At 70.0% G+C, this 54,972-nt stretch carries 56 protein-coding genes (2 of these 56 running past the window's edge); 32 read left to right on the forward strand and 24 right to left on the reverse strand.

Annotated elements, in window-relative coordinates; all coding sequences use genetic code 11:
- Together PVT71_RS25650 and PVT71_RS25655 are read left to right on the forward strand one after the other, a co-directional pair.
- On the forward strand, positions 1 to 180 hold the final stretch of the coding sequence (locus PVT71_RS25650; RefSeq protein ID WP_353476036.1) for a DoxX family protein. It extends 285 nt beyond the left edge of the window; only the last 180 of its 465 coding nucleotides appear in the window; the start codon falls outside the window, past its left edge; its stop codon occupies positions 178 to 180.
- Between the two features lie 50 nt (positions 181 to 230).
- On the forward strand, positions 231 to 1,100 hold the full coding sequence (locus tag PVT71_RS25655; protein WP_353476037.1) for a VOC family protein: 870 nt from the start codon (positions 231 to 233) through the stop codon (positions 1,098 to 1,100).
- A gap of 69 nt (positions 1,101 to 1,169) precedes the next feature.
- On the opposite strand, the gene hpaR is transcribed toward PVT71_RS25655, so the two are convergent.
- Entirely contained in the window at positions 1,170 to 1,622 is a 453-nt protein-coding gene (gene hpaR / locus PVT71_RS25660) for a homoprotocatechuate degradation operon regulator HpaR (protein WP_353476038.1), read from the reverse strand.
- A gap of 94 nt (positions 1,623 to 1,716) precedes the next feature.
- Here hpaR and PVT71_RS25665 point away from each other — a divergent pair, with 94 nt between their 5' ends.
- Genes PVT71_RS25665 through PVT71_RS25695 form a run of 7 tightly spaced genes read left to right on the forward strand, consistent with a single transcriptional unit; the run spans position 1,717 to position 8,795 of the window.
- On the forward strand, positions 1,717 to 2,106 hold the full coding sequence (locus PVT71_RS25665) for a 5-carboxymethyl-2-hydroxymuconate isomerase (protein ID WP_353476039.1): 390 nt from the start codon (positions 1,717 to 1,719) through the stop codon (positions 2,104 to 2,106).
- 14 nt (positions 2,107 to 2,120) lie between these two features.
- Positions 2,121 to 3,632, forward strand: a complete 1,512-nt coding sequence (gene hpaE, locus PVT71_RS25670; protein ID WP_353476040.1) for a 5-carboxymethyl-2-hydroxymuconate semialdehyde dehydrogenase — start codon at positions 2,121 to 2,123, stop codon at positions 3,630 to 3,632.
- A 35-nt stretch (positions 3,633 to 3,667) separates the two neighbouring features.
- Positions 3,668 to 4,648 carry a 3,4-dihydroxyphenylacetate 2,3-dioxygenase gene (gene hpaD / locus PVT71_RS25675; RefSeq protein WP_353476041.1) on the forward strand — a complete coding sequence of 327 codons (981 nt, stop codon included), beginning with the start codon at positions 3,668 to 3,670 and terminating at the stop codon, positions 4,646 to 4,648.
- Between the two features lie 32 nt (positions 4,649 to 4,680).
- A complete protein-coding gene (locus PVT71_RS25680; RefSeq protein WP_353476042.1) occupies positions 4,681 to 5,562 on the forward strand; it encodes a fumarylacetoacetate hydrolase family protein in 882 nt (293 codons plus the stop codon).
- Positions 5,556 to 6,356 (forward strand): 2-oxo-hept-4-ene-1,7-dioate hydratase, encoded by an 801-nt coding sequence (hpaH, locus tag PVT71_RS25685; RefSeq protein WP_353476043.1) that lies wholly within the window; start codon positions 5,556 to 5,558, stop codon positions 6,354 to 6,356. Before PVT71_RS25680 ends, hpaH begins: the two co-directional genes overlap by 7 nt.
- Positions 6,357 to 6,364: 8 nt before the next feature.
- A complete protein-coding gene (locus PVT71_RS25690) occupies positions 6,365 to 7,129 on the forward strand; it encodes an HpcH/HpaI aldolase/citrate lyase family protein (RefSeq protein ID WP_353476044.1) in 765 nt (254 codons plus the stop codon).
- Between the two features lie 43 nt (positions 7,130 to 7,172).
- Positions 7,173 to 8,795, forward strand: a complete 1,623-nt coding sequence (locus PVT71_RS25695; RefSeq protein ID WP_353476045.1) for a thiamine pyrophosphate-dependent enzyme — start codon at positions 7,173 to 7,175, stop codon at positions 8,793 to 8,795.
- A gap of 19 nt (positions 8,796 to 8,814) precedes the next feature.
- Here PVT71_RS25695 and PVT71_RS25700 read toward each other — a convergent pair whose 3' ends face one another.
- Positions 8,815 to 10,044, reverse strand: coding sequence for a CaiB/BaiF CoA-transferase family protein (locus PVT71_RS25700; protein WP_353476046.1), 1,230 nt, complete (start codon positions 10,042 to 10,044; stop codon positions 8,815 to 8,817).
- Positions 10,045 to 10,323: 279 nt separating this feature from the next.
- Between PVT71_RS25700 and PVT71_RS25705 the strand changes: the two genes are divergently transcribed.
- From PVT71_RS25705 to PVT71_RS25795, 19 genes are all read left to right on the forward strand, one after another.
- Positions 10,324 to 11,535, forward strand: coding sequence for an ABC transporter substrate-binding protein (locus tag PVT71_RS25705; RefSeq protein WP_353476047.1), 1,212 nt, complete (start codon positions 10,324 to 10,326; stop codon positions 11,533 to 11,535).
- Positions 11,536 to 11,599: 64 nt separating this feature from the next.
- Positions 11,600 to 12,349, forward strand: coding sequence for an SDR family oxidoreductase (locus PVT71_RS25710; protein ID WP_353476048.1), 750 nt, complete (start codon positions 11,600 to 11,602; stop codon positions 12,347 to 12,349).
- 4 nt (positions 12,350 to 12,353) lie between these two features.
- Positions 12,354 to 13,274: an NAD(P)-dependent oxidoreductase gene (locus PVT71_RS25715; RefSeq protein ID WP_353476049.1), complete on the forward strand. Its 921-nt coding sequence runs from the start codon at positions 12,354 to 12,356 to the stop codon at positions 13,272 to 13,274.
- Entirely contained in the window at positions 13,271 to 14,161 is an 891-nt protein-coding gene (locus PVT71_RS25720) for a branched-chain amino acid ABC transporter permease (protein ID WP_353476050.1), read from the forward strand. The genes PVT71_RS25715 and PVT71_RS25720 overlap by 4 nt, the downstream gene beginning before the upstream one ends.
- Positions 14,154 to 15,137, forward strand: coding sequence for a branched-chain amino acid ABC transporter permease (locus PVT71_RS25725; RefSeq protein WP_353476051.1), 984 nt, complete (start codon positions 14,154 to 14,156; stop codon positions 15,135 to 15,137). The genes PVT71_RS25720 and PVT71_RS25725 overlap by 8 nt, the downstream gene beginning before the upstream one ends.
- Entirely contained in the window at positions 15,134 to 15,913 is a 780-nt protein-coding gene (locus tag PVT71_RS25730) for an ABC transporter ATP-binding protein (protein ID WP_353476052.1), read from the forward strand. The genes PVT71_RS25725 and PVT71_RS25730 overlap by 4 nt, the downstream gene beginning before the upstream one ends.
- A complete protein-coding gene (locus tag PVT71_RS25735) occupies positions 15,906 to 16,640 on the forward strand; it encodes an ABC transporter ATP-binding protein (protein WP_353476053.1) in 735 nt (244 codons plus the stop codon). The genes PVT71_RS25730 and PVT71_RS25735 overlap by 8 nt, the downstream gene beginning before the upstream one ends.
- 10 nt (positions 16,641 to 16,650) lie before the next feature.
- Complete coding sequence (locus tag PVT71_RS25740; protein WP_353476054.1) at positions 16,651 to 17,457, forward strand: N-acyl homoserine lactonase family protein; 807 nt, start codon at positions 16,651 to 16,653, stop codon at positions 17,455 to 17,457.
- Positions 17,458 to 17,520: 63 nt separating this feature from the next.
- Positions 17,521 to 18,159, forward strand: a complete 639-nt coding sequence (locus tag PVT71_RS25745; RefSeq protein WP_353476055.1) for a GntR family transcriptional regulator — start codon at positions 17,521 to 17,523, stop codon at positions 18,157 to 18,159.
- Between the two features lie 65 nt (positions 18,160 to 18,224).
- Complete coding sequence (locus tag PVT71_RS25750) at positions 18,225 to 18,803, forward strand: isochorismatase family cysteine hydrolase (RefSeq protein WP_353476056.1); 579 nt, start codon at positions 18,225 to 18,227, stop codon at positions 18,801 to 18,803.
- Positions 18,804 to 19,042: 239 nt separating this feature from the next.
- A complete protein-coding gene (locus tag PVT71_RS25755; protein ID WP_353476057.1) occupies positions 19,043 to 20,263 on the forward strand; it encodes a MaoC family dehydratase N-terminal domain-containing protein in 1,221 nt (406 codons plus the stop codon).
- Positions 20,264 to 20,310: 47 nt separating this feature from the next.
- Positions 20,311 to 21,480 (forward strand): CoA transferase, encoded by a 1,170-nt coding sequence (locus PVT71_RS25760; RefSeq protein WP_353476058.1) that lies wholly within the window; start codon positions 20,311 to 20,313, stop codon positions 21,478 to 21,480.
- Positions 21,477 to 22,670 (forward strand): CoA transferase, encoded by a 1,194-nt coding sequence (locus PVT71_RS25765; protein ID WP_353476059.1) that lies wholly within the window; start codon positions 21,477 to 21,479, stop codon positions 22,668 to 22,670. Before PVT71_RS25760 ends, PVT71_RS25765 begins: the two co-directional genes overlap by 4 nt.
- 19 nt (positions 22,671 to 22,689) lie before the next feature.
- Positions 22,690 to 23,556 (forward strand): acyl-CoA dehydrogenase, encoded by an 867-nt coding sequence (locus PVT71_RS25770; RefSeq protein ID WP_353476060.1) that lies wholly within the window; start codon positions 22,690 to 22,692, stop codon positions 23,554 to 23,556.
- Between the two features lie 10 nt (positions 23,557 to 23,566).
- Positions 23,567 to 24,373 carry a CoA ester lyase gene (locus PVT71_RS25775; RefSeq protein WP_353476061.1) on the forward strand — a complete coding sequence of 269 codons (807 nt, stop codon included), beginning with the start codon at positions 23,567 to 23,569 and terminating at the stop codon, positions 24,371 to 24,373.
- Positions 24,374 to 24,496: 123 nt separating this feature from the next.
- On the forward strand, positions 24,497 to 25,456 hold the full coding sequence (locus PVT71_RS25780; RefSeq protein WP_353476062.1) for a TAXI family TRAP transporter solute-binding subunit: 960 nt from the start codon (positions 24,497 to 24,499) through the stop codon (positions 25,454 to 25,456).
- Positions 25,457 to 25,469: 13 nt separating this feature from the next.
- Positions 25,470 to 27,329, forward strand: coding sequence for a TRAP transporter fused permease subunit (locus PVT71_RS25785; protein ID WP_353476063.1), 1,860 nt, complete (start codon positions 25,470 to 25,472; stop codon positions 27,327 to 27,329).
- The gene (locus PVT71_RS25790; protein WP_353476064.1) at positions 27,326 to 28,657 is read left to right on the forward strand and encodes an acyclic terpene utilization AtuA family protein; all 1,332 of its coding nucleotides are present in this window, start codon (positions 27,326 to 27,328) and stop codon (positions 28,655 to 28,657) included. The genes PVT71_RS25785 and PVT71_RS25790 overlap by 4 nt, the downstream gene beginning before the upstream one ends.
- 1 nt (position 28,658) lies before the next feature.
- Positions 28,659 to 28,964, forward strand: a complete 306-nt coding sequence (locus tag PVT71_RS25795) for a hypothetical protein (RefSeq protein WP_353476065.1) — start codon at positions 28,659 to 28,661, stop codon at positions 28,962 to 28,964.
- Between the two features lie 30 nt (positions 28,965 to 28,994).
- On the opposite strand, the gene PVT71_RS25800 is transcribed toward PVT71_RS25795, so the two are convergent.
- From PVT71_RS25800 to PVT71_RS25820, 5 genes are all read right to left on the reverse strand, one after another.
- Entirely contained in the window at positions 28,995 to 29,753 is a 759-nt protein-coding gene (locus PVT71_RS25800; protein ID WP_353476066.1) for an aldolase/citrate lyase family protein, read from the reverse strand.
- Positions 29,750 to 31,264, reverse strand: a complete 1,515-nt coding sequence (locus PVT71_RS25805) for a tripartite tricarboxylate transporter permease (RefSeq protein ID WP_353476067.1) — start codon at positions 31,262 to 31,264, stop codon at positions 29,750 to 29,752. The genes PVT71_RS25800 and PVT71_RS25805 overlap by 4 nt, the downstream gene beginning before the upstream one ends.
- 18 nt (positions 31,265 to 31,282) lie before the next feature.
- Entirely contained in the window at positions 31,283 to 31,771 is a 489-nt protein-coding gene (locus PVT71_RS25810) for a tripartite tricarboxylate transporter TctB family protein (protein ID WP_353476068.1), read from the reverse strand.
- 75 nt (positions 31,772 to 31,846) lie between these two features.
- Positions 31,847 to 32,800, reverse strand: coding sequence for a tripartite tricarboxylate transporter substrate binding protein (locus PVT71_RS25815; RefSeq protein WP_353476069.1), 954 nt, complete (start codon positions 32,798 to 32,800; stop codon positions 31,847 to 31,849).
- 45 nt (positions 32,801 to 32,845) lie between these two features.
- Positions 32,846 to 34,081, reverse strand: a complete 1,236-nt coding sequence (locus PVT71_RS25820; RefSeq protein WP_353476070.1) for a mandelate racemase/muconate lactonizing enzyme family protein — start codon at positions 34,079 to 34,081, stop codon at positions 32,846 to 32,848.
- Between the two features lie 219 nt (positions 34,082 to 34,300).
- Between PVT71_RS25820 and PVT71_RS25825 the strand changes: the two genes are divergently transcribed.
- Entirely contained in the window at positions 34,301 to 34,972 is a 672-nt protein-coding gene (locus PVT71_RS25825) for an FCD domain-containing protein (protein ID WP_353476071.1), read from the forward strand.
- Between the two features lie 3 nt (positions 34,973 to 34,975).
- On the opposite strand, the gene PVT71_RS25830 is transcribed toward PVT71_RS25825, so the two are convergent.
- From PVT71_RS25830 to PVT71_RS25860, 7 genes are all read right to left on the reverse strand, one after another.
- Entirely contained in the window at positions 34,976 to 35,947 is a 972-nt protein-coding gene (locus tag PVT71_RS25830) for a 2-hydroxyacid dehydrogenase (RefSeq protein ID WP_353476072.1), read from the reverse strand.
- A gap of 40 nt (positions 35,948 to 35,987) precedes the next feature.
- Positions 35,988 to 37,304, reverse strand: a complete 1,317-nt coding sequence (locus PVT71_RS25835; RefSeq protein WP_353476073.1) for a TRAP transporter large permease subunit — start codon at positions 37,302 to 37,304, stop codon at positions 35,988 to 35,990.
- A gap of 1 nt (position 37,305) precedes the next feature.
- On the reverse strand, positions 37,306 to 37,896 hold the full coding sequence (locus PVT71_RS25840; protein WP_353476074.1) for a TRAP transporter small permease: 591 nt from the start codon (positions 37,894 to 37,896) through the stop codon (positions 37,306 to 37,308).
- Between the two features lie 67 nt (positions 37,897 to 37,963).
- Positions 37,964 to 38,980: a TRAP transporter substrate-binding protein gene (locus PVT71_RS25845; RefSeq protein WP_353476075.1), complete on the reverse strand. Its 1,017-nt coding sequence runs from the start codon at positions 38,978 to 38,980 to the stop codon at positions 37,964 to 37,966.
- Between the two features lie 51 nt (positions 38,981 to 39,031).
- The gene (locus PVT71_RS25850) at positions 39,032 to 40,075 is read right to left on the reverse strand and encodes an L-idonate 5-dehydrogenase (protein ID WP_353476076.1); all 1,044 of its coding nucleotides are present in this window, start codon (positions 40,073 to 40,075) and stop codon (positions 39,032 to 39,034) included.
- Positions 40,075 to 40,842 carry an SDR family oxidoreductase gene (locus PVT71_RS25855; protein ID WP_353476077.1) on the reverse strand — a complete coding sequence of 256 codons (768 nt, stop codon included), beginning with the start codon at positions 40,840 to 40,842 and terminating at the stop codon, positions 40,075 to 40,077. The genes PVT71_RS25850 and PVT71_RS25855 overlap by 1 nt, the downstream gene beginning before the upstream one ends.
- Positions 40,839 to 42,044, reverse strand: a complete 1,206-nt coding sequence (locus tag PVT71_RS25860; RefSeq protein WP_353476078.1) for a mandelate racemase/muconate lactonizing enzyme family protein — start codon at positions 42,042 to 42,044, stop codon at positions 40,839 to 40,841. The genes PVT71_RS25855 and PVT71_RS25860 overlap by 4 nt, the downstream gene beginning before the upstream one ends.
- A 179-nt stretch (positions 42,045 to 42,223) precedes the next feature.
- Here PVT71_RS25860 and PVT71_RS25865 point away from each other — a divergent pair, with 179 nt between their 5' ends.
- Positions 42,224 to 42,925, forward strand: a complete 702-nt coding sequence (locus tag PVT71_RS25865; protein WP_353476079.1) for a FadR/GntR family transcriptional regulator — start codon at positions 42,224 to 42,226, stop codon at positions 42,923 to 42,925.
- Between the two features lie 71 nt (positions 42,926 to 42,996).
- Here PVT71_RS25865 and PVT71_RS25870 read toward each other — a convergent pair whose 3' ends face one another.
- The 10 genes from PVT71_RS25870 to PVT71_RS25915 form a co-directional block, all read right to left on the reverse strand.
- Positions 42,997 to 43,758 carry an ABC transporter permease gene (locus PVT71_RS25870; RefSeq protein WP_353476080.1) on the reverse strand — a complete coding sequence of 254 codons (762 nt, stop codon included), beginning with the start codon at positions 43,756 to 43,758 and terminating at the stop codon, positions 42,997 to 42,999.
- Positions 43,755 to 44,552: an ABC transporter permease gene (locus tag PVT71_RS25875; RefSeq protein ID WP_353476081.1), complete on the reverse strand. Its 798-nt coding sequence runs from the start codon at positions 44,550 to 44,552 to the stop codon at positions 43,755 to 43,757. The genes PVT71_RS25870 and PVT71_RS25875 overlap by 4 nt, the downstream gene beginning before the upstream one ends.
- 2 nt (positions 44,553 to 44,554) lie before the next feature.
- On the reverse strand, positions 44,555 to 45,571 hold the full coding sequence (locus PVT71_RS25880; RefSeq protein ID WP_353476082.1) for an ABC transporter substrate-binding protein: 1,017 nt from the start codon (positions 45,569 to 45,571) through the stop codon (positions 44,555 to 44,557).
- Between the two features lie 63 nt (positions 45,572 to 45,634).
- Positions 45,635 to 46,432, reverse strand: coding sequence for an ABC transporter ATP-binding protein (locus tag PVT71_RS25885; protein WP_353476083.1), 798 nt, complete (start codon positions 46,430 to 46,432; stop codon positions 45,635 to 45,637).
- Between the two features lie 38 nt (positions 46,433 to 46,470).
- Positions 46,471 to 47,412, reverse strand: a complete 942-nt coding sequence (locus PVT71_RS25890; RefSeq protein WP_353476084.1) for a nucleoside hydrolase — start codon at positions 47,410 to 47,412, stop codon at positions 46,471 to 46,473.
- Positions 47,412 to 48,338 (reverse strand): cupin domain-containing protein, encoded by a 927-nt coding sequence (locus PVT71_RS25895; protein ID WP_353476085.1) that lies wholly within the window; start codon positions 48,336 to 48,338, stop codon positions 47,412 to 47,414. The genes PVT71_RS25890 and PVT71_RS25895 overlap by 1 nt, the downstream gene beginning before the upstream one ends.
- A complete protein-coding gene (locus PVT71_RS25900) occupies positions 48,335 to 49,606 on the reverse strand; it encodes a M20 family metallo-hydrolase (RefSeq protein WP_353476086.1) in 1,272 nt (423 codons plus the stop codon). The genes PVT71_RS25895 and PVT71_RS25900 overlap by 4 nt, the downstream gene beginning before the upstream one ends.
- A gap of 12 nt (positions 49,607 to 49,618) precedes the next feature.
- A complete protein-coding gene (locus PVT71_RS25905) occupies positions 49,619 to 50,497 on the reverse strand; it encodes an alpha/beta hydrolase (protein ID WP_353476087.1) in 879 nt (292 codons plus the stop codon).
- Positions 50,498 to 50,507: 10 nt separating this feature from the next.
- The gene (locus tag PVT71_RS25910; RefSeq protein WP_353476088.1) at positions 50,508 to 51,638 is read right to left on the reverse strand and encodes a pyridoxal phosphate-dependent aminotransferase; all 1,131 of its coding nucleotides are present in this window, start codon (positions 51,636 to 51,638) and stop codon (positions 50,508 to 50,510) included.
- Positions 51,638 to 52,420 carry an SDR family oxidoreductase gene (locus PVT71_RS25915; RefSeq protein WP_353476089.1) on the reverse strand — a complete coding sequence of 261 codons (783 nt, stop codon included), beginning with the start codon at positions 52,418 to 52,420 and terminating at the stop codon, positions 51,638 to 51,640. Before PVT71_RS25915 ends, PVT71_RS25910 begins: the two co-directional genes overlap by 1 nt.
- 309 nt (positions 52,421 to 52,729) lie before the next feature.
- Between PVT71_RS25915 and ugpC the strand changes: the two genes are divergently transcribed.
- Positions 52,730 to 53,800 (forward strand): sn-glycerol-3-phosphate ABC transporter ATP-binding protein UgpC, encoded by a 1,071-nt coding sequence (gene ugpC, locus PVT71_RS25920; RefSeq protein ID WP_353476090.1) that lies wholly within the window; start codon positions 52,730 to 52,732, stop codon positions 53,798 to 53,800.
- A 48-nt stretch (positions 53,801 to 53,848) separates the two neighbouring features.
- Positions 53,849 to 54,972, forward strand: the 5' portion of a protein-coding gene (locus tag PVT71_RS25925) for an extracellular solute-binding protein (protein WP_353476091.1). Its footprint extends 172 nt past the window's final position; the window shows 1,124 of its 1,296 coding nt (coding positions 1-1,124); its start codon is at positions 53,849 to 53,851; its stop codon lies beyond the right edge, outside the window.

Raw genomic sequence — 54,972 nt, forward strand, 5'->3', positions numbered from 1 at the left:
CTCGCGGCGGCGGGCACGACGGTGGTGCTGCTGGTCACCGTCTACTTCCACTGGATCCTGAAGGACCAGGGCTACTCCGGCGCCGAACTGTCGCTGATCTGGTCGGCGGTCACCTTCTTCTTCGTGGCGCATGGCGGCGGGCGGCTGTCGCTTGACGCGCGCCTGAAAAAGCAGCTCTGAGCGGGACAGCGGGCGGCCGGACCTCCGGCTGTCCGCAGCAGGAGACAGAGATGAACAGACGGTCCTTTTTCGGCACGGCCATGGCGGCCTCGGCGCTTGGTCTGCCCGGGCTCGCCGGCGCGGAAACCTTGCACAACACCCTGCCGCGCGCGGCGCCGATCCATGTCGGGGCGGTGGGCCTCCGGGCGCGCGACGCCGAGCGGCTGGCGGACTGGTACGTGCAGACCCTCGGCCTGCGCGAGATCGACAGGGCGGGCAGCACGATCCGGCTCGGCGCGGAGGCGCCGCTGCTCAGCATCACCGAGATCGCGGGCCTGCGGCGCGCGGGCGCGCGCGAGGCCGGGCTCTACCACACCGCCTTCCTGCTGCCGACGCGCGCCGACCTCGGACGCTGGGTGCTGCAGGCGGTGGAGCGCGACCTCGGCGTCGACGGCGCGGCCGACCACCTCGTCAGCGAGGCGATCTACATGACCGACCCCGAGGGCAACGGGGTGGAGCTCTACGCGGACCGGCCGCAGCAGGACTGGCGCTGGACCGATGGCAAGGTCGAGATGGCCTCGGTGCCCTTCGATGCGCAGGCGGTGGTGGCGGCGGCGGGCCCGGCTCCCGCGCGCTGGACCGGTGCGCCGGCGGGCACGATGATCGGCCACGTGCACCTCAAGGTGGGCAATGCCGCAGACGCGGCGGTCTGGTGGCAGGAGCGGCTCGGCTTCGACGAGGTGCGGCGGCGCGACGGGGCGGTCTTCCTGTCGACCGGGGGCTATCACCACCATGTCGCGGTGAACGAATGGGTCTCGGCCGGGGCAGGGCGGCGCCCGGCGCAAGAGTCCGGGCTCGATTTCGTCGAGTTGCGGCGCAGCACCCCGGCGGCCCCGGCGGAATTCACCGACGACTGGGGCACCGTGATCCGGGTTCTCTGACCTTGACCGTTGCGGCGGGCGGGCTTCTCCTGCCTGCCGCACGCCCGGCCCTGCGCCAAGCGGGGCCGCTCAATCGGCCCGCGGCTGCAGCGCGGCGCAAATCTCCTCGAGATCGTCGAGCAGCTTCTCGATCCGCCGCGCGCCGATCTCGGCCTCGAGCCGGGCGTAGATCCCGGCGCTTTCCGGGGCGACCGCGGTCACCAGCGCCGCGCCGGCATCGGTAAGGCTGATCTGCTGGCGACGGCCGTCGTTGGGATCGCGCGTCACCGCCACGAAGCCGCGCTCGTCGAGCCCGCGCAGGATGCGCGTCAGCGACTGCGGCAGCAGCGCCGCCCCCTCCGACAGGCTCGACGCGTCGGTCGTGCCCCGCTCGTCAAGCACCCGGATGACCCGCCACTGCTGCTCGGTCACGCCATGGGCGCCCAGCATCGGGCGAAATCGCTCCATCACCAGTTCCCGCGTGCGCAGCAGCGACATGGGCAGGCTGCGCCGCGTCTCGGCGAGGTCTTTTCTTTCGGTCATGGGAGGCCCTCCAATGTGCATTTACTTCACATGTTTATTATCCGATTGACAAGCGATTCATTAATTAACATGTTAAACGACATGGAGGAGAGCCATGCCACATCTGCGACTTGAATACTCGCCCGGGCTCGAGCGCCGCGCCGACCTCGGCGCGCTCTGCGACAGCCTGCACCGGGCGATGGTGGAGACCGGGATTTTCCCGCTGGCGGGCATCCGCATCCGCGCCTTCCGGGCGGATCACTGGATCGTCGCCGACGGGCTGCCCGAGAATGATTTCGCCGCGCTGACCCTCATGGTGGGGGCGGGGCGGTCGCGGCAGGTGCTGGCCGAGGCAGGGGCCGCGATCATGGCCGCGGCCGAGGCCGCGCTCGCCGAACCGCTCGCCAGCCCGCATTTCGCGCTGTCGCTCGAGATCCGCGAGATCGACCCCGAGCTCAGCTGGAAGAACACCCCCATTCACGCCCGCCTGTCGGGCAAGGCCTGAGGAAGGATGCGCCGATGAGTGCCTTTGCCGAAAACCTCGCGCGCGCCCGGACCGTCCTCGAGCGGTTCCGCCGGGACGGGGTGATGAACCATATCGCGGGGGCCTCGGTGCCCGCGGTGGGCGGCGCGAGTTTCGAGACGATCTCGCCCGTGGACCTTGCGCCGCTGGCGCAGGTGGCGAAGGGCGGGGCCGAGGACATCGACCGCGCCGTCGCCGCCGCTACGAAGGCCTTCGCGACATGGGGGCGCACCCCCGGCACCGAGCGGCGCCGGATCCTGCTGCGCGTCGCCGATGCGATCGAGGCGCGCGCCGACGAGATCGCCCTGACCGAGAGCATGGACACCGGGCAGGCGCTGCGCTTCATGTCCAAGGCGGCGCTGCGCGGGGCCGAGAACTTCCGCTTCTTCGCCGAGCAGGCGCCGGGGGCCGAGGACGGGCAGGCGCTGCGCAATCCGACCCAGCTCAACGTGACCTCGCGCCGGCCGATCGGGCCGGTGGGGGTGATCACGCCCTGGAATACGCCCTTCATGCTGTCGACCTGGAAGATCGCCCCGGCGCTCGCCGCGGGCTGCACCGTGGTCCACAAGCCCGCCGAGTTCAGTCCGATGACCGCCAAGCTGCTGGTCGAGATCGCGGAAGGCGCGGGGCTGCCGCCGGGCGTGCTCAACCTCGTCAACGGCCTGGGCGAGGAAGCGGGCAAGGCGTTGACCGAGCATCCCGGCATCAAGGCCATCGCCTTTGTCGGTGAAAGCCGCACCGGGAGTCTCATCATGGCGCAGGGCGCGCCGACGCTGAAACGGGTGCATTTCGAGCTGGGCGGCAAGAACCCGGTGATCGTCTTCGACGACGCCGACCTTGATCGCGCCGTGGATGCCGCGACCTTCATGATCTACTCGCTGAACGGCGAGCGCTGCACCTCCTCCTCGCGGCTGCTGGTGCAGGAGACGGTCTACGACGAGGTGACCTCCCGCGTCGCCGAGGTGGCCGAGCGGATCAAGGTCGGCCACCCGCTCGACCCCGAGACCGTGGTAGGACCGCTGATCCACCCCGAGCACGAGCGCAAGGTGCTGTCCTATTTCGACACCGCCCGGCGCGAGGGCGCGACCATCGCCGCGGGCGGCGTCAAGTCCGGCGAGGCGGGCTGCTTCGTGCGGCCGACGCTCTTTACCGGGGCGACCAGCGACATGGCCATCGCGCGGGAAGAGATCTTCGGCCCGGTGCTGACCGCCATTCCCTTCGGCGACGAGGAGGAGGCGACGCGCATCGCCAACGACGTGGATTACGGGCTCGCGGCCTATCTCTGGACCCGGGATCTCGACCGGGCGATGCGGATGACAGACGCGCTCGAGGCGGGAATGATCTGGGTGAATTCGGAAAACATCCGCCACCTTCCCTCGCCCTTCGGCGGGGTGAAGGCCTCGGGCATCGGGCGGGACGGCGGCGACTGGTCCTTCGAGTTCTACATGGAAACGGTCAACGTCTCGTTCCCGCGCCAGATGCACCGGATACCGAAACTTGGCGGCTGAGGAGGCCGCGACCGACGTTCGAGGGAGGAGACACCATGCCCATTCCGGCGCCCAATCTATATCCGCCGTTCAACATCATCCGGCTCAGCCACGTCACCTTCGGCGTGCGTGACCTTGCCGCCTCGAAGGCCTTCTACGTCGACACGCTCGGCCTGCAGGTCACCGACGAGGACGACGAAACCGTCTACCTGCGCGCCATGGAGGAGCGGGGGCATCACTGCCTCGTGCTGCGGCATTCGGACACCGCCGACGTGCGCGGGCTCTCGTTCAAGGTCTTCGACGAGGCCGAGCTCGACAAGGCGCATGACTGGTTCGCCGCCGAGGGCCATCCGGTCGCCTGGGTCGAGCGGCCCTACCAGGGCCGGACGCTGGCGACGCAGGACTGCTTCGGAATGCCGATCGAGTTCTACTTCCGCATGGACCGCCTGCCGCCGATCCACCAGAAATACGCGCTCTACAAGGGCGTCAAACCCCTGCGGATCGACCATTTCAACTGCTTCTCGCCCGACGTCGACCGGGCCGTGGCCTTCTACAACGCCATCGGCTTCCGGGTGACGGAATACACCGAGGACGAGGAGACCGGCAAACTCTGGGCCGCCTGGACGCATCGCAAGGGCGGGGTGCATGACCTCGCCTTCACCAACGGGCTCGGGCCGCGGCTGCATCACACCGCCTTCTGGGTGCCGACGCCGCTCAACATCATCGACCTGTGCGACCTGATGGCGACCACCGGCTACGTCGGCAACATCGAGCGCGGTCCGGGGCGGCATGGCATCTCGAACGCCTTCTTCCTCTACGTGCTCGACCCCGACGGGCACCGGATCGAGATCTACTGCTCGGACTACCAGACGGTCGATCCTGATCTCGAGGCGATCCGCTGGGATCTCAAGGACCCGCAACGCCAGACGCTCTGGGGCGCGCCAGCGCCGCGCAGCTGGTTCGAGAACGGCTCTGTCTTCGCGGGGGTGACCCCGGTCGAGGCCGCGCTCAAGGCGACGCCGATCGTGGCGCCCTAGGCGCGCGGGTCCGTGACAGACAGGAGCTAGAGATGACACGTTCCATTCCGGCCCGCATCGCGGCCTTCCGCGCGCAGGGCGCCGACCGTTTCGGCCTTGTCACCGAGGAGGGCATCGTCGACCTGACGCCGCAGTTCGAGGGCCGGTTCCGCGGGCTGAAGCAGGTGATCGAGGCGGGCGCGCTCGAGGCGGTGATCGCCGCCGGTGCGGGCTGCCGGGTGACCCACAAGGCCGAGGAGGTCGAGTTCCTGATCCCCCACGCCGATCCCGAGAAGCTGATCTGCGTCGGCGTGAACTTCCCCGACCGCAACGCCGAGTACAAGGACGGGCAGGAGGCGCCGCCGCACCCCTCGCTCTTCATCCGCTTCCCGCGCAGCTTCACCGGGCACGGGCAGGCGCTGCTGCGCCCGCCGGAAAGCCCGCAGCTCGACTACGAGGGCGAGATCGCCATCGTCATCGGCAAGGCGGGCCGGCGGATCCCGCGTGACGAGGCGTACGGCCACATCGCCGCGATCACCCTCTGCAACGAGGGCACGATCCGCGACTGGGTGCGCCACGCCAAGTTCAACGTCACGCAAGGCAAGAACTGGGACGGCTCCGGCTCGATCGGCCCCTGGCTCGTGCCCTTCCGCGAGGCGGGGCAGCTCGACGACGTCGCGCTCGAGACGCGGGTCAACGGCGAGGTGCGGCAGAGCGACCGCACCGGCCGGATGATCTTCGATTTCCGCGAGATCATCCGCTACGTCTCGACCTTCTGCACGCTGGTGCCGGGCGACATCCTCGTCTGCGGCACGCCCACCGGCGCGGGCGCGCGCTTCGATCCGCCGCGCTGGCTGGTGCCCGGCGACGTCATCGAGGTCGAGGCCGAGGGCATCGGCACCCTGCGCAACACCGTGGCGGACGAGCCATGCTGAGCGCGGAGGAGATCGGGCGCGCCGCGGCTGACCTGCTGGAGGCCGAGCGCGCGCGGCGGCAGATCGGCCTTCTGTCGCTGCGCCACCCCGGCATCACGCTCGATGACGCCTATGCCATCCAGACCGCGCAGATCGCGCGCAAGCTGGCCGAGGGCCGGCGCGTGCTCGGCTGGAAGATCGGCCTCACCTCCAAGGCGATGCAGGCGGCGCTCGGGATCGACACGCCCGATTCCGGCATCCTCTACGACGACATGGACTTCCCGAACGGCGGCGTCGTCCCGGCGGACCGGTTCATCCAGCCGCGCATCGAGGCGGAGATCGCCTTTATCATGAAGGCGCCGCTCTCGGGGGACGCGACGCGCGAGCAGGTGCTGGCGGCGACCGAGGCCGTGGCCCCGGCGCTCGAGATCCTCGACACCCGCATCCTGCGCAGCGACCCTGCGACCGGGCAGGCGCGGCGGATCTTCGACACGGTGGCCGACAATGCCGCCAATGCCGGGATCGTGCTGGGTGCCGAGCGCCACGCGCCCGAAAGCCTTGATCTGCGCTGGGTCGGTGCCATCGTGACCCGCAACGCCGAGGTGGTGGCGACCGGGCTCGGCGCGGCGGTGCTGAACGATCCGGTGACCAGCCTCGTCTGGCTGGCGCGGCGCATGGGGCAATACGGCCAGCGGATCGAGGCGGGGCAGGTGGTCCTTTCGGGCTCGTTCATCGGCCCGGTGGAATGCCCGCCCGGAACGGAAATCCACGCGGACTTCGGCAGCTTCGGCGCGGTCTCGCTGTCCTTCGAATAGAGAGTGCCATGGACATCACGGAAAACCACTTCAAGCGCCGCCTGAGCTCGGGCGAGACCCAGATCGGGCTCTGGATGGCGCTCGGCGACGCCTCGGCGGCCGAGCTCTGCGCGCATGCCGGGTTCGACTGGCTGGTGATCGACGGCGAGCACGGGCCGAACGGGCTGCGCGACGTGCTGGCGCAGCTGCGGGCGGTGGGCTCGACCACGCATCCCGTGGTGCGGGTGCGCGACGACAACCGCGCCGGGATCAAGCAGATGCTGGACCTCGGCGCGCAGACCATCCTCATCCCGATGATCGAGAGCGCCGCGCAGGCGCGCGAGGCGGTGCGCTCGGTGCTCTACCCGCCCGAGGGGGTGCGCGGCATCGGCGCCGCCCTCGCGCGTGCCTCGGCCTACGGCCATGTGCCGGGCTATCTCGAGGCGGCGAACGAGCAGGTCTGCCTGCTGCTGCAGGTGGAAAGCCGGGCCGGGCTCGCCGCGCTCGACGAGATCCTCGCGGTGCCGGGCGTCGATGGGGTCTTCGTCGGCCCCGCCGATCTTGCCGCCGACATGGGCCATCTCGGCCGCCCCGGCGCGCCCGAGGTGCAGCAGGCGGTGCGGGGTGCGCTCGCCCGGATCCGCGCGGCGGGCAGGGCGGCGGGCATCCTCACCTCGGACCAGCGGCTGGCGAAGGGGTATCTCGAGGATGGTGTCGATTTCCTTGCCGTCGGCAGCGACGTCGGCGTGCTGAGCGCGGGGCTGCGGTCGCTGCTCGGCCAGTTCCGCGGCTGATCCGCCACCCGCATCCGCAGATCGCGCCTGGAGGAGGGCCGCAATGACACGACTGACCACCGGCGAGGTGATCGCCAAGTCCCTGACCGCCAACGGCGTGGATACCGTCTTCGGCATCCCCGGGGCGCACATGTACGACTTCAACGACGCGCTGGCCCGCGAGGAGGGGATGCGCTTCATCCACACCCGCCACGAGCAGGGCGCCGGATACATGGCCTATGGCTACGCCAAGTCCACCGGCCGCGTCGGGGCCTATACCGTGGTGCCGGGGCCGGGCTTGCTCAACTCCGGCGCGGCGCTCTGCACCGCCTATGGCGGCAACGCGCCGGTGATCTGCGTGACCGGAAACATCATGTCGCACCTGATCGGGCAGGGCCGGGGGCAGCTGCACGAGCTGCCCGACCACCTTGCGACGCTGCGCGGCCTGACCAAATGGGCCGGGCGCATCGACCATCCCTCCGAGGCCGGGGACAAGATGGCCGAGGCCTTCCGCCAGATGCTCTCGGGCCGCCAGCGCCCGGTCGGGATCGAGGCGCCCTGGGACGTGTTCGGCATGTCCGCCGAGGTGCCCGAGCCCGTCGCCACCGCGCCGCTCGCGCCGCCCTTGCCGGACCCCGAGGCGGTGCGCCGCGCCGCCGAGCTGATCCGCGCCGCGAAACGCCCGCTGATCATGGTCGGCTCGGGCGCGCTCGGGGCCGGGCCGCAGGTGGGGGCGCTGGCCCGCCATCTGCAGGCGCCGGTCACAGCCCACCGCTCCGGCAAGGGCGTCCTGCCCGAGGATGACGCGCTCGCCCTGCTGCCGCCCGCCGCCTGGCGCTACTGGCAGGAGTGTGACCTGCTGATCGGCATCGGCTCGCGGCTCGAGCTGCAATACTTCCGCTGGCGCTGGATGCCGAAGGGGCTGAAGGTGCTGCGGCTCGACATCGACCCGACCGAGATGGTGCGGCTGAAGCCCGACTGCGGGCTCGTCGCCGACGCGGCGCAGGGGCTCGAGGCGCTGAACGCGGCGCTTGCGGAGGATGCCGCGCGGCCTTCGCGCGCGGCGGAGCTTGCCGCGCTGCGCGCCGAGGCCGAGGCCGCGCTCGCCACGGTCCAGCCGCAGGAGGGCTACCTGCGGGTGATCCGCGAGGTGCTGCCGCGCGACGGGTTCTTCGTCGAGGAGGTGAGCCAGGTCGGTTTCACCGCCCGCATGTGCTTTCCGGTCTACGCGCCGCGCCAGTACGTGACCTGCGGCTACCAGGACAACCTCGGCTTCGGCTTCAACACCGCGCTCGGGGTGAAGGTCGGCAACCCGGAAAAGAAGGTCGTCTCGGTCTCCGGGGACGGTGGCTTCATGTTCGGCGTGCAGGAGCTGGCGACCGCGAAGCAGTTCAACATCGCCGTGGTCGCCATCGTGTTCAACAACGGCGCCTACGGCAACGTCCGCCGCGACCAGCAGACCAGCTACGGCAACCGACTGCTGGGCGCGGATCTCGAGAACCCGGATTTCGTGGCGCTGGCGCGCTCCTTCGGTGTGCAGGGCTACCGGGCGGAGAGCCCGGGCGAGCTGCACACCGTTCTGGCGGAGGCGCTGGCCCTCGACGAACCCGTGGTCATCGAGGTGCCCGTGGAGCGCGGCTCCGACGCCTCGCCCTGGCCGTTCATCCACCCGGCCCCGCTGTCGTGACGGCGGGCCCGGGCGCGGATCAGCCGGCGGCCCGCGCGCCGGGGGTCCCGCGCGACCAGAGATCCGCGTCCCCGTCGGCGCCGAGGATCGTGCCGGCGGCCAGCAGGGCGGCGATCTCGCCCTCGGCATAGCCGAGGTCCGCCAGCAGCTCGGCACTGTTCTCGCCCAGCAGCGGCGGCGGATCGGCGCGGCCTTCCGAGCGGAGCAGGTGCGGCAGGGGCAGGTCCGGCGTCAGGAAGTCGAGGTCGCTGAAGCCGAATGCACTGGTTTTCCCGGGCACTTGCGCCTGCGGCGCCTCGAGCACGCGGTCGGTCGAGAGGACCTCGGTAAAGCCGACGCCCTGCCGGGCCAGCCTCTCGGCCAGCGCCTCGTAGCCGAGCGCCGCCACCGCCTCGCGCACGAGCGTCTCGACCTGCGGCCGGGCGCGGCGCCGGGCGCGCAGCGTCGCCAGCTCGGGGTCCGGCGTCAGGTCCACCGCCCGGCAGAACCGCCGCCAATGCTCGTCGGTGAGCATGACGAGGTAGATCCAGCGCCCGTCCCGCGTTTCGTAGGCGCCGTAGCCGGGGATCGAGAACTCGGCAGAGGGCTCGGTCTCGGTGCGGCCGAGGATCTGCGAATTCAGCTGCACCGCGAGCAGGTCGCGCGCCGCGATGTGCAGCCCGGTCTCGTAGAGCCCGAGCTCGATGTTGCGCTTGTCCTCCTCGCCCGAGAGCAGCGCCGCCAGCACCGCGATCGCCGCGTAGCAGCCGGCGAACTGGTCGTGGTAGGACGGGCCGAGCCGCGCCGGCCGGCCCTCGGGCCGGTTGGAGAACATCACCCCGGTTGCCGCCTCGGCGATCGGGTTCGAGGCGACCTCCTCGGCAAGCGGCCCCGCGCCGTAGCCCTTGATGTGGCAGAAGACGAGGCGAGGGTTGATCGCGCTGCAGGCCTCGAAACTCGCGCCAAGCTTGCGCGCCGCGGCGGGCGAGAGGTTGTGCACGAGGATGTCCGCCCGCGCGACGAGGCGGCGGAAGACCTCGCTACCTTCTGCGGATTGCAGGTCGAGGCAGAGGCTCTTCTTGCCGCGGTTGAAGGCGAGGTAGCTGCCGCTCGGGCCGCCGCGCACGAGCCGGCGCGTCGTCTCGCCGCCGGGCGGCTCGATCTTGATCACCTCCGCGCCGAGCTGCTGGAGGATATGCGTGGCGAAGGGGGCGGCGATCATGCTGCCGAGCTCGATCACCGTCCTGCCTGCGAGAACGCCGTTGGTCATCCCGATCTCCCTTGTCGCGGCGCAGCCATGGCGCGGCTGCCTTCCCTCATGGGTGTCAGATGCGGCGACACCTTGGCAAGATAAAAATGCATTATTTGAAGGTGGCGTGCATCACGCCGCCCCCGGATTCGCACGAAATCGGCGGTATATAGGCGATTTTTCCTCAGAAAATCATCTCGATGACAGCGCAGGTTCACATGAAATGCATTTTATATTGACCGACTCCCCTCGGTGAACCTATCGTCGCCGAGGGAGAGGAAACGCCCGAGGGAGGAGAACATGTTTCATGGACTGAAGGGGCCGCTCTGCGCAGCGGCGCTTGCGGCAAGCTGCGTCTCGGCGACATCGTCCGGCGCGGCGGAGCCGGGCATCGACGAGGCGAACAAGGTGGTGACCATCGGCGCCTTCACCCCGGTGACGGGGCCGGTGCCGTTCTACGCGATCCTGACGCACGCCGCCGAGGCCTATTACCGCAATCTCAACGAGAGCGGCGGCATCGACGGCTGGACGATCAACTACGTCACCAAGGATGACGGCTACGATCCGGCGCGTTCGGTCGCGGTCACCCGGCAGATGGTCGAGGATGACGGCATCTTCGCCCTTTCCGCCTCGATCGGCACGGCGACCAACGTCGCGGTGCTGCCCTATGCGCGCGAGGTGGGCCTGCCCATGGTCGGGCCGATCGGCGGGGCCAGCGCCTTCTTCGTCGAGCGCAACGTCTTCCCGCTGCTGCCGGACTACGGCTGGTCGGCGGCGTCGAACCTCGATTACGCGGTGAACGGGCTCGGCCTGAAGAAGGTCGCGCTGCTGTGGGAGAACGACGAGCTTGGCAAGTCCGCCAAGCGCGGTTTCGAGGCCTACATGGCCGAGCTGGGGATGGAGGCGGCGGAGTCGGTGCCCTTCGACGTGAAGACCACCAGCTTCAGCCCGCATATCCGGCGCGTCGCCAATTCCGGCGCCGAGGCGGTGATCCTCTTCGGCTCGAACGCCAACCTCGCGGCGGCGCTGAAGGCGGCGGACCTGCAGGGGGTCGACGTGACATGGTTCGCGCCCTTCTTCACCGCCGACCCCTCGACGCAGAAGCTGGCGGGGGACCTGCTGGACGGGGTCTACTTCTCGTCCTGGCTGCTGCCGGTGTCGAGCGACGAGCCCGACATCGCCGCCTACCGCGAGTCCATCGCCAGGTACTACCCGGACGATCCTGTCGGCGTCTTCGGCCTCAACGGCTGGAGCAACGCGGCGATCTTCCACAAGGGGTTCGAGGCGCTGCTGGACTCCGGCAAGGAGCTGACGCGCGAGAACCTCGTCGCGGCGCTCGAGACGCTCGAGGGGGCCGCGATCGGCGGCGCCCGCGGGGTGACCTTCGAGGAGGGCGATCACCGCGGCACCCGGCAGGAAGGCATCATCCAGGCCAAGGACGGCGGCTTCGCACTGGTGCAGGATTTCCGCGCCTACCCGGCGGCCGCCTTCGAGATGGCGGCGGCGCAATGAGCCGCGCGGCGTCCGGCAGGGGCCGGGCGCCGGTTTCCAACAGGCAGAAGAACCGGAGGCAGGGATGACCCTGATACCAGTCAGCGCGCCGGCGCGCATGGACGGGAAGATCGCGCTCGTGACGGGCGCGGCGGGCGGCATCGGCCGCGCAACGACGCTGGCTCTGGCCGAGGCCGGGGCCACGGTCATCGCCACTGACCTCGCCGAAAGCGCCGAGTTCGACAATCCGGCGGTCAGCTACCGCCGCTACGACGTCACCTCGCGCGACGAGACCGAGGCGCTGATCGCGGCGGTGGTCGCCGAGCATGGCCGCATCGACGCGCTGATCCTCTGCGCCGGCACGATCTCGCACCGGCCGCTGTGGGACTCGACCGACGACGAGTGGCGCGCGATCCTCGACGTCAACCTGATGGGGGTGGTGAACCCGGTGCGCGCGGCCTTCCCGGTCATGGCCGAACAGGGCATGGGCAAGATGGTCGCCCTGGGCTCGATCGCCTCGAAGATCGGCGGCGTCGCCTCGGGCCCATCCTACGTCGCGGCGAAATCGGCGGTGCACGGCTTGATGAAATGGGTCGCCAAGGCCGGTGCGTCCAAGGGCGTCTACGCCAGCGTCATCGCCCCCGGCCCGGTCGAGACCCCGATGTGGGAGACCGTGACCCAGCGCGCCGCGCCCTCGGCCCACGGCAGCGTCCCCCTCGGCAGGTTCGGCCAGCCCGAGGACATCGCGCAGGCGATCCTGTTCCTCTGCTCGCCTGCCTCCAACTGGATCACCGGAACCGTTCTCGACGTGAACGGCGGCATGTTGATGGATTGAGATCATGAGCGAGACGGACACCATCGGATTCATCGGGCTCGGCGTCATGGGCGGGCCGATGTGCTGCAACATGGCGGCAAAGCACCCGGGCGAGGTGCTGGCCTTCGACCTCTCGGAGGCGGCACTGGCCGAGGTCGAGACCGCCGGGGCACGGCGCGTTGGCTCGGTCGAAGAGCTGGCGGCGCGGGCCGACATCATCTTCCTGTCGCTGCCCGGCGGGCCTCAGGTCGAGGCGGTGAGCGCCGCGATCGGCGCGGCAATGGGGCGCTGCGCGGTGGTGGTCGACCTGTCCACCACGCCGGTCGAGCTGGCCCGCAAGGTCGCCGCATCGCTGGCGGGGCAGGGCATCGAATTTGCCGACGCGCCCGTCGCCCGCACCCGCGAGGCCGCCCGCAAGGGCGCGCTGGCGATCATGGTGGGCGCACCCGCGCCGCTTTTCGCCCGGATCGAGCCGCTGCTGCGCTACGTCGCGACCGACATCACGCTCGGCGGCGAGGTCGGGGCGGGGCAGGTGCTCAAGCTGGTCAACAACATGCTGGTCTTTGCCAATACCGTGGCGCTGGCCGAGATGATGGTGCTGGGCGAGCGGGCCGGGGTCGCGCCCGAGACGCTGCTCGACGCCGTGTCGAAGGGCTCGGGCGACAGTTTCGTGCTGCGCAACCATGGCCGCAAGGCGATGCTGCCGCGCGACTTCCCGGACAAGGCCTTCTCGCCGGAATATGTGCTCAAGGACATCTCCTACGTGTTCGAGCTGGCGGCGCAGACCGGCGTGCCGCTGCCCGCCGCCGAGGCCGCGCGCAGCTACTACGCCGCCGCGCCGGACCACGGGCTCTCGGGGCGCTACTTCCCCGGGGTGATCGAGCTGGTCGAGAAGGGCGTCATGAAGGACGGTGGCGGCACCCGCGACGAGGAGGCGGCGGCATGAGCGATCTTCTCCGCGACCTCTTCCCGCTGGTCTGGTCGGGAATGATCACCGGCTGCCTCTACGCGCTTGGGGCGCTGGGGCTGGTGATGATCTTCAAGTCCTCGCGGGTGGTGAACTTCTCGCATGGCAACGTGGCGGGCTTTGCCGCCTTCCTGATCTACGGCTTCTCGAGCGGCATGATCCTCGAGCTGAGCTGGGGGGCGGCGGTGCTGCTGGCGGTGCTGGCGGTGATCGCCATCGCCTTCGTGACCTATGCGGTGATCTCGCCGCTGGTCTTCGAGAGCGACCTGACCGCCACCATCGCGACGCTCGGCATCGGGCTGGTCGCGCAGGGGGCGACGCTGCTGATCTTCGGCGCCGACATCGTCAGCCTAGACCTGCCGGTTCCGCGCTTCAGCATGTCGGTGCTCGGGCTCTTCATCACCGGCTACGACCTGACCGTGCTGGCCGTGGCCGTGGTCACCATCGGCGCGCTCTTCTTCGTGATCGACCACACCAAGCTCGGCATCGCCTTCCGCGCGATCTCGGAGAACCCCTTTGCCGCCGAGGTCTGCGGGCTGAACCTGCGCTCGGTGCATCTTTTCTCCTGGATCGTCGCGGCGGTGCTGGGCGTCGTCGGGGCGCTGCTGATCGTGCCCACCACCTTCCTGAGCGTGACCACCGTGGCCGCCTTCATGCTGCAGGCCTTCGCCGCGGCGGTCATCGGCGGCTTCGGCAGCCTGCCCGGAAGCCTTCTCGGCGGGCTGCTCATCGGCATCCTGATGAACCTCTTCACCTTCTACGTCTCGCCCGAGTTCAGCAGCACCTTCCTGCTGGGCGTGATCCTGCTGGCGCTGAACATCTTCCCCAATGGCATCCTCGAGCGCGTCGGAGGGACCCGTGTCTGACCATCCCGTTCCATTCACCGCCGCCGCGCCGCGCGAGCGCCTCGCGGCACGGGTTCCGGCCGGGGCTCCGAGCCTTGTCCTCGCCGCCGCGCTGCTCCTGCTGCCGGTGATCGTCGGGGGCTCGTGGATCTTCGCGCTCGGGGTCTGCTTTGCCAATGCCATCGGCGTGCTCGCGGTGAGCCTGCTGGTGCGCTACGGCGGCGAGGTCTCGATCGGCCACGGCTTCTTCGCCGCGGTGGGAGCCTATTCCGTGGCGGTGCTCGACACGCGCTACGGCCTGTCGCTGCTCGCCAGCCTGCCGCTGGCGCTGGTCCTCGGCGTCATCTGCGGCGTGCTCTTCGCCTGGCCGTCGCGCCGGCTGTCGGGGATCTACCTGGCCGTGTCCACCATGGCGCTGGCGCTGGCCGTGCCGGAGCTGATCAACAACGCCGACGGGCTGACCGGCGGCTACGAGGGGCTCTACGTCTCGAAGCCGGTGATCCCCGGCGTGCCGATGGCGATGCAGCGCTACTACGCGGCGCTGCTGGTGCTCTTCGCGGTGGTCGGCGCGCTGGCCCGGCTGCGGCGCTCGCGGCAGGGGCTGCAGCTGCTGCTGGCCAAGGCGCATCCCGCCGCCGCCGATGCCTTCGGCACGCGCCGGGTCTGGGCGCGCATCTCGGTCATGGCGATCAGCGGCGGCATCGCGGCGCTCTGCGGGGCGATGCTGGGCTATGCCGGATCGACGGTCTCGCCGAGCGGCTTCACCCTCTGGTCGTCGATCTTCCTGCTGGTGGGCTCGGTGGTCAGCTTCTACGGCCTGACGCTGCCGCGCGCGCTGGTCGGCGGGGCGTTCCTGACGCTGGTGCCGCAGCTGCTTTCGGCCTCGGGGGCGTGGATACCGGTGTTCTACGGGCTGGCGCTTCTCGGGATGATCCTGCTCGGCCACCACCTTCCGCGGCTGCGCGAGAAGCTCTCCACACGCAGGGAGGAGGCATGATGGACATCGCGACCAACGCGCTGAAGGGCGAGGGCATCGCGCTCTCCTTCGGCGGGATCGAGGTGCTGCGTGGGCTCGACGTCGAGTTCCGCGCCGGCGAGATCACCGGGCTCATCGGACCGAACGGTGCGGGCAAGACCTCGCTCTTCAACTGCCTGACCGGCGCCTATGCGCCGCAGAAGGGCTCGATCCGCTACGCCGGGCAGAGCCTCGACGGGCTTTCCCCTGCGGCGCGGGCAGGCATGGGGATCGTGCGCAGCTTCCAGCACGTGGCGCTGAGCCCCGACCTCAGCGTGCTCGAGAACGTGATGATTGGCGTCGCGCGCAACCACCACGCGGGCTGGCAACACGCCTTTCTGCCGACCCGCCGCGGCCGCGCCGAGATGGCGGCGATGCAGGCCGAGGCCGAGCGCGCGCTTTCCGAGCTTGGTCTGGCCGGGGCCGGCGGCAAGCTTCCGGCGGAACTGCCGCCGGGGATGCTGCGGCTGGTCGAGATCGCCCGCGCCATCGTCGGGCGCCCGTCGGTGCTGCTGCTCGACGAGCCCGCGGCGGGGCTCAACAACTCCGAGACCCGCGATCTGATGCGCAGCCTGCGCAAGCTCGCCGCGCCCGATCTGGTGATGGTGGTGGTCGAGCATGACATGGATCTCGTGATGTCGATCTGCGACCGGATCTACGTGCTGAACTTCGGCAGCTTCGTCGCGTGCGGCAGTCCCGACGAGGTGCGCCGCGACGAGGAGGTGGTGCGCATCTACCTGGGGAGCGACGATGACTGAACTTCTGAACGTCTCGGACCTGTCGGTCTTCTACGGCGCCAAGGCGCAGGCGGTCGAGGATGTGTCCTTCGCGGTTGGCGCGGGGGCGGTGGTGGCGCTGCTCGGCGCGAACGGTGCGGGCAAGACCTCGATCATGCGGGCGGTGGCGGGGCTCGGCCCGGCGCGCGGAACGGTCCGCTTCGACGGCGAGGATGTCTCGGCGCTGCCCGCCCGCGAGCGGGTGCGGCGCGGCATCGTCTACGTGCCCGAGGGGCGCGAGATCGTCGGCGGCATGTCCGTGCGCGAGAACCTCGTGCTGGGCGGCTACCACCTTGGCGCGCGCGAGCGCAAGGCGCGGGCGGCGATGGTGCTCGACCTCTTCCCCGAGATCGCCGACAAGGCGGACCGCGGTGCCTGGCGCCTGTCGGGGGGCGAGCAGCAGATGCTGGCGATCGGGCGCGGGCTGATGGCGGGGCCGCGGCTGCTGCTGCTCGACGAGCCCTCGCTGGGGCTCGCGCCGATGCTGGTGCGCCGGGTCTTCGACCGGCTGGGCGCGATCCGTCGCGAGACCGGCCTCGCGATCATGCTGGTCGAGCAGAACCTCGTGATGACCATGCGCATCTGCGACGAGCTGCACTTCCTGCGCGGCGGGCGGCTGGTCGGGCACCGCAGCGCCGGCGAGCTGCGCGACAGCGCGGCGCGGCAGGAGGCGATCGACGCCTATCTCGGCGCGGCCTCGGCGGCATGAGGGGGCGGGCATGACCGACACGACCTGGCGCATCTACGGCATCCGCCACGCGATCAACGAGGGCCGCACCCGCGGGCAGAACTTCATCCTCGAGGGCGATCCCGGGGCGGGGCTGGTGCTTGACTTCTATTCCTGGGTGCTGGTCTCGGAGGCGCGCGCGATCGTCGTCGACACCGGCATGGATCCGGCGAAGGCGGCCAAACACGGGCACACCCACCTCGCCAGCCCGGTCGCGGCGCTCGCCGCGCTCGGCATCGACGCCGCGCAGGCGGACACGGTGATCCTCACCCACGCGCATTACGACCACCTCGGCTTTCTCGACGCCTTCCCGGCGGCGCGGTTCCACATGCAGGCCGAGGAGATGGCCTATGTCACCGGCCCCTGGATGCAGAAACCCTGGTTCCGCCGCGCCTACGAACCCGACGAGATCCTGCGCCTCGTGACGCTTCTGCATACGGACCGGCTGGACCTGCACGGGCGCGAGGCGGAGATCGCCGACGGGGTGAGCGTGCACTGGGTCGGCGGCCATTGCGCCGGGCAGGAGATCGTCCGGGTGCGCACCGCCCGCGGCTGGGTCGTGCTCGCCTCGGACGCGCTGCACTATTACGAGGAATACGAGCGCGGCGTGCCCTTCGCGGTGGTCTTCAATTCCTCGGACATGATCGCCGCGCATGACCGGATCCGCGCGCTGGCGGACAGCGACGACCACGTGCTTCCGGCGCATGACCCGCGCATCGCCCGGATCTACCCGCAGGTCGGGGATTTCGCGCATCTCTTCCGGCTTGACGTGGCACCCAATTCGGGAAATGCGACATGAAACATTGCATTATCCGGGGCTGCCGCTGGTATAAGGTTTCGGAGGTCGGTACGGAAGGCGATGATGTTAAAGCATCAAACCAAGGAAGAGCGGGTCGCGGACTACCTGCGCGAGGGGATCATCTCGGGGCGCTTTCCGCGTGGCTCGAAGCTGAAGCAGGCGGAGATCGCCGAGCAGATCGGCACCAGCATCACCCCCGTGCGCGAGGCGATCAAGCTGCTCGAGGCCGAGGGCTTCATCCTCGGCACGGCGAACCGCGGCGCGACGGTGGCCCCCTTCGACATCAATGCGACCGAAGAGATCGTCGACCTGCGCGTCACGCTGGAATGCAAGCTGGCGCTGCGGGCGATGGAACGGCTGACCTCCGAGCAGGTGGCCGAGCTGCGCGAGCTTCAGGCGCAGATCGAGGATGCCGCCGGGCGCGGCGACCGCGACGCGGTGCGCAGCATCAACTACCGCTTCCACGAGGTGCTCTACCTCGCCGCCGACCTGCCGCAGACGCTGCGCTTCGTCCGCGCGCTCTGGGCCCGCTACCCGTTCGACCTGATCAACAAGCTCGACAACCGGGTGGGCCGCGCCTCGAAGGAGCACCGCGAGATGCTGAGCGCCGTGCTTGCCCGCGACGAGGGCGCCATGCTTTCGGCGCTGCGCATGCACATCCGCGCGGGCTGGGACGAATTCAAGGAAAGCTACACCGGGTAGGGCAGGACCCCCTCCTTGCGCGGTGGCCGGCACGACCATCGCAGATTACAGGCAAGGAGACCTAAATGGCCGCGGACAGCATCCTGCTCGTCATGGACATGCTCAACGATCTCGTCCACCCCGAGGGGATGGGCGCGACAACCTACGTCCCGCTCTGCCAGGAGCGCGGTGTCTACGAGAACACCGCCCTGGCGATCAGCCGTGCCCGCGAGGCTGGGCTGATGGTCGGCTACGTGCGGGTCGGCTTCTCGCCGGACTACGCCGAATGCCCGCCCGGATCGCCGGTGTTCAGCAAGGCCCGCGCCAACGGGGTCTTCACCCTCGGCAGCTGGGGCACAGAGGTCCACGAGCGCTTTGCGCCGCAGGACGGGGACCCGGACATCGTCAAGCACCGCGTCAGCCCGTTCTACGGCACCAAGCTCGAGCCGCTGCTGCGCGCGCAGGGGATCCGGCAGCTGATCCTCGCGGGGGTCTCGACCAACGGCGTCGTCTCGGCCGCGGTGCGCGAGGGTCATGACCGCGACTACGACTGCGTGGTGCTCGAGGATTGCTGCGCCGGGGCGACCCGCGAGGAGCACGACTGCGCCCTCGCCGGGCTGCGCCGCTATGCAACGATCACGACGGCGGCGGCACTGGTCCTCTGACCAAGTCAGAATAATGCACCAAAATGCGCGATCTCGGGGGAAATTCCGGGATCAAGTTGCCATTTTCAACGGATTTAGGCCAGAAAGCCTCGAAGAAAATGCATTATCTGGGAAATCGGTCGTTGACTGAAAAAAATATAATGCATTAACTGAGTCCAGACGGCGCGCGGATCATCCCGCCGCCGAGGGCGCGACGGAGGGTCGTGCCGGGCACGACAGGCACAGAGGAGAGACGCACCGTGACCATTGCCGAGATCACCGAGAAGTCGAAGGACAGCGTCGGCGGCGCCCCCGCCGAAGGAAAGATCACCGACGAGGCCGTCGCCGCGGCGCGCGGCATGATCGGCCTGCAGCTGCGCCCCGAGGGGCCCTATCTGCAGGACGCGACCACCGACACGCTGCGCAACTGGTGCAACGGCATCGGCGACCTGAACCCGCTCTACCGCGAGCTGGAATACGGCCGGAACTCGCGCCACGGCGGGCAGGTGGCGCACCCGATGTTCCCGATGGCCTTCGGCTGGGTCGGTCGCACCCGCTGGGGCCTGCCGGGGGTGCACGGCTTCTACGCCGGCAACGACTGGGAACTCTTCCGCCACATCCGCCCCGGCGACCGCATCAGCGCCATCGAGCGGGTGGTCGGCGTCGAGGAGAAGGAAAGCAAGTTCTCGGGCCGGCTGGTGCTGCAATATGTCGAGGCGACCTATGCCAACCAGCACGGGCAGATCGTCGCCCGCGCGCTCGGCACCTGCACCCGCCACGAGCGCAAGGCGGCGCGCGACGCCGGCAAGTACAAGGACATCAAGACCCACGAGTACACGGCCGAGGAATACGAGGCGCTCGACGAGGCGATCCTGCGCGAGCCCGAGCGCATCCGCGGCAGCAACGTGCGCTACTGGGAGGACGTGACCGAGGGCGAGAGCCTCGAGCCGATCGTCCGCGGCCCGCTGTCGCTGATGGACACCATGGGCTTCCTCGTCGGCTGCGGCCGCGGCCATACCCACGGCGTCGTCTTCCAGGCGGCGATGAAGCACCCGGGCCACTTCTTCCGCAACCCCGAGGCCGGCGGCGGCATCGAGTATACCGGCATCGGCCACCACCGCGAGAGCACCGCGAAGGAAGTGGGCGTGCCCGGGGTCTACGACTACGGCCCGCAGCGGTCGTCCTGGATGGCCTCGCTGGTCACCAACTGGATGGGCGACGCGGCCTTCCTCAAGCGGGTCCGCACCGAGATGCGCCGCTTCAACACCATGGGCGACAGCACCTGGTGCAAGGGCAAGGTCAGCCGCAAGTACGTCAAGGACGGCCACGCGCTCGTCGATCTCGAGATCTGGGGCGAGAACCAGCGCGGCGAGATCACCACGCCGGGCCTTGCCACGGTGATCCTGCCGAGCCGCGATCCGAACACCCGCGTCTTCTTCGACGGCTCGGCGCTCGATCTCGACCTGCCGGTGGTGCGCTGAGCGCGGCCGAAGACCCAAGACACGCAAGCACAGGGAGGAGGTCCGGCATGGAGCAGGACAAGCCACTTTCAGGGGTTCGGGTCATCGAGCACGCCTCGGGCGTGGCCGGCGCCTGGGCCGGGCGCCTTCTCGCGGCGATGGGGGCGGAGGTCATCATGGTCGAGCCCCCGACGCTCTGCCCGCTGCGCCACGAGGCGCCGCTCTTCGAGGGCGAGGGGGGCAGCGCGCTCTTCGCCTATCTCGCGGCGGGCAAGGGCAGCGTGATCTGCGATCTGGAAAAGGCCGAGGGCCAGACCGCGCTTTCGGGCCTGCTGGCCGAGGCGCAGATCCTCATCGACGACACGCCGCTGGCGCAGCGGCCCAGGCGCGCGCTCGACGAGGCCGGGCTGCGCCAGCGCCACCCGCATCTCGTGCACCTCTCGGTCCTGCCCTTCGGTGCCGCGGGGCCGAAGGCCGACTGGAAGGGGGCCGAGATCACCCTCATCCATGCCGGCGGCGAGGGCTACCTGCTGCCGAACGGCCTGTCGGCCGACCTCTTCCCCGACCGGCCGCCGCTGAAGATCGCCGGGAACTTCGCGCAGATGCAGGGCGGCACCGCGGCGGCGCTGGCCGGGCTGGCGGCGCTCTGGTCGGGCAGCGGGCAGTTCGTCGACGTCTCGGTGCAGGACGCCAACCTCGCGGTCGGCGCCTTTGCCCTGCAGCGCTTTTGCGACGGCTCGATCGAGCACCGCCACACGCGCTCGTTCCGCTACGGCGGAGTGATCGCCTGCCGCGACGGCTACGTCGAGCTGCTGACGCTCGAAGAGCGACAATGGGCCGGGCTGGTGGAGCTGATGGGCCGCCCTCGCTGGGCCACCGACCCGGCGCTGGCGAACCCGGCGCTGCGCAGCGAGCGCGGCGACGAGATCAACCGCGAGATCCGGGTCTGGGCGCGGGACCACGCCGTCGAGGAACTGGTGGCCCGCGCGCAGAAGCTGGGCGTGCCGATGGCCCGCTACAGCGCCCCTGCCGAGATTCTCGCCGGCCGCCACGAGACCGCGCGCGGCCTTTTCCAGCCGCTCGACCTGCCGGGCGTCGGCGAGGTGCGGGTGCAGTCCGCGCCCTTCCGCTTCGCCGAGGGGCCGCTGCTGCTGGACGGCGCCGCGCCCGAACCCGGGCGCGACCAGGCGCGGCTCGATCCCGAGGCGCTGAACGACGCAAGGAGGGTCCGCGCATGAAACCCCTCGCCGGCATCCGCATCGCCGATTTCACCGTCCACGCCGCCGGTCCCTTCTGCACCCACATGCTGTCGCAGCTCGGCGCCGAATGCATCAAGATCGAGAGCGCCCTGCGCCCCGACATCTTCCGCAAGCCGCACCAGGTCTACGGCCGCGCCGGGCCCGCGACCTTCGACCAGGTGGCCTCGAACAAGCTCTCCGTGCGGCTCAACCTCAAGCATCCCGAGGGCGTCGCGCTGGCGCGCAGGCTGGTTGCCGTCTCGGACGTGGCGGCAGAGAGCTTCCGCGCCGGGGTCATGGAGCGGCTCGGGCTCGGCTATGCCGCGCTTCGCGAGGTCCGGGACGACATCGTGATGACCTCGGTGTCCTCGTCCGGCCAGAGCGGGCCGGACAGCCATTTCGCCGGCTACGCGCCGCTTTTCGGCGCCTGGGGCGGGCTCGGCTACCTCAGCGGCTACGAGGACGGCCCGCCGGTCGAGATGCGCCACGTGATGGACCACTCCGTCGGCATGAACGCGGCGCTTGCCACCATGGCGGCGCTGCACCGGCGGCGGCGCACGGGGCAGGGCTGCCACGTCGACGTGGCCGCGCGCGAGGTCGCCTCGGCGCTGGCGGGCGAGGCGCTGACGGCCGCCTCGGCGGGGGTGGTGCCGCGCCGCTTGGGCAATGCCGATCCGCAGCGCGCGCCGCACGGGCTCTACCGCACCCGGCGCGAGGACCGCTGGCTGGCGATCGCCGTCTCGAGCGACCTCGAATGGGCCGCGCTCGCCCGGCTCATGGGCCGCGCCGCGCTGGCGGAGGATCCGCGCTATGCCACCGCCGCCGCGCGCGTCGCCGCCCGCGCCGAGCTCGATGCCATCGTCGCCGCCTGGGCCGAGCTGGTCGAGGCCGAGCAGGCCGCCGAGGCGCTGCAGCGCGCCGGCATCGCCGCGCATGTCTCGTGGCGCGCCAAGGATATCGCCGCCGATCCGCACATGCGGGCACGCGGCGCCGTGGTCGAGGTGACCGAAACCGACGGCCGCGCGCGCAAGGCGGTCGGCTTCCCGGCGATGTTCTCGGCCAGCGACGGGCCGGGGATCGAGCGCGGCACGCCCGCGCTCGGCGAGCACGAGGATCAGGTCTACGGCGAGATGCTGGGGCTTGGCCGCGCCGAACGGGCGCGGCTGGAGGAGGAACGGGTCATCTACTGACCCCGGCGAGGAGCAAGCCATGACCATTCAGACCGCACTCGGGGCCGAAGACCCCGCCCGGGCGATCGGCCGCAGCGAACGGCGCGAGGAGGTGATCGCGCCGGAGCGCGTCGCGGCGCTGGCGGCGACGCTCGATCTCGACCCGGCCCCCTCGGCAGGAGAGGCGCTGCCGCCGGGATGGCACTGGCTCTTCTTCACCCCCTTCGTCCGGCGGCGCGAGATCGGCGCGGACGGACATCCGAAGCTGGGCGGCTTCCTGCCCGACACCGGCCTGCCGCGGCGCATGTGGGCGGGCGGGCGGCTGAGCTACCACGCGCCCCTGCCGATCGGCGCCCGCGCCGAGAAGCACAGCGAGATCCTCGACGTCACCGCCAAGTCCGGCCGCGCCGGGCGGCTGGTCTTCGTCACCCTGCGGCACCGGATCTCGGCGGAGGGCCGGCTCTGCATCGAGGAGGAACAGGACCTCGTCTACCGCGAGCCGCCCGCGCCCGATGCATCGAAAGCCGCGCCGCAGCCCGCCCCCGAGGGGTCGGTCTGGTCCGAGGAGGTGCGGCCCGATCCGGTGCTGCTCTTCCGCTACTCGGCGCTCACCTCGAACGGGCACCGCATCCATTACGACCGGCCCTATGCCATGCACGAAGAGGGCTATCCCGGCCTCGTGGTGCATGGCCCTCTGATCGCGACGCTGTTGCAGAACTTCGCCGCGACGTTGCGCCCCGAGGCGCGCCTCGCGCAGTTCTCGTTCCGCGGCATGGCCCCGCTCTTCGCCGACCAGCCGTTCCGGCTCGAGGCGAAGCCGGGCGGCGATGCGGCGGTGCTCGACCTCTGGGCGCGGGGCCCGGAGGGCGGGCTCGCGATGAGCGCCAGCGCGCGGTTCGATGCATGAGGGCCGCGCGATGAGACAGGCCCGCAGCTACCTCTTCGTGCCGGGCGAGCGCCCGGCCCGCTTCGCCAAGGCGGCGGCCTCGGGGGCGGATGCGATCGTTCTCGATCTCGAGGACGCGGTCGGCCCCGGCAGCAAGGACGCGGCGCGGGCGCAAGTCTGCGACTGGCTCGCCGCGGGCGGGCCGGGGATCGTGCGCATCAACGGCGCGGACACGCCCTGGCTAGCGCAGGACCTCGCGGCGCTGGAGGCCTTTCCCCACGTCGCCGTCATGGTGCCCAAGGCCGAGCCGGAGGCGGTCGCGCACGTGGCCGCGCTGCTGCCGGGCCGGCCGCTGCTGGCGCTGGTCGAGACCGTGGCCGGGCTGGCGCACCTGCGCGAGACCGCCTGCCATCCGGCGGTGACGCGGCTTGCCTTTGGCAACCTCGACTTCGGCGCCGACGCGCGGATCCCCGGCGTTGCCGAGGTGCTCGACCCCGCCCGTTTCGAGATCGCGCTCGCCTCGCGGCTCGGCGGCCTGCCGCAGCCGATCGAGGGGGTGACGGTGGAGCTTTCGGACCCAGAGGCGCTGCGAGACGACATCCGGCGCGCGCGGCTGCGCGGCTTCGGCGCCAAGCTCTGCATCCACCCGTCGCAGGTCGCGCCGGTGAACGAGGGCTTTGCCCCCACCGCGGGTGAGATCGACTGGGCGCGGCGCATCCTTGCCGCGCTGGCCGCCGCGGCGGGCTCGGTCGTGCAGGTGGATGGCAAGATGGTCGACCGCCCGCTCATCGACCGGGCACGGCAGATCCTCGGCGACGCCGAGCCCGCGCCGGCCTGAACGCCGCGGGACGGAAAGACCGGGGGAGGGGCCGGAGGAGGGCGCCGAACCCCGGGGCAGGGCCCGACACGAGCCTTGCCAGGACGCAAGAAACTGACCACCAATGCTTTTCGGGAGGAGACCATGAAACACACGATCATCGCCGCGCTTGGCGCGCTTTGTCTTGCCTCGGGCGCGGCCCGGGCGCAGGACCTGCTCTTCGGCTCGACCTCGGCCTCGTCGAGCCACTACGGCTACATCGTCGCGGTCGGCAAGCTGATCAACGAGGGCGGCTCGGGCATCAAGGCCACCGTCGTCGAGACCGGCGCGACCATGGACAACATCCGCCGCATGGAGCGCGGCCAGATGGACCTCGGGATCATCACCACCAACGTCGTGCAGCACGCCGTCGCGGGCACGCAGGAATTCGACGGCCACCCGCAGGACCTCGCCCTGCTCTGGGTCTACGCGCCCTCGCCGCAGAACGTCATCATGCGGGCGGATTCCGGCATCGAGAGCCTCGAGCAGCTGAACGGCTTCAAGCTCAACCCCGGCATCAAGGGCTCGGCCACCGAGACCACCACCGAGGCGGTCTTCGGCGTGCTCGGCATCACGCCCGACTGGGTGCGCGGCTCGACCACCGACATCGTCGACGCGATCAAGGACAACCGCCTGCCGGGCTACGTGAAATCCGGCTCGCCGAAGAGCCTCGACAGCTCGACGCTCGACCTCGCGAATGCCACGGGGATCCGGGTGCTGGGGCTGAGCGACGCGCAGGCCGAGAAGATCCGCGCCGAGATGCCGGACATCTCGGTGGTCGACATCGCGCCCGGCGTGGGCGAGGGCATTCCCGGCTACAAGACCTGGAGCTTCGGAGTCGGCGTCGCCGCGACCTCGGCCATGTCCGAGGAGACCGCCTACCAGATCGTCAAGGCAGTGATGGCCGACAAGAGCGCGCAGGCCAACGCGCTGGCCAGCGTCAAGGACGTGGATCTTGCGCAGATGACGCTCGACTATGCCACGGTGCCGCTGCATCCCGGCGCGCTGCGCTGGTTCGAGGAGCAGGGCATCGCCGTGCCCGACAGGCTGAAGCCGGCCTCGTGACGGCGGGCCCGGCATGACCCCCACAGCCCTTGGCAAACCGCTCGCGCTGCTGGTCGGCGGCTTCGTCTTCTACACCGCCGCGACCGGACCCTTCGAGGGGCTGATCCAGCGCGCGATCTTTCTCGCGCTGGTCATCTGCCTTGGCGTCGCGCTCTACCCGCTGGGCGCGGGGCGGCGCTGGCGTCCGCTCGGGCTGGCGATCGACCTAGCGCTGGCCGCCGCCAGCCTCGCGGCCTGCACCTACATCGTGGTCAACTACGACCAGATCATGTCCGAGCTGCCCTGGGCGAGCCCGCTCGACATGGCGCTGACCGCCGGGCTGCTGCTGGCGCTGCTCGAGCTCGCCCGCCGCACCGTGGGGCTGATCTTTCCGGCGCTGGTCCTGCTGGCGCTCGGCTACGCCTATTTCGGTGCGCACATGCCCGGCGGGCTGCGCCACCGGGGCTTCGACGCCGCCTACATCACCGAGACGCTGTTCCTCGGCGATCTCGGCATCTGGGGCATGCTGACCGGGGTGGCGGCGACGGTGATCGCGGCCTTCGTCCTCTTCGGCGCGCTGCTGCTGCACACCGGCGGCGGGCAGGCCTTCATCGACCTTGCCATGCGGCTCGGCGGGCGGCAGGTCGGCGGGGCGGCGAAGATCGCCACCATCGCCAGCGGGCTCTTCGGGATGATCTCGGGCTCGTCGGTGGCCAATGTCGCCACCACCGGCAACTTCACCATCCCGATGATGATCCGGCTCGGCTACCCACGCCCCTTCGCCGCCGCGGTCGAGGCGGTGGCCTCGACCGGCGGGCAGATCGCGCCGCCGATCATGGGGGCCGCGGCCTTCGTCATGGCCGAGATCGTCGGCGTGCCCTACACCGACATCATCGCCGCCGCGCTGCTGCCGGCGGTGCTGTTCTACGTCTCGGTCTTCGTCACGGTGCACCTCGTCTCGGTCCGGCGCGGCCTGGCGCTGGTGCCGTCGGACGAGCTGCCGCCCTGGCGGAGGATCCTCGCGCCGCGGCAGATCGGCCCGGTGGTGCTGGCGCTCGGAGGCCTGTTGGCGGGGTTCTGGATGGGCCGGTCGGTGTCCACCTCGGCCTTCTACGGCATCGTCGGGCTGCTGCTGGCCTTCGCGGTGACGCAGGCCGGCCGCATGCCGGCGCGCGAGATGCTGCGTCGGGCTCTGGACGGGCTCGAGGACGCGGGCCGCGGCCTCGTCATCATCGGCGTGCTGCTGGCCGGGGCGCAGGTGCTGGTCTCGATGGTCAACCTCACCGGGGCCGGGGTGGCGCTGTCCTCGGCCATCGTCTCGCTCGGCGGCGACTCGCTGGCGATGGTGGCGCTGATGGTGGGGCTCGTCTGCCTCGTGATGGGCATGGGCCTGCCGACCACGGCCGCCTACGTGCTGGTCGCCGCGGTGCTCGCCCCGGCGCTGACCGAGGTCGGGGTGCCGCCGCTCACCGCGCATCTCTTCGTCTTCTATTTCGCCACGATCTCGGTGATCACCCCGCCGGTCTGCGTCGCTGTCTTTGTCGGCGCGGGCATCGCCGGCACCAGCTGGGTCGCCGCGGCGGGCGAGGCGGTGCGGCTCGGGGCGATGACCTATCTCGTGCCCTTCCTGCTGCTGCTCTACCCCGGGATGGTGCTTCAAGGCGGGCCCTTCGCGGTGCTCGACGCGGCGCTGGCCGGGCTGGTGCTGGTGGTCGCGATCCCGGCGCTGCTGTCGCGTACCGCATTGACCGGGCGCCGCTGGCTCGATCCCGCGCTGCTCTGCGCGGCCATCGCGCTGGCGATCTGGCCGCACCCGGTGACGCCGCTGCTTGCCGCCGGGCTGATGGCGGGGAGCTGGGGTCTGGCGCGACGCCAGCAGCGGGTGACGGCATGAGGACGCTGCGGATCGGCGCGGGCTCGGGCTTCTCGGGCGACCGGATCGAGCCCGCGGTGGCGCTGGCGCGCGAGGGGAGGCTCGACTACCTCGTCTTCGAATGCCTCGCCGAGCGCACCATCGCGCTGGCCCAGCTGGCGCGGCTGGCGGACCCGGCGAAGGGCTATGACACGCGGCTCGAGCAGCGGCTGCGCGCGGTGCTGCCCGACTGCCTGCATAACGGCACCCGCATCGTCACCAACATGGGCGCGGCCAACCCCCTCGCCGCGGCAGAGCGGGCAGCGGCGCTGGCGCGCGAGATGGGGCTGAAGCTGCGCGTGGCGGCGGTGCTCGGCGACGACGTGCTCGACCGGATCGGCCCGGCGAGCCTCGACGAGACCGGCGCCCCCGCGGCGGCGCTCGGCGCGCGGCTGGTCTCGGCCAATGCCTATATCGGCGCGTCGGGCATCGCCGAGGCGCTGGCGGCCGGGGCGGACCTCGTGATCTGCGGCCGCGCCTCGGACCCGTCGCTTTTCCTCGGCCCGCTGCTGCACGAATTCGGCTGGGCGATGGACGACTGGACCCGGCTCGGGCGGGGCATCCTTGTCGGGCACCTGCTGGAATGCTCGGCGCAGGTCTCGGGCGGCTACTACGCCGATCCGGGGCTCAAGGACGTGCCGGATCTGGCCGCGATCGGCTTTCCCCTCGCCGAGGTGGACGAAAGCGGCAACGCCGTCATCACCAAGCTGCCGGGCACCGGCGGGTGCGTCTCGCGCGGGACCTGCATCGAGCAGCTGCTCTACGAGATCCACGACCCCGCGCGCTACCTGCAGCCCGACGTGGTGGCCGATTTCTCGCAGGTCACCTTCGAGGAGACCGGCCCCGACCGGGTTGCCGTGCGCGGCGGCGCGGGCCATCCGCGCAGTGGGCTGCTGAAGGTCTCGGTCGGCTGCCGCGACGGCTGGACCGGCTGGGGCGAGATCTCCTACGCCGGGCCCGGCGCGGCGGCGCGCGGCCGCCTTGCCGCCGAGATCGTCCGCACCCGACTCGCGGCGCAGGGCAACGCGCTGGAGGAGATGCGCTGCGATCTCATCGGGCTCGACGCGATCCTGCCCGCTTCGGCCGGCCCCGCCGCCGCCGAGCCGCGCGAGGTGCGCCTGCGCGTCGCCGGGTGCAGCCCGCAGCGCGAGGTCGCGGCGGCCCTCGCGGACGAGGTCGAGGCGCTCTATCTCTGCGGCCCGGCGGGCGGCGGCGGCGTCGCGACCGGGCTGCGCGAGGTCATCGGCATCCGCTCGGCCTTCCTCCCGGCCGAAGCGGTGCCGGTGAGCGTGCATTGCGTGGAGGCCTGAGATGAAGCTGCACGAGATCGCCCATGGCCGGGCCGGGGACAAGGGCGACATCTCCAACATCTCGGTCATCGCCTACCGTCCCGGGGACTGGCCGCTGATCGAGGCGGAGGTGACGGCGGAGAAGGTCGCGGCGCTTTTCGATCGCAAGGTCAGCGTGACGCGCCACGTGCTGCCGCAGCTTCAGGCGCTCAACTTCGTCATCACGGGCGCGCTGCCGGGCGGCGTGACCCGCTCGCTCGCGCTCGACGCGCATGGCAAGGCGCTGGCCTTCGCGGTGCTCGACATGGAGATCGGCGCCCGCCCCTGAGCGGGCGGGGCGGGCGCGTCTGCGCGGGGATCACTCCACCCGGCGCAGCAGGTCGTCCATCGCCCGCGCCAGCAGCCACGCATCCCCGGCGATCGCGACGAAGTTGAGCCCCGCCTCGAAATAGCCGCGCGCGGCCTCCTCGCCGTAGCCGAGGATGCCGACCGGGATCCCCGCCTCGTGGCAGGCGGCGGTGGCGCGGCGGATCGCCTCCTGCACGGACGCATCCGCCACGTTGCCGACCCTGCCCATCGACGAGGCAAGATCGCCCGGGCCGATGAAGATCGCGTCGATCCCCTCGACCGCGGCGATCTCGGGGATGGCGGCGATGGCCTCGGGGGTCTCGACCTGCACGATGATGCACAGGTCGTCCTCGTAGCTCTGCAGGTAATCCGCCTGCCGCCCGTAGCGGTTGGCGCGGATCGTGCCGGAATGGCCGCGGATGCCCTTGGGCGGGTAGCGCGTCCAGCGCACCGCCTCGGCCGCCATCTCCGCCGACTGGATCATCGGGAACATCAGGCTGCGCGCGCCGATGTCGAGCAGGCGCTTGGTCATCACCGGCTCAGAGAAGGGCGGGCGCACCACCGGTTCGGGGCCGCCCGCCGCCCGCGCGGCGCGCAGCTGGTCGGCCATCATCGACAGGTCGTTCGGCGCGTGCTCCATGTCGAGCAGCAGCCACCTGGCGGCGCTGCCCCCGGCGATCTCGGTCACGGTGGGCGAGCAGAGCGACAGCCAGAAGCCCGGCAGCCGCCCGCCCTGCGCGAGCGCCGCCTTGAAGGGGTTGTTGGTCATGCCTGCGGGGCCTCCTCGGTCTTGCGGTCTGCGCCGCGCTGCTTGTGGTTCTGCCAGAAGATCGCGCACAGGAAGAGCGCGGCCAGCAGCAGCAGTGTCGCGCTGATCGGGCGCAGAAGGAAGGCCGTCCAGTCGCCGTCGAAGACCACCATGCCGCGGCGCAGGTTGGACTCGGTCAGCGAGCCGAGGATCAGACCCAGCACCACCGGCGCGGTGCCGAACCCGTAGCGGTTGAGGAAGAAGCCCAGCACGCCGAAGCCCAGCATCAGCCAGAGCTCGAAGACCGAGCCGTTGACCCCGTAGACGCCGATCACGCAGAACATCAGGATCAGCGGCATCATCATGCGCGCGGGCACGCCGAGGATGCGCACGAAGAGCCGGATGCCGAAGAGCTGGATCAGGAACATCGCGCAGTTGGCGAGGATGAAGGCGAGGAAGATCGCGTAGACCAGCGAGGCCTGCTGGTCGAAGAGCGCCGGCCCCGGGCGCACGCCCTGGATCGTCAGCCCGCCCATCAGCACCGCCGTCGCGACCTCGCCCGGAACGCCCAGCGTCAGCATCGGGATCAGCGCCCCGCCCGCCGTGGCGTTGTTCGAGCTCTCCGAGGCGATGAGCCCCTCGTGCGCGCCGGTGCCGAACTTCTCGGGCGTGCGCGACATGCGCCGGGCCTGGTCGTAGGAGATGAAGGAGGAGATCGAGCCGCCGGCCCCGGGGATCGCGCCGACGATCACCCCGATGATGGTCGAGGAGGCGACGACCTTCCAGGCGCGGACGATGAGCCCGAAGGGCGGCCGGGCGCGGTCGAAGGACTGCGGCGGCATCTCCACCTCGGTCCTGCCGGCGCGGGCGTAGACGTCCTGCAGCACCTGGCTCACCGCGAAGAGGCCGATGAGCGCGGGCAGCAGGCCGATGCCGGTGATCAGCGCGGGCTCGCCGCCGGTGAAGCGCAGTGCGCCGGTCATCGGGTCGGCGCCCACGGTGGCGAGGAAGAGCCCGAGCAGCCCCGCGACCAGCCCCCGCATCATCGAGCCCGAGGAGACCGAGGCGATGATCACGAGGCCGAAGACCCCGAGCGCGAAGAACTCGGCCGGGCCGAATTCCAGCGCGAAATGCGCGATGGGCAGCGACAGGGCGATCAGCAGCAGCGCCCCGATGACGCCGCCGACGAAGCTCGAGGTGATCGAGATGCCGAGCGCCTTGCCCGCCTCGCCGTTGCGCGCCATCGGAAAGCCGTCGAGCGTGGTGGTCACCGAGGAGGGCGTGCCGGGGATGTTGAGCAGGATCGCGGGCACCGCGCCGCCGGCGATGGCGCCGCAGAAGGCGCCGAGCAGCATGCCCACGCCCAGCACCGGCCCCATGCCGAAGGTCAGCGGGATGAGCAGCGCGATGGCCATGGCGGCGGTGAGCCCGGGCAGCGCGCCCATGACGAGGCCGAGGAAGGTCCCCGCGCAGATGCCGAGCAGCACGCGCGGATCCGCGACGAGATAGATCGCGTCGATGATGTTTTCCATTCGAGAGGTCCTCTCGGCTCAGGGAAAGATCAGGCCGAAGCCGTAGGTGAAGACCGCGTAGGAGAGCCCGGTCGCCAGCACCGAGGTCACCGCCGCCCCGAGAAGGACGCGGCCCCAGCCCGCCCGGCCCTCGGGCCGCTCGAGGAAGCGGCTGCAGGTCAGGATGCAGCACATCAGGAAGGCGGCGGTCGCGGGCAGGAAGCCGAGCGGCTCCAGCAGCAGCACGTAGAGGACGAGCAGCCCGCCGACGGTCAGCGCCGCGAGGATGCCCGGCAGGTGCGGCGGGCCGGCCTGCGCGTCCGTGCCGCGCAGGGCGCCGCGCAGGTCCTGCCGCAGCACCTCGAGCAGGGCGAGCAGGCCGAGGATCAGCACGGCGCGGGGGAAGTCGGCGGGGCCGATGTCGCCGCCGCCGAAGGCCGGGGGCAGCAGTTGCGCCTGCCACAGGCCCCATGCCGCTCCGGCCAGCAGCACGAGATCGAAGAGGATACGTCCGGACAGAAGTCTCATGGAAGTCTCACGCATGTCCCGGGAAAAGGCCGGGCCCGCCGGCGGGAGCAGCGGCGGGCCCGGGGCGAGGCGGGGTCAGTTGCCCGCGACCTCGCGGGTGAGCGGCAGGAGCACCTCCTCGCCGGTCTTCACGAACTCCATCAGCTCGTCGCCGTAGAGCGGCGCGAACTCGACGCCGAGGTTCTTCACCGCCGCCTGGAAGCCCGGATCCTGCACCGCCTGCTGCAGCGCCGCTTCCCAGGCCGCGATCGCCTCGGCCGGCACGCCCGCCGGTGCCGCGATGCCGCGCCACTGGTCGGTGGTCACCTCGAAGCCCGCGTCGGCGAAGGTCGGCACGTCGGGCAGCAGCGAGGTCTTGCTGGTGCTCGCCACCGGCACGAGGCTGCCGTCCCCCTCGATCGCCGAGACCACGTCGGAGGGCGAGAGCACCACCCCGTCGATATGCCCGCCGAGCGCCGCGGCGGTCGCCTCGGAGCCGCCCGGATAGGGCACGAACTTCACCTGCGCGCCAAGCGCCTCGGCGATCGCCAGCGTCATGATGTGCGACGAGGAGCCGACCCCCGCGAAGCCGAGCGTCACCGGCTTCTCCTGCGAGGCGGCGACGAAGCTCGCAAGGTCGGCATGGCCGCTCTTCGGCGACAGGGTCAGCACGTAGGGCTCGGTCACGAGGCGCGCGATATAGTCGAAATCGTCGATCGCGAACTGCACGTTGCCCATGCCGATCAGCGTGTAGAAGGCGTTGTTGGGGATGGTCACCGTGTAGCCGTCGGGCTTGGCGGCAAGCGCCTGCGTGATCCCGACCGCACCGCCGCCCCCGGCGATGTTGCGCACCGCCACGTCCGTGCCGAAGGCCGCCTCCAGCGGGCCCTCGAGGGCGCGGACGAAGTTGTCGGTGCCGCCTCCGGCGCTGTAGGGGACGATGATGGTAACGGTACCATCGGGAAATTCGGCCCGGGCCGGCGCGGCACCGGCGCCGAGCGCGGCGGCAAGCGCAAGCGCGCCAAGGCGGAACATGGGGGTGGATGTCATTCGTTCTCTCCTCCTGTCAAACGAATTGGGGTGGGGTCGGGTGGTCTAGTCGCAGGCCTTTCCGCTGACGCGCCGCCGCAGGTCGGAGCGCGACAGCACGTCGCTGTTCAGCGCCGCGCCGAGGCCCGGCCCGGACGTCGGGAAGATCTGCCCCCGCTCGACGCGCGGCACGTCGGTCATCACGTCGCGGTAGAAGCCCTCGAGATGCGAGCGCACGGTCTCGGCGATGAGCGCGTTCGGCATCGCCGCCATCAGCTGCAGGTTGGCCAGCAGCGTGACCGGCCCGGTGCAGTCATGCGGCGCGATTGTGCGGTCATGGGCCAGCGCGAGATGCGAGATGCGCTGCGCCTCGGTCAGACCGCCGGTCCAGGCGACGTCGAAATTCGCCACGTCGATGGCGCCGCGCCCGAACATCTCGCGGTACCAGGGCAGGGTGCCGAGGTTCTCGGACCCGGCCATGCGCGTTGTCGAGGCCTCGGCGTAGCGCCGCAGGTCGTCGAAATTGTCGAGCTTGATCGCATCCTCCTGCCAGAAGATGCCGTATTCCTCGGTGGCCCGCGCGATCTCGAGCGCCGGCGGCAGGGTCCAGAGCCCGTGGTATTCCATCAGGATGTCCATCTGGTCGCCGACCTCGCCGCGGATCTGCTCGAGCACCCAGAGCGCGTCCTTCATCTGCCCGGCGGTGATCCAGCGCCCGCTGGTCTCGCGCGCGGGGACGTCGAAGGGCCAGATCTTCATCGCGGTGATGCCCTCGTCGAGCAGCTCGCGGGCCAGCCGCGCGGGCTCGTAGACCTGCATGAGCAGGTCCTCGTGGCGGGAAATCTGCTGCGGTGCCTCCGCGTTGCGCGAATAGATCTGGCTGTCGTAGCCGGTGCGCACCTGGTTGTTGTAGTTCGAGTTGGCGCAGGTGTTGTAGAGCCGGAAGCTCTCGTGCACCTGGCCGCCGAGCAGCGTGGTGATCGACTGGCCGAGCGCCCGGCCCCAGAGGTCCCAGAGCGCGATGTCGACCGCCGAGTTGCCGCGGATCTCGATCGAGCGCGTGGGGAAGCCCTGGAAGCGGTTGCCGACGTCGAAGCGCAGCGCCTGCGACAGCCGCGTGCGGTCCATCGGGTTCTCGCCGATCAGCCGCGGCGCGCAGGTCTCGTGGATGTAGGCGCAGACGGCCTCGGGGTTGCGGAAGGTCTCGCCCAGACCGATCAGCCCCTCGTCGGTGTGCACCCGCACCCAGACCAGGTTGCCGAATTCCTCCAGCTGGATGGTTTCGAGACCAATGATGCGCATCCGCGCCTCCTCCGTATTTTCCGGGTCGTGCCCAATCTGTCCTCATGAGTACTAATCTTTACAGATGAGTCAATATTAGTAATCTAGAGTGATCGATTTTTACCGAACCGCTCGACCGCGGACGGGATTTGGGGCATGGTCGCAAGCCACGCCCGCCCGCGGCGCGCAACAGGGACCCTCCGCAGGATGCTTCAAGACCTCCCCTCCCAGGCGCATGCCATGCTTTTGGAAATGCTCAATAAACCGGAATGGACAGGGGGCGGGCGCCTGCCGCCCGAGACCGAGCTCGCGCGGGACATCGGCGTGTCGCGCCCGGTCCTGCGCAAGGCGCTGGCGCGGCTGCGCGACGAGGGACGGGTCTTCTCGCGCCGGGGCTCGGGCAATTACGTGCAGCCGAAGCTGGTGGTCGAGCCGCCGCTCGCCGAGTTCGGCGCGCTGACCATCCAGACCGTGCAGGACATGAAACGCTGCATGCGATTCCGCCAGATCGTCGAGGCGGCGGCGGCGGAAGACGCGGCACGGCTGCAGGACGTGGCGGCGATCCGCGCCATCGAGGCGGCGCACCGTGCCCTCGCCGAGCTTCAGCCGGGGGGCACGGTCTTCGACCGGGATTTCGCCTTCCACCTCGCCGTGGCCGCGGCCTCGGGGAACTCCTACTACCGCTTCGCGCTCGAGACGCTGCGCCAGCAGATCGCGCTCGGGCTGGAATTCGGCCGCAGGCTGAGGGGCATCGCGCAGAACGAGGTGTCGGAGCGGGTGATCGCGGAACACGCGAGCGTGCTCCGCGCCATCCAGGACGCCGATCCGGTGGCCGCCCGCGAGGCCATGTCGCTGCACATCCAGCAGGGCATCCAGCGTCTCTTCGGAGACGAGGAGGGCGGCCGGGGCTGAGCGTCAGGCCGGGGCGTCGACCCGGTTCTCCAGCGCCCCGCCCCTCGCAAGGCTGTTGATGTTGCGCGCAATGGCCTGCTGCCTGCGCGCGATCGTGCCGGTCGTCCAGCCGGACATGTGCGGGGTCAGCGTGACGTTGTCCAGTTCGTGGAACGGATGGTGCCCGGGCAGCGGGTGCGGCTGGTCGGGCGTCGGGTAGACGTACCAGGTGTCGATGATCGCGCCGCCGATCTTCCGGCTGGAGAGCACCTCGTAGAGCGCGTCCTCGTCGATCACCGGCCCCCGGCCGACGTTCATCACGATCGCGTGCGGCCCGAGCGCCCCCAGAACTTCGGCCCCGATCAGCCCGGCGGTGCTGTCGTTCAGCGGCAGGGTGTTGATCAGGATGTCCACCTGCGCGGCCATGTCGGCGAGGCCCGAAAGGTCATGGATCGCCGCGTATCCCGTCGCCGCGACGGGCGAGCGGTTCGCGACCTGCACCTCCATCCCGAAGGCCAGCGCGCGGGCTGCGATGGTCCGCCCGATATGCCCGTGCCCGACGATGCCGATGCTCTGCGCGCCAAGCTCGCTGCGCAGCCCCGAGGGACCGCCCGCCCAGTAGTGCCAGTCGCCGCGCCTCAGCTGGCCGTCGGCCTCGGCCAGCGGCACGTGCCGCGCCAGCAGCGCCGCCATGACGTATTCGGCGATGGCATTCTCGTGGCCGAAGCAGTTGCAGACCGCACAACCCTCCGGCAGCGAGGCGAAATGCACGCCGTCAAAACCCGCCGCCGGAAGCTGGAAGAGCCGCGCCGAGATCGGCGGCTGGCCGGCGCGGCTATAGGTGCCGACCACCACGTCGGCGGCGCGGTAGAGCTCGAGCTCGCCCTCGCCGGCCAGCGCGTCCGATACCGTGGCCAGCTCGTGCGGGGACTCGAGCAGCGCCTCGAACCCGTCGAAGAAGGTGCGCGCGTTGGCGCCGTGGAATACGATCTTCATGTCATCCGAACCCTTGAAGTCGGTGCCCGAGCCGGGCCTTTCAGTAGACGGCGATCTGCGGGAAGCAGAGCATCATCGCCAGCGCAAAGGCCTGCAGGCCGATGAAGGGCAAGAGCGCCCGGAAGATGTCGCCCAGCGAGATGTCGGGCGGCGTGACGGACTTGAGGTAGAAGGCGGCCGGGCCGAAGGGCGGCGACAGGAAGCTCATCTGCATGTTCATGCAGAAGAGCACGCCGAACCAGATCGGGTCCAGACCGAGGCTCTTCACGATCGGCACGAAGATCGGCATGGTCAGCAGCGCGATCCCCACCCAGTCGAGGAAGGCGCCGAGCACGAAGAGGATCGCCATCATCAGCAGCACGATCACCGTCGGGTTGTCCGACACGCCGGTGATCAGCCCGGCGACGAAGTTGATGCCTCCCATCAGGTTGTAGACGCCGACGAGCGCGGTGGCACCGATGCCGATCCAGACGATCATGCCGCAGGTCGAGAGGGTCTGCATCGCGCTGTCGCGCAGGAAGCGCCAGCTGAACTCGCCGCGCAGCATCGCCGAGAGCGCGACGCCCGCGACGCCGACCGCCGAGGCCTCGGTGACCGAGGCGATGCCGGCGTAGATCGAGCCCAGCACGAAGGTGACGACCAGCAGCGGCAGGATCAGCCCCTTGAGAAGGCGCAGCTTCTCGGCCGCCGGGATCTTCTCCTTCGTCGGCGGCGGGGCGACGCCCTCCGAGAAGTAGGAGCGGACCAGCACGTAGCCGACGTAGAGCGAGGCCAGCAGCAGCCCGGGCAGGAAGGAGGCGGTGAAGAGATCGCCGATCGAGACGTTGGCGGTCAGCCCGTACATGATCAGCACGATCGAGGGCGGGATCATCGCGCCGAGCGAGCCGCCGGCGCAGACCACGCCGATCGCGAGGTTGCGGTCGTAGCCCTGGCGCAGCATCTGCGGCAGGGCGATCAGGCCCAGCAGCACGATCTCGCCGCCGATGATCCCGGACATGGCCGCGAGGATCACCGACACGAAGATGGTCTGCACCGCGACGCCGCCGCGGATCCGCCCGCCGATCAGCTTCAGCGCGTCGAAGAGGTCGCGCGCCACGCCGGAGCGGTCGAGCATCGCCGCCATCAGCACGAACATCGGCACCGAGACGAAGACGAAACTGTTGACGAAGGTGTAGATGCGGCTGGTGATCACGGTGATCGACATGGGGCCGAAGAACCCCAGCGCGAAGACCAGCGCGACGAGCAGCGTCACGAAGGCGAGCGGCATGCCGGTCAGCAGCAGCACCACCATGAGGCCGAACATCAGGAGGGTGGCGGGCCCGATGCCGAGCGCCGCCAGGTCGAACATGGCGTGCATGTCAGCTGTCCTTTCCGGGCTTTCTGAGCTGCCGCGCGAGGATCACGGCGAACTGGGCGCACATGACGAGCATCAGCACAAAAAGGAAGATCTTGAGATAGGCCGGGAGCGGCGGGTTCCAGGCGCTGCCCGAGCGTTCGAGCCGCAGGTCCCCCGCCGGCGACCAGACCGCCTTGGTCAGCATCAGCCAGGCCGCGTAGGCGAAGAAGCCGCTGGCGATCATCGAGGCCAGCGAGATGAAGAGGTCGAGCGCCTTGCGCCCGCGCGCGGGCAGGGCGTCGTAGATCATCACGACGCGGATGTGCCGGTCGCGCGAGACGCAGAACAGCCCGCCGTAGAGAAACGCGAGCCCGCAGAGGAAGGTGGCGGTCTCGTGCGCCCAGATGGTCGGTGCGTTCAGCACGTAGCGCAGGAAGACCTCCATCAGCAGGAACAGCGCGGCGGCGACGATGCCGGCGGCGAAGAGGTAGCCGAGTCGGTCGATCCAGTGGCCAAGCAGGCCGGCCTCGGGGATCGGGGCCTCCCGCGTCTCGTGGGTGGGCAGCTCGGCGGCCAGCTCGTGCTGCGCTTCGGGCGTCTGGGGTCTGCTCATCGCGCTGTGGTTCCTTCGATCCGTCGCAGGTCCGGCCGGCGGCAGGGGCGCCGCCGGCCAGCCGGGGTTACTGCAGCAGCCCCTTGTCCTTGAGATAGGCGGTCAGCGTGTCGTAGACCTTCTGCGCCATGGGCGAGCCCGCGGCGACGCCGGCCCACTGCTCCTGCGCGATGGCGCGGAACTTGGCGCGCTCCTCGTCGGACCAGTTGTGGATGGTGATGCCCGCGGCCTCGGCCTTGCCGACCGCCTCGAGGTCGCGCTCCTTGAGCGTGCTCACCTGGGTCTGCTGGAACGCCTTGACCGAAGCCTTGAGCTGGTCCTGGATCTCGGCCGGCAGCGCGTCCCACTTGGCCTTGTTCATCGACACCTCGACCAGCGGCAGCGAGTGGAAGCCCGGGTAGACCGGATGCGTCGCGATCTCGTTCATGCCGGTCTCCTGGTTGACCGAGAAGACCGAGTAGTCGGCGGCGTCGATCACGCCCTTGTCGAGCGAGGTGTAGACCTCGGAGGCGGGCAGGTTCACCGGGTTGGCGCCGGCGGCGGCGAAGACGTTGGCGATCAGCCCCTCGGGCGAGCGCACCTTGACGCCCTTCAGGTCGGCGACGCTGTCGAGCGGCACCTTCGACACGAAAGCCTCAAGCCCGGGGGTGGAGACGCCGATGAACTCGAGCCCGTAGGGGTTGATGAGCTCGTTCATCAGCTCCTTGCCGCCGCCGTTCTCGACGAAGTCGATCATCTGCGCGGGGTCCGCCCAGGCACCGACCGGGTTGGCGATCAGACCGAAGGCCGGGTCACGGCCGGCGAAATAGGAGGTGTCGGTGATGTGCCCGTCGATGATCCCGGCGGCGATGGCGTCGGGGGTCTCCTTGTAGTCGACGATCGAGCCCACCGGCAGCAGTTCGATGCTGACCTTGCCACCGGTCATTTCCTTGACGGTCTCGGTCCAGCCTTGCTGGAAGATGAAGTTCGGGTTGCCCGCCGGGTCGGAGGACTGGAAGCGGAAGCTGTACTCCTGTGCCGAGGCGGCACCGGCAAGGCAGAGGCCGGCAAGCAGCGCGGCGGTGGTGGTCTTCAGGATCATCATGGGCTCCTCCCTTTTGGGGTCCTGGTCGCAATTGGCTTGGGTCCGCGCCGCTCAGGGCGCCGCGAACTCGATCTGCACCTTCATCGCGCGGCTCTTGTCCGAGGCGAGCTCGAAGGCGGGCACCGCGTCCCGCGCCGGCAGCACGCCGGTGAGCACCGGGCGCAGGTCGATCCGGCCCGCGTCGATCATCCGGGCGGCGGTGGCGAACTCGGGCGCGAAGCGGAAGCTGCCGAGGATCTGCAGCTCGCGGGTCACGATGGCGGTCATCGGCAGGCTGGTCTCGGGGCCGAGCCCGACGGTGACCAGCAAGCCGCGCGGGCGCAGGACCCCGCAGGCGGCCAGCACCGCGGCGGGGGCGCCGGAGCATTCGAAGGCGACATCGACCTGGCCTTTCCCGGCGCCGAGCGGGCCAAGCGCCTCCGGGCCCTGCGACAGGTCGATGGTGCGGTCGGCGCCCATTTTCGCCGCCGTCGCCAGCGCCGTGGCCGAGATGTCCGTGGCGATGATCTCCTCCGCCCCGGCAAGGCGGGCGGCGGCGATGGTCAGGCAGCCGATCGGCCCGCAGCCCGAGACGATGACGCGCCTGCCGATCAGGCTGCCGGCAAGGCGCACCGCGTGCAGGCAGACCGCCAGCGGCTCGGACATGGCGGCCAGCGCGAGGTCGGCGTCGGGGGACAGCTTGACCAGCTGTCCGGCGGGCAGGGTGATCTGCGCGCGGAAGAGGCCCTGCTCGTGCGGGAAGCGCATCGCCGAGCCGTTGAACCGCATGTCGAGGCAATGGTTGGCCATGCCCTGCTGGCAATACTCGCAGGCGCCGCAGGGGCGCGAGGGGTTCACCGCCACGCGGTCGCCCTCGGCCAGACCGGTCACGCCGGCGCCGACCTCGGTGACGATGCCCGAGACCTCGTGCCCCAGAGCCATCGGCTCGCGCAGCCGCACGGTGCCGAAGCCGCCGTGGTGGTAGTAGTGCAGGTCGGAGCCGCAGATGCCGCCGTGGCTGATCGCGACGCGCACCTCGCCCGCCGCCGGGGCGGGGGCGGCGGCGATCTCCTCGACGCGCAGGTCCTTCGGGCCATGGATGACGACGGCGCGCATCAGAGCACCGAGCTCATGCCGCCGTCGGCGAAGATCAGCTGCCCCGAGACGTAGTTCGAGGCATCCGAGGCGAGGAAGATGGCGAGCCCGGCCAGCTCTTCGGGCTTGCCCCAGCGGCGCATCGGCGTGCGCCCCTTCACCCACTTGTCGAAGTCGGGGTTCGAGACCAGCGCCTCGTTCATGTCGGTCAGCATGTAGCCGGGCGCGATGGCGTTCGACTGGATGCCGAGCTCGCCCCATTCCGCCGCCATCGCCTTGGTCAGCATCTTGATGCCGCCCTTGGCCACGGTATAGGGCGCGACGGTCGCGCGGGCGAGGTCCGAGGTCAGCGAGCCGATGTTGATCACCTTGCCCCTGCCGCGCGGCGCCATGCGCCTTGCCGCCTCGCGGCCGATGACGAAGGCCGAGGTCAGGTTGGTGTCGATCACCCGCCGCCAATCGGCGGTGTCGAGCTCGAGCATCGGCTTGCGGAACTGGATCCCGGCGTTGTTGACGAGGATGTCGATCGCTTGCCCCTCGGCGTCGAAACGCTCGAAGGCGGCAAGGATCGCGGCCTCGTCGGTCACGTCGAAGCAGGCACCCTCGGCGGCGAAGCCGGCGGCGCGCATCTCGTCCACCGCCTGCGCGAGGCGGGCCTCGTTCGAGCCGTTGAGCACCACCTTGGCGCCGCAGGCGGCGAGCCCCTCGGCCATGGCGCGGCCAAGCCCGCGCGACGCGCCGGTGACCAGCGCGGTGCGCCCGGTGAGATCGAAAAGCTTCAGGCTCATGCGTCCACCTCCGACACGCGGGTGCTGAGGTCGCCGCGCTCGAAGAAGGCGGGCAGCAGCTCGGTGCCGAGGCCGGGGCCTTCCATCGGGTAGACGTAGCCGCCCTCGATGCGCGGCACCTCGGTGACCAGCTCGCGATACCAGCCGTTGTAGAAGGCGCGCACCGACTCCTGGATCAGCGTGTTGGGCTGGCTGAAGGACATGTGGATGGCGGCGATGAAGCCCACCGGCCCGATGCAGTCATGCGGCGCGAAGGGGCGGTGGTAGGTGTCGGCCATGGCGGCGATCTTGCGCCCCTCGGTCAGCCCGCCGGTCCAGCAGAGGTCCGCCATCACCACATGCGCGGCGTCGCGGTCCATGTACTCCTTGTAGGCGAAGCGCGAGCCCAGCGTCTCCGACGCGCAGGTCCAGACCGGGGTCGAGCGGGCGAACTCGGCCAGCGCCTGTGCGTTGTTCATGCGGATCGGATCCTCGTACCAGCGCGGCGCATAGGGCTCGACGGCGCGGGCGATCTCCATCGCCGTGGGCAGGTTCCACAGCGAGTGCATCTCGAGCATGATCTCCATCCTGTCGCCGACGGCCTTGCGGATCAGCTCGAAGGGCTTGATCGCCGCCTTCATCTGCTCGGCGGTGATGTACATGCCCTTGTTCTCGATCCCGGCGGGATCGAAGGGCCAGATCTTCATCGCCGTGATGCCGCTCTCGAGCAGGCTCTCGGCCAACTCGTCCGCCCGGTTCATGAAGGCGTCGAGATCCTCGTAGGGCGAGGGCTCGGCGTCGAGGTTCCAGGTGTCGACCGGCTTGATCTTGTTGGTGCGCACGTAGCGGGTGCCGGCGCAGGTGTTGTAGACCCGGACCTTCTCCCAGCTCTGGCCGCCGAGCACCTTGTGCACCGGCAGGCCGGCGACCTTGCCGAAGATGTCCCAGAGCGCGATGTCCACCGCCGAGGCGGCGCGGTACTCGACCCCGGTCGAGGCCTGCGCATTGGGCAGGCTCACCATTTCCTTGTGCAGGAGCTCGATGTTGAGCGGGTCCTGCCCGAGCAGCCGCACCGCCAGCGTGTTGTGGATATGCGCCTCGCAGGCCTCGGCGCCGTAGAAGGTCTCGCCGAGCCCGGTGATGCCTGCGTCGGTCTCCACGTGGACCCAGAGAACATTGGCAAATTCCTCCGCACGGAAGGTGCGGATCGCGGTGATTTTCATTGATTTCCTCCAGGCCGGGCACGCCGGGCTGTGTCTCCGTAACCCGGGCCGAAGGATCGAGTCGGTCCTGCCGCGGGGTTTCCCGGGACATGGTGTAGAGAGGCTGATAGGGTATGATCAAGCTAAAAGTGACTTTTGGTGCTACCAAAATCGCAAACCTGTATGAAAGGTCAGAAGACATGAGCACACAGGAAAGGGGTCTCGTCGATCGGGCGGTGGCCGACCTGCGCGCCTATATCCGCAAGGAAAACATGAAGGTGGGGGATGCGCTGCCGAGCGAGCAGGCGCTTTCGGCGCAGCTCGGCGTGTCGCGCACCGTGGCCCGCGAGGCGATGCGCGCGCTGGCGGCGCTGGGGGTTCTGCAGATCGGCAACGGCAGGCGCGCGCGGGTCGCGGCGATGAACGCCGACGCCATGTCGATTCTTCTCGACCACACGGTCTACAGCGGCCAGCTGTCGATCCAGCAGGTGCTCGACGTGCGCCGCACGCTCGAATTGCGCACCGCGGGGCTTGCCGCACTGCGCCGGTCAGACGAGCAGGCGCGCGAGCTGCTCGAGATCGTCGACCAGATGTTCGCGGCGCTGCGCGGCGACCAGGGCCGGATCATGGACCTCGACATCCGCTTCCACGCGCTGATCGCCCGCGCCTCGGGCAACGCGCTCTACGAGCTGCTGGTCGGAAGTTACGGGGTGATCACGCGGCAGACCTGGGCAATCGGCTGGCGGGCGCGCGGCTCGGAGGAGAACCGCGAGGAGAACATCCGCTGCCACGAGCGCATCGCCACGGCGATCATGATGCAGGACAGCACCAGGGCAGAGGCCGCGATGACCGAGCATTTCGAAACCGCGATCTCGGTGCTGATCCGGGCGGGGGTGACGTGATCCCGGCAGCGCCCTCGGGACGGTGGCTCGACGACCGGACGGGCGCCGGTCGTCGAGGGCGGGCGCCGCGCCTAGCGCCAGAACACCAGCCTGCGTTCGAGCAGCGAGACCACCGCGAAGAAGCCGAGGCTGGCCACCGAGGCGACGAAGATCGCGGCCCAGACCTGCACGAAGTCGATGACGATCACCGCCTGGTAGATCACCCAGCCGAGCCCGCCGTAGGCGCCGAGCATCTCGGTCACGATGGCGACGATCAGGCTGCGCACGGTCGACAGGCGCATCCCCGACAGGATCAGCGGCAGGGCGGTCGGCAGGCGCAGCTTCCACAGGATCGCGGCCCGGCTCGCGCCGAAGCTGCGCATCAGGTTCACCGAGCGCTCGTCCACCCGGTCGAAGCCGGCGAGCGCCGAGACGAACATGGTGAAGCTCACGGCCACGGCGACCATCACGATCTTCGAGCTGACGCCCATGCCGAACCACAGCAGGATCAGCGGCGAGAAGGCCACCACGGGCACCGAATTGACCGCCGTGGCCGCGGGCACGATCACCTTGCGCAGCGGCGGCACCAGCGTGACGGCCAGCGCGAGGCCGACGCCGATGGCGCCGCCGAGCAGGTAGCCGGCCAGCGCCTCGCCCAGCGTGTAGGCCGCGGCCTCGCCGAGCACGGCGCGGGCGGTCCAGAACCGCGCGAGGATCTCCGAGACCGCGGGCAGGATGTAGCTCGGCAGGTCGAAGAGCCGGGCCGCCAGCTCCCAGACCGCGAAGAGGGCGAGCCCGCCGAAGATGCCGCGGGCAAGCGCGTGCGGCGAGGGGGTCATGGGATCTTGGGTCATGCGCTTTCACCTCCCCAGAAGACGATGCGCTTCTCGGCAAGGCCGATGGCGGCGAAGAAGGCGACGCCGAGCACCGCCGAGCACAGGATGCTGGCCCAGATGGCGACCATGTTCTCGGCATACATGCCCTGCAGCAGCAGCACGCCGAGCCCGGTGGTGTCGCCGAACCATTCGCCCACCACGGCCCCGGCGAGGCCGAGCGCCGAGGCGATGCGCAGCGCGACGAAGATGTGGGGCAGGGCGGTCGGGAAGCGCAGCTTGCGCATGATCTCGCGCTCGGAGGCGCCGAAGCTGCGCAGGAGCTGCACCTGCCTTTCGTCCACCGCCCGCATCCCGAGCAGCGCGTTCACGGTGACCGGGAAGAAGGTCAGGTAGAAGACGATCACCGCCTTGGCGAGGATGGTGTTGCCGAACCACATGACGACCAGCGCGCCGAAGGCGATGACCGGGATCGTCTGCGAGACGATGAAGATCGGGAAGATGGTCTCGCGCAGGACGCGCAGCCGCGAGAAGGCAATGCCGATCCAGATGCCGAAAAGCGCCCCGGCCCCGAAGCCGAGCAGCGTCTCGAGCCCGGTGCGGATCATCGCGTCGCGATAGGCGGCGGGGGTGCGCAGGATCGCCTCGATCACCGCGCTCGGCCGGGGCAGCACGTAGGGCCGGATGCCGAAGGTGACGACCAGCAGCTCGACCGCGAGCAGGACCGCCGCCAGCGCGGCGGCGCCCTTCAGCAGCGGAACCACGGCGCCGAAGCGCCGTGTCCCGGGCAGCGAGCCCGCAGTATTGGCCTGCACCGTCATTCCGGCAGGCGCTCGGCCGCGGGGATCGCGTCGACGAACTGGCTGTCGAAGGCGCTCTCGAGGTCGATCGGGCCGCCAAGCACCTCGTAATCCACGAGGATCTTGTGCGCGCTCGCCACCGCGTCCATGTCGATGGTGAAGAGGCCCTTCTCGGCGGCGGCCCCGGCCAGCATGATCTTCTCGACCTCGTCGAGCATGAACTCCTGGTGCGGGCGCTCGAGCGTCGGCGCCTCCTTCAGGATCAGGTCGATCGCGGCCTGCTTGTCGGCGAAGGCGTCGAGCCAGCCCTTGACCGAGGCGCGCACGAAGCCCTGCACGAGGTCGGGATGCGCCGCCGCGAAGTCGTTGCCGACGATCAGCGTGTCACGCGGGAAGGAGACGCCGAAATCCTCGGGCACGAAGCGCTTGAGGTTCTCCTCGCCGACGCGCTGCATCAGCGTGTAATACTCGTTGTAGCGGGTGGCGGTGACCACGTCGACCTGGCCGTCGACGAAGGGTGTGACCGAGACCTGCTGCGGCTGGATGTTCATGTCCGTGCGGTCGATGCCATTGGCGGCCAGCATGCCGAAGAGCACGTAGTTGGCGCCGGTGAACCAGGTGGTGATCGCCGCGTCCTTGAAGTCCGCGATCTCCTGCACCGGGCCGTCGGCCTTGGAGACGAAGACGAAGGGGGTCTCCTGGTGCGAGATGCCGATGCAGGTGATCGGCAGGCCCTTCTCGATGGCGGCGAACACCGAGTCCGTGCCGCCCGACAGGCCGAAGGTGTCGGCGCCGGTCGCCACGAGGTTCTCGGTCAGCAGGTTCGGCCCGCCCGGGTTGATCGTGAGGTCAAGGCCCTCGTCCGCGTAGTAGCCCTTTGCCTTGGCAATGTAGAAGCCGACGAACTGGGCCTGCGGCAGCCACTTGAGGCGCAGCGAGACGGGCTCGAGATCGGCCGCGTGCACGGCGGGCGCGGCAAGCATCGCGGCCGAGGCGGCCAGACCGAGCGTGGAGAGGAAGGAACGTCTTTTCATCGCAGTACTCCATGTTGGGGGTGGACCCGGTTGGCCCGGGCTTGGTGGCTTTGACCCCGGGGTTCAGTGGGAGGCGGGGCCGAAGGTCTTCATGCTCTCTTCCTCGATCGCGTCGAGCAGCTCGCGCTTGAGGGAGATGAACTCGGGGGAGGTGACGAGGTCGGCGCCGCGCGGGCGCGGCAGGTCGACCTTGCGCGACAGCTTGATCGCGCCGGGCCGGGCGGTCATCACCAGCACCTTGTCGCCAAGGAAGATCGCCTCGTCGACGTCATGGGTGATGAAGAGCACGGTGCGCCGGTGCTTCTGCCAGACGTCGAGCAGCCAGCGCTGCATCATGGTGCGGGTCAGCGCGTCGAGCGCGCCGAAAGGCTCGTCTAGCAGCATCAGGTCGCGCTTGAACATGAAGGTGCGCATCAGCGCGACGCGCTGGCGCATGCCGCCCGACAGCTCGTGCGGGTACTTGTCGGCAAAGCCGGCAAGGCCGAACTCGGGCAACATCCGCTGCGCCTCGGCGCGCGCCTCGGCCCGGTTCGCGCCCTCGATCTCCAGCGGCAGGATGGCGTTGTCGATCACGTTGCGCCAGGCCAGCAGCAGGTCGCGCTGCGGCATGAAGGACACCTGCCCGAGCAGCTGGCGCGCATGCACCGACTGGCCCTCGAAACGCAGCACCGAGCCCGCGTCGGGCTCCTCGAGCCCGGCGACGATGTTGAACAGCGTGGACTTGCCGCAGCCCGAGGGACCGACCACCGTGACGAACTCTCCGGGCTGGACCGCGAGATCCACGCCGTTGAGCGCCTGCACCTCGCCGAAGGTCTTCGAAAGCCTGCGCAGGTCGAGGATCGGCTCTTCGGCAGGGGTCATGGCGGGCTCCGTCGTGCTGGGGTGGGTCATTGGCATGTTCATGTGGTCAGGGCCCTTTCGAGCATGCGGAAGAAGGCGTCGTTGTCGGCGCTCTCGATGATGCGCGCGTTCTCGATGTACTCCGGCCAGCGCGAACCGAGCCTCGCCGGGTGGATGGCGGAATGGCCGCGGGTGATCGTTCCGCCGGTCTCGATCCGCACCACCGCCCGGCGCGCGGCGGTGATGATCGACGGGTCGATCGCGCAGGCGCAGGTCAGCGTGTCGGGGTGGGTGCAGATCACCTTGCCGTAGCGCTGCTCGGCGACCTTGCGCGGCGTGGCCGAGACCTTGCGGTAGAACTCGGTCAGCGGGGTCGCGTGCGCGTCGAGCCGGGCCAGCTGCGCCGCGTCGAAGACCGACGAGCCCAGGGTCAGCGTCCAGGTCGAGAGCGTGATCTCGAACCCGGCGCGGAAGACGATCGCCGCCGCCTCGGGGTCGATGTAGAAGTTGAACTCGGCGCAGGGGGTGACGTTGCCGACCGAGTTGTCGGTGCCGCCCATGATCCACAGGTGCTTGAGCGCCTTGGCGATGCGCGGCTCGCGGGTGACCGCGAGCGCGAGGTTGGTCAGCGGCGCCTGCGCGATCATCTCGATCTCGCCCGGCGCCGCCATGATCCGCTCGATCAGCGCATCCACCGCGTGCATCTCCTCGGGGCGCTGGCGGGCGCGCGGCAGGTCCGCGCCGCTCATCCCGTCCGCCCCGTGCATCTGCGCCGGCTCCCAGTCGGCCAGCAGCGGCCGCCGCGCGCCGAGATAGACCGGCACCTCGCCGGACTTGCCCGCGGCCTCGATGGTCGCGAGCGCGTTCTCGGCCTGCTGGTCGAAATCGACATTCCCGTTGCAGATCGTCACGGCCTCGAGTGTCACGCCCGGCGTCTTCATCGCCAGCAGCAGCGAGAAGGTGTCGTCCCCCGCGGTATCGGTGTCGATGATGAGGCGCATCAGTAGAACTCGAACCCCATGGTGCGGGCGTGGTAGTAGAAGCCGCCGTCCTGCACGATCAGGAACTCGGCGCGGCTGTCGCCGTCGTTGTGGTGGCTGTGCTTGGCGGCCGGCGGGGTCAGCAGCGTCGCCCAGGGGCTCCAGTCGCATTTCCGGTCATCGACCATCGAGTAGGCCGGATCCCCGGCGACGGCGAGCGTCAGGGCCGCCGAGTTGTGCTTGTGCGGCGGCTGGAAGCTGTGCGGCTTCAGCGTGTTGAGCGACAGGGTTAGCGTCGGGGCGATGTTGCGGCTCGCCTCGGTCTGCGCGGCGGAGAAGATCAGCGCGTGGCCCGAGGTCGTGGCATTGGCGCCCCGCTGGTAGACGGTGTCGAGCTGGTGCTCGATCTCGGCGGCGGGGAAATGCACGAGCCCGGTCGCGGCCTCGGCGCCGGTGATCGGCGCGGCCTTCTCGAAGGCCAGCTGCGGATCGTTCCCGACGGCCCAGAACACGGCGGTCTCGGTCGCCTCGATCCGGCTCTCCACCCCGCCCGGCAGCAGGAAGACGTCACCCTTGCCGAGCGTCGCGGTCTCGGCGCCGACGGTCAGCGTGGCGCTCCCCTCGATCACGTACCAGATCGAGGCGGTGCAGGTGAGCGTGGTGTCGAGGCTCGCGCCCGCCAGCACGGTCGCGTAGCGCGCCAGCATGAGCGGGGTGGTGGCGGGGAAGGGGCAGCCGAGCTCGGCGGAAAGGTCGCAGAGCACCCAGCCGGTCGCGTCCTTGGCCATCGCCTTCGCCGGCTCGTCGCGCAGGATCCGCGGCGGCACCGGCGGCAGCTTGATGTTGAAGGCGTTGCCCGAGTTGAAGTAGCGCCCGCGGGCCTCGGCCTCGTTCTTCGGCGCGCGCGGCAGTTGCACCGGCATTTCGGCCATATCGTTGATCGTCATGAGAGATCTCCTTTGTCTCGGGTGGCGGAGGCGGCGTGCAGGCAGGTGTCGAGCAGCACCTGGGCCCCGGCGGCCACGTGCGCCGGTTCGGCCCATTCCTCGGGGTGATGGCTGAGCCCGCCGCGGCAGGGGATGAAGATCATCGCCGAGGGCGCGAGCGGGGCCATGTGCCGGGCGTCGTGCCCGGCGGCGGAAAGCAGGTCTGTGGCCGGCAGGCCGCGCGCGGCGGCGCTGCCGAGGATCGCGCGGCGCAGCGCGGGCGAGAAGGTGTTGGCCGGGGCGTCGACCATGGACCGCACCTCGACGGCGCAGGGCGCCGCCACGGCGCGCGCGGCCGCCTCGAGCGCGAGGCCGGTCCGGTCCAGCACGTCGTTCCGGGGGTGGCGCAGGTCGATGCGGAAGCGCACCGTCGCGGGCACGACCGAGGGCGCGTTCGGCAGCACCTCGACCCGGCCGATGGTGAAGCGGATGTCGGGCCCGGCTTGAAGCGCGGCCTCCTGCATGGCCAGCGCGACGCGGGCAAAGGCCTGCACCGCGTCGGCCCGGCGCTCCATGGGCTCGGTCCCGGCATGGGCCTCGCGGCCCGAGAGGGTGACCTCGTAGGTCTTCTTGCCCTGGATGCCGGTGACCGCGCCGATGACCAGCGCCTCGCGCTCGAGGTGGTCGGCCTGTTCGATGTGCGGCTCGATGTAGGCGTGCAGCGGGAAGCCCGGCGCGATGCGCGGCACCCCGGGGAAGGCCTCGGCGAGGCGCTCGAGTTCGGAGGCGACGCTCACCCCGGCGGCGTCGGTGACCGCGCCGACCTGCGCGAGGCTGCGATGGCCCGAGAACACCTCGGATCCCATCATGCCGGGCGCGAAACGGCCGCCCTCCTCGTTCATCCAGGCGACGAGGGTGATCGGGCGGGGCGGGACGATGCCCCTGTCATGCAGCGTCTCGAGCACCTCGAAGGCGGCGAGCACGCCGAAGACACCGTCGAAGCGCCCGCCGGTCGGCTGGCTGTCGAGATGCGAGCCGATCAGCACCGGCGCGCCCCCGGACGTGCCGGGCAGGGTCAGGAAGAGGTTTCCCGCCGTGTCGAAACTCGGCGAAAGCCCGATGGCCTCGCCCCAGCCGATCAGCCGCGCCATGGCGGCACGGTCCTCGGCGGAGAGGGCCTGCCGGTCGACGCCGCCGTCGGCGCGGGCGCCGATCTCGGCCATCGACATGAGCCGCGACCAGAGCCGCGCCCCGTCGATCCGGGGAAGGGAAGGCTGGGAGAGGTCCATCGGGCGCATCGCTCAGTCCGTCCGCATCACCTGGCCGGGGTCGGCCCGCGCGTCGCGGCGGCCCCAGGCCCCGGCCTCGACCATGGCGAGGAACTCGGCGAGGTGGCTGTTGAACAGCCCCGGCTCCTCGAGGTTCAGCGTGTGGCCGGTCTTGGGCAGGACCAGCAGTCCCGAGGCGGGCATGGTCTTCTTGAGGAAGATGCCCGGCTGCAGGCAGTGATCGTCCTCGTCCCCGACCATGATCAGCGTCGGCAGGACGCAGGCTTTGAGCCCGTCCTCGAGATCCCAGAACGAGGGACGCCGCGCCTGCACGCCGCGCATGGTGTTGGCGGCCCCCACGCTGTCATGCCGGGCAAGCCGGGTGACGAACTTCAGGTGCTCGCGCGGGTCCTTGTTCTCGAACTGCACGCGGCTGGCGCCGCGGCCGTAGATCTCGGCAAATCCGGCCGGATCGGCCTCGAACTTCTCGGCCACGGTGAGCGAGACGCCGCGGAAATACTCCTCTGTCTCCTTCTCGCAGCCATAGCCCGCCCCCGCCACGGTCAGCGACAGCGCCCGCCCGGGATAGCTGAGGCCGAAGTGCACGGTGGCGAAGCCGCCCATCGACAGGCCGACGATATGCGCCTTCTCGATGCCGAGGTGGTCGAGCACCGCCACCGCGTCATCGACCGCGATGGCCTGGGAATATTTCCCGACATCGGCCGGGATGTCCGACGGCGCATAGCCGCGCGCCGCGTAGGTGATGCAGCGGTGGCGCCGCGCGAAGGCGCTCATCTGCGGCTCCCACGCGTCGTAGTTGCCGCCGAACTCGTGGATGAAGAGGATCGGCGTTCCGGCCTCTCCCGCGGTCTCGTAGTAGAGTTTCGTGCCGTCCTTGGCGGTGGCGTACATGGGAGCCCCCTCAGAACAGGGCGGGCACGTCCGACAGGCCCTTGGCCGTCTCGACGTAGTCCGCGAGTTTCGATGCAAGCTTCTCCGCCCAGGCCTCGGGCACGGTGGTCGAGACCTTGATGAAGCGGCTGCCGAAGGTTTCGGTGTGGTAGGCGCCCTGGCGGATCATCACCCCGTCGAGCCGCGCGGCCTCGACGATCGCCTCGGGCGTGGTGCCGCAGCCGTCGATCTCGATCACCAGGAAGTTGCCGTGCGAGGGCCAGACCGGAACCGACATGCCGAGCGCCTCCGCGGCCTCCTTGATCCGGACCTTGTTGGCCTGGTCGACGCGGCGCACCTCGGCCATCCACTCGGCCTTGACCCGGAGCCCGGCCAGCGCGCCGCGCTGCGCCACCACCGAGCCGCCAAGCACCGACGTCGAGGCCCCGGCGAATTCCGCGATGAGCTCGGGGCGGGCGAGGATGCCGCCGATCCGCATCCCGGCAAGGCCGAGCCACTTCGAGAAGCTGAAGGTGCAGATGCAGTTCTCTGTATCCACCGAGACCGCCGGCGTATGCGCGTCGGCGAAGTCGCGATAGGTGCAGTCATGCACCAGCAGCGCGCCGTTTTCCTTCGCGATCGCCGCGAACTCGGCGATTTCCGCGGCGGTGTAGGTGACGCCGAGCGGGTTGTTCGGGTCGACCACGTAGACGATGGCGCAGCGCTCGTCGATATGGGCGCGCAGCATGTCCGGCGTCAGCTTGTAGTTGGTCTCGGGCCCGTAGATCGGCGTCTGCACGATCTCGGCGCCCTGCTGGGCGGCGAAGAGGCAGGGCCATTTCCAGGTCGGATCGGTGGTGACCAGCGTGGTCCCGGGCTTGGCGCGGGCGCGGCAGACCAGCGACAGCGCGTTGACGCCGCCCTCGGTCACCAGCGCCTCGAGCCCCGGCACCCCGAAGTCCTCGACGATGGCGGCGCGCAGGTCCTCGAAGCCGAGCGGCGGCGCGTAGGCGTTGAACTCGCCCCGGGTGATCGAGTCGACCATCGCCGCGGTCACCGCGGGATGCGCCGGGATGTGGTTGGTGTTCTGCCCCATCCACGCCAGGTCCGGCGTGTTGAACAGGTCGTCGAAGTAGCGGTTGCGGACGGCGAGGCTGCTCATCAGATCACCGAGCCGCGCGCGGCGATCCCGCCGTCGATGGTGACCACCGTGCCCGAGATGTAGCCGGCCTTGGGCGAGGCGAGGAAGGCGCAGAGATCGGCCACTTCCTGCGCGGTGGCCGGGCGCTTGCCGGGGTACTTGTCGTAGAGCTCTTCCCAGCGGCTCTCGTCGCCGAGCATGTCGATCGCCTTGCGCTTCATGATCTTGAGCATGCGGTCGGTGTCGACCGGGCCGGGGTTCACGCCGACGACGCGGATGCCCTCGTCGAGCGAGCGGCCGCCGAGCGCCTTGGTGAAGGACATCAGCGAGGCGTTGCCGGTGGAGCCGGCGAAATAGGCCGCATCCCAGTTCTCGCCCGAGTTGCCGATGACGTTGATGATCACGCTGTCGGCCTTGCCCTTGCGCTTCTGCCAGAACAGCCGCGACAGGGTGATGTAGCCGAAGACCTTCAGCTCGAAACCGCGGCGCAGCGCCTCGTCGGTGACGTCGGTGATCGAGCCGGCCGGGATGTCGCCGGCGTTGTTGATCAGGATGTCGTAGTCGCCCGCGGCCTCGTCGAGCGCGGTCATCGCCTCGGCCGAGCCGAGGTCGGCGGGATGGATGGTCACCGACACGTCGTACTTGGCCTCGATCTCGGCCTTGAGCGCGGCAAGGGCCTCGCCGTTGCGTGCGGCGAGATGGAGGTTGCAGCCCTCCTCGGCCAGAGTCAGGGCGCAGCTGTAGCCGATCCCCTTCGAGGCACCCGTGATCAGGGCAGTCTTGCCGGACAGGTCGAGTTTCATCGTGGTCTCCTAGTGTATGCAAAGTTTCGCTATCTGCATACACAACACTTTCATCCTGTCCATAGGTCAATTTCACCCGCTCCGAAAAATCCAGAGCAAACTTCATATTTTTATGGATCGCCGGGAAAAGCGTCGTGAAGTGCCTCACGGGAATGCAGCCTCTCCCGCAATCCGCTTAAAAATCCGGCATTAGGCGAATTCCGTCCAGAATTTATCTCTCTGCATACCGTTTTGCGCTTTACGGATACTTTGACCTGGGGTTTGAGTCGCCCTGCCAGCCCGGGCGGTACCCGGACGGAAAGGATACAGATGGCTCAGGTCAGACTCGCCGGACTCGGCAAGACGTATGAAGGCGCTCATGCCAACACCATCGACGGGCTCGATCTCGAGGTGGCGGACGGAGAGTTCCTGGTCCTCGTCGGACCCTCGGGCTGCGGCAAGTCCACCACGCTGCGGATGATCGCCGGGCTCGAGGAGCCGACCGCGGGCGAGATCTGGATCGGTGCGCGCCGGGTCGACGGGCTGGAGCCGCGAGAGCGCGACATCGCCATGGTCTTCCAGAACTACGCGCTCTACCCGCACATGACCGTGGCGCAGAACATGAGCTTCGGGCTGCGGCTGGCGAAGGTGCCCAAGGCCGAGATCCGGCGGCGGGTCGAGTCCGCCGCCGAGACGCTGGGGCTTTCGGGCTACCTCGACCGCCACCCCAAGGCGCTTTCGGGCGGGCAGCGCCAGCGCGTCGCCATGGGCCGCGCCATCGTGCGCGAACCGGGCGTCTTCCTCTTCGACGAGCCGCTGTCGAACCTCGACGCGCAGCTGCGCGGCCAGATGCGCACCGAGATTCGCCGCCTGCACGACCGGCTCTCGGCCACCACCGTCTATGTCACCCACGACCAGGTCGAGGCGATGACCCTCGCCGATCGCGTCGTGGTTCTGAAGGACGGCCGGATCGAGCAGCAGGGCAGCCCGCAGGAACTTTACGACCGCCCCGCCACCCGTTTCGTCGCCGGCTTCCTCGGCTCGCCGCAGATGAACATCCTCGCGGGCAAGGTGGCGCAGGGGATGCTCGATCTTGGCGCGGGCAGCCTGCTTGCCCTCGGCGCCGAGCGCGCCGCGCCGCTCGAGGGGCGGCGGGTCGACGTCGGCATCCGCCCCGAGGCCTTCCGTCTCGCCGCGCCCGAGACCGCGCTCATCCACGCGCGGGCGGAGATGGTCGAGCTGCTGGGTGCGACCTCGCTCGTGCATTTCACCCATGCCGGCCTGCCCTGCACCGCGCTGCTCGAGCCCGCCGAGGCGCCGCGCCCGGGCCAGCAGGTGCACCTCGGGCTCAGCCCCGACCGGATTTCCCTATTCGACGCGGATTCGGGCCGCGCCGTCTGACCAACAAGAGCTGCAAGGCCATCCCCATCCCCGACAGGAGAGCTTGACATGAAACGCCTATTCCTTGCCGTCCTGGCCGGCGGCACCGCGCTGAGCGCCGTCCCGGCGCTTGCGCAGGACGCGGCCTGCACCGCCGAGCCGGTCACCCTGCGCATCCTGCGCACGCCCGGCAACTACCCCTATCCCGCCGCCATGGAAGCCTGGCAGAAGGAGCACCCCTGCGTCTCCTTCGAGGTGAACGAGGTGCCCTTTGCCCAGCTCGGCGACACGATCGCCGTGCAGGCCGCATCGGATGATCCGCCCGACATCCTGGTCTACGACGGGCCCAACACCCAGTCCTATGCCAAGGCGGGGATCCTGCTGCCGGTCACCGACTACCTGCCTGAAGGCTGGGCCGACGACATCCTGCCCGCGACCCGGGCCGAGCACAGCTACGAGGGCGAGGTCTACTCGCCGGGCATCGAGCAGACCACCGTCGCGATGTACTACAACAAGAGCCTGACCGACGCCGCCGGCATCACCCCGCCGCAGACGCTCGACGAGGCCTGGACCTGGCCCGAGGCGCTCGCGGCGTTCAAGGCCTGCCAGCAGGGCGATCCGGGGGCACCGACCGTCTGGGGTCTCGGGCCGACCCGCTTCGGCAACGGCCAGCCCGGCCTCGTCTACCAGGACCTGATCTACCAGCGCTCGAACGGCGATCCCGAGGCGGATCCCGAGAGCTCGGCCTACAAGACCTTCTGGGCGATGGCGCCGGACGGCTCGACGGTCGAGGGCTATCTCGACACGCCCGAGGCGATCGAGGCGCTGACCTTCTACCGCGCGCTCTTCAACGAGGAGGCCGTGGCCCCCAAGGTCGGCATCCCCAACGCCTTCTTCGACGGCAAGGCCTGCTTCTACATCGACACCCCGGCGGCCGGCTCGGCGCTGCTGAAGGATCCGGTGATCGACTGGGGCATCACCCCGATCCCCTACTTCAAGACCCCGGTGGTGCACACAGGATCGACCACCATCGGCGTGACCGCGCGCTCGAAGAACCCCGAGATCGCGGCGCAGTTCGCGGTCGACATGAGCTGGGGCGAGCTGGCCTACATGAACGTCAGCCAGCGCGGCAACCTGCCGACCCTGAAGTCGCTCTTCGACCGCTTCCCGGTGTACCAGGACTACCCGATGAA

Source organism: Salipiger sp. H15 (genome assembly GCF_040409955.1).
In the GTDB taxonomy this organism is placed as follows: domain Bacteria; phylum Pseudomonadota; class Alphaproteobacteria; order Rhodobacterales; family Rhodobacteraceae; genus Salipiger.

Coding starts and splice junctions, on each gene's coding strand:
- PVT71_RS25790 (WP_353476064.1), top strand. CDS start 27,326: ATGAGGACGCTGCGGATCGGCGCGGGCTCGGGCTTCTCGGGCGACCGG.
- PVT71_RS25700 (WP_353476046.1), bottom strand. CDS start 10,044: ATGACCAACGGCGTTCTCGCAGGCAGGACGGTGATCGAGCTCGGCAGC.
- PVT71_RS25695 (WP_353476045.1), top strand. CDS start 7,173: ATGACACGACTGACCACCGGCGAGGTGATCGCCAAGTCCCTGACCGCC.
- PVT71_RS25895 (WP_353476085.1), bottom strand. CDS start 48,338: ATGACGATCAACGATATGGCCGAAATGCCGGTGCAACTGCCGCGCGCG.
- PVT71_RS25715 (WP_353476049.1), top strand. CDS start 12,354: ATGAGCGAGACGGACACCATCGGATTCATCGGGCTCGGCGTCATGGGC.
- PVT71_RS25910 (WP_353476088.1), bottom strand. CDS start 51,638: ATGAGCAGCCTCGCCGTCCGCAACCGCTACTTCGACGACCTGTTCAAC.
- PVT71_RS25665 (WP_353476039.1), top strand. CDS start 1,717: ATGCCACATCTGCGACTTGAATACTCGCCCGGGCTCGAGCGCCGCGCC.
- PVT71_RS25885 (WP_353476083.1), bottom strand. CDS start 46,432: ATGACCCCTGCCGAAGAGCCGATCCTCGACCTGCGCAGGCTTTCGAAG.
- PVT71_RS25740 (WP_353476054.1), top strand. CDS start 16,651: ATGACCGACACGACCTGGCGCATCTACGGCATCCGCCACGCGATCAAC.
- PVT71_RS25720 (WP_353476050.1), top strand. CDS start 13,271: ATGAGCGATCTTCTCCGCGACCTCTTCCCGCTGGTCTGGTCGGGAATG.
- PVT71_RS25845 (WP_353476075.1), bottom strand. CDS start 38,980: ATGATGATCCTGAAGACCACCACCGCCGCGCTGCTTGCCGGCCTCTGC.
- PVT71_RS25805 (WP_353476067.1), bottom strand. CDS start 31,264: ATGGAAAACATCATCGACGCGATCTATCTCGTCGCGGATCCGCGCGTG.
- PVT71_RS25780 (WP_353476062.1), top strand. CDS start 24,497: ATGAAACACACGATCATCGCCGCGCTTGGCGCGCTTTGTCTTGCCTCG.
- PVT71_RS25655 (WP_353476037.1), top strand. CDS start 231: ATGAACAGACGGTCCTTTTTCGGCACGGCCATGGCGGCCTCGGCGCTT.
- PVT71_RS25850 (WP_353476076.1), bottom strand. CDS start 40,075: ATGCGCGCCGTCGTCATCCATGGCCCGAAGGACCTGCGCGTCGAGGAG.
- PVT71_RS25745 (WP_353476055.1), top strand. CDS start 17,521: ATGTTAAAGCATCAAACCAAGGAAGAGCGGGTCGCGGACTACCTGCGC.
- PVT71_RS25865 (WP_353476079.1), top strand. CDS start 42,224: ATGAGCACACAGGAAAGGGGTCTCGTCGATCGGGCGGTGGCCGACCTG.
- PVT71_RS25710 (WP_353476048.1), top strand. CDS start 11,600: ATGACCCTGATACCAGTCAGCGCGCCGGCGCGCATGGACGGGAAGATC.
- PVT71_RS25825 (WP_353476071.1), top strand. CDS start 34,301: ATGCTTTTGGAAATGCTCAATAAACCGGAATGGACAGGGGGCGGGCGC.
- ugpC (WP_353476090.1), top strand. CDS start 52,730: ATGGCTCAGGTCAGACTCGCCGGACTCGGCAAGACGTATGAAGGCGCT.
- PVT71_RS25760 (WP_353476058.1), top strand. CDS start 20,311: ATGGAGCAGGACAAGCCACTTTCAGGGGTTCGGGTCATCGAGCACGCC.
- PVT71_RS25810 (WP_353476068.1), bottom strand. CDS start 31,771: ATGAGACTTCTGTCCGGACGTATCCTCTTCGATCTCGTGCTGCTGGCC.
- PVT71_RS25870 (WP_353476080.1), bottom strand. CDS start 43,758: ATGACCCAAGATCCCATGACCCCCTCGCCGCACGCGCTTGCCCGCGGC.
- PVT71_RS25915 (WP_353476089.1), bottom strand. CDS start 52,420: ATGAAACTCGACCTGTCCGGCAAGACTGCCCTGATCACGGGTGCCTCG.
- PVT71_RS25900 (WP_353476086.1), bottom strand. CDS start 49,606: ATGGACCTCTCCCAGCCTTCCCTTCCCCGGATCGACGGGGCGCGGCTC.
- PVT71_RS25775 (WP_353476061.1), top strand. CDS start 23,567: ATGAGACAGGCCCGCAGCTACCTCTTCGTGCCGGGCGAGCGCCCGGCC.
- PVT71_RS25815 (WP_353476069.1), bottom strand. CDS start 32,800: ATGACATCCACCCCCATGTTCCGCCTTGGCGCGCTTGCGCTTGCCGCC.
- PVT71_RS25765 (WP_353476059.1), top strand. CDS start 21,477: ATGAAACCCCTCGCCGGCATCCGCATCGCCGATTTCACCGTCCACGCC.
- PVT71_RS25835 (WP_353476073.1), bottom strand. CDS start 37,304: ATGCACGCCATGTTCGACCTGGCGGCGCTCGGCATCGGGCCCGCCACC.
- hpaE (WP_353476040.1), top strand. CDS start 2,121: ATGAGTGCCTTTGCCGAAAACCTCGCGCGCGCCCGGACCGTCCTCGAG.
- PVT71_RS25785 (WP_353476063.1), top strand. CDS start 25,470: ATGACCCCCACAGCCCTTGGCAAACCGCTCGCGCTGCTGGTCGGCGGC.
- hpaH (WP_353476043.1), top strand. CDS start 5,556: ATGCTGAGCGCGGAGGAGATCGGGCGCGCCGCGGCTGACCTGCTGGAG.
- PVT71_RS25705 (WP_353476047.1), top strand. CDS start 10,324: ATGTTTCATGGACTGAAGGGGCCGCTCTGCGCAGCGGCGCTTGCGGCA.
- PVT71_RS25750 (WP_353476056.1), top strand. CDS start 18,225: ATGGCCGCGGACAGCATCCTGCTCGTCATGGACATGCTCAACGATCTC.
- PVT71_RS25855 (WP_353476077.1), bottom strand. CDS start 40,842: ATGAGCCTGAAGCTTTTCGATCTCACCGGGCGCACCGCGCTGGTCACC.
- PVT71_RS25770 (WP_353476060.1), top strand. CDS start 22,690: ATGACCATTCAGACCGCACTCGGGGCCGAAGACCCCGCCCGGGCGATC.
- PVT71_RS25730 (WP_353476052.1), top strand. CDS start 15,134: ATGATGGACATCGCGACCAACGCGCTGAAGGGCGAGGGCATCGCGCTC.
- PVT71_RS25840 (WP_353476074.1), bottom strand. CDS start 37,896: ATGAGCAGACCCCAGACGCCCGAAGCGCAGCACGAGCTGGCCGCCGAG.
- PVT71_RS25830 (WP_353476072.1), bottom strand. CDS start 35,947: ATGAAGATCGTATTCCACGGCGCCAACGCGCGCACCTTCTTCGACGGG.
- PVT71_RS25905 (WP_353476087.1), bottom strand. CDS start 50,497: ATGTACGCCACCGCCAAGGACGGCACGAAACTCTACTACGAGACCGCG.
- PVT71_RS25690 (WP_353476044.1), top strand. CDS start 6,365: ATGGACATCACGGAAAACCACTTCAAGCGCCGCCTGAGCTCGGGCGAG.
- PVT71_RS25680 (WP_353476042.1), top strand. CDS start 4,681: ATGACACGTTCCATTCCGGCCCGCATCGCGGCCTTCCGCGCGCAGGGC.
- PVT71_RS25860 (WP_353476078.1), bottom strand. CDS start 42,044: ATGAAAATCACCGCGATCCGCACCTTCCGTGCGGAGGAATTTGCCAAT.
- PVT71_RS25820 (WP_353476070.1), bottom strand. CDS start 34,081: ATGCGCATCATTGGTCTCGAAACCATCCAGCTGGAGGAATTCGGCAAC.
- PVT71_RS25795 (WP_353476065.1), top strand. CDS start 28,659: ATGAAGCTGCACGAGATCGCCCATGGCCGGGCCGGGGACAAGGGCGAC.
- PVT71_RS25880 (WP_353476082.1), bottom strand. CDS start 45,571: ATGAAAAGACGTTCCTTCCTCTCCACGCTCGGTCTGGCCGCCTCGGCC.
- PVT71_RS25800 (WP_353476066.1), bottom strand. CDS start 29,753: ATGACCAACAACCCCTTCAAGGCGGCGCTCGCGCAGGGCGGGCGGCTG.
- hpaR (WP_353476038.1), bottom strand. CDS start 1,622: ATGACCGAAAGAAAAGACCTCGCCGAGACGCGGCGCAGCCTGCCCATG.
- PVT71_RS25735 (WP_353476053.1), top strand. CDS start 15,906: ATGACTGAACTTCTGAACGTCTCGGACCTGTCGGTCTTCTACGGCGCC.
- hpaD (WP_353476041.1), top strand. CDS start 3,668: ATGCCCATTCCGGCGCCCAATCTATATCCGCCGTTCAACATCATCCGG.
- PVT71_RS25890 (WP_353476084.1), bottom strand. CDS start 47,412: ATGCGCCTCATCATCGACACCGATACCGCGGGGGACGACACCTTCTCG.